Here is a 57,671-nt window from a genome sequence, read left to right as displayed (position 1 = left end):
GTGTAAGCAGGCGCACAACCAAATAACGCACAACCACATCCAGTTAATGCGAAAGATGATGAAACAACAACTAATGCGATTAGTAATTTTTTCATAATGGCAATCCTTGCTAAAGTTATTAGTATTATCCTTGGCAACAAATTCTTAAGCAACTTTTCCACTATTAAAAATTAAGCTTATATTACCAAGTTACTAAATTATATACCAAGATAAAAATTTTGGAGGGTAATATTGCAATTTTTATATAAAAATTGCGATTAGTTGATCAAAAATTAAATTAACTGTTCACTAAAACGCTTTTATTTATTTATTTGCTAAAAAATTACTCAGAAATATTATGTCTAAAATTAAAAAAATTGTTCAATTCATTCTATTTCCAACCTTTAAGATTACAAATAATTCTGTTGTATATTTTTTTAGTTCTTATTTAGTCAAACGTTTTTAAATTTCTAATTATTATTCTTTAAAAAAATATTTCTGCAATTTACCGATTTTAAATAGTATTAATTTTTTTAAAAATTATGAAAAGACTTTTAAAGTAATACTTGCTTTACTTAATTATATTTATCTTTAAAAATTATTTACTTTCTATAAAGTAGACAATTCATCAGTGAGATCAACAAACTTAAATTTTGATATAGTAGCTTCTTCCAATTTAAATAGGTTCTTCATTTTAAATTTTCTACTAAGTTTTTATAAATTATATCTTGTGATTTTTCATATTTTATTAAAGTTAATTTCATACAAAATTCTTAAGTTTAAAAAAAATTATAATGAGATATTGAAAAATTAAGTGTGTTTTTTTTATCCTAAATTGAAAGTTAAATTATAACAAACTGGCATTCTTGGATTAAGGCTGGGTTTTGCGGAGTTAATGAAAAATTTATTTTAATGTTAGCCTTTTCGCCATAAGCCAAAAAAGATCCGCGTAACTGACTTTCAGCAACTACATCACTATAGTCATAAATAGGACCTGCTTGCTGAAATAATAATGATGTTTGCACTCTTAAATCTTTAAGGGGGCAATCTAGAAAGAAATTATCAGCAAAGATTGAATTCGCTTCTACATCTTGCCAATTTGGTAATAGAGCAATCAGTGCTCTTTTTCTCATATCCAATAATAAAGACGTATTCAATTGCCGTCTGGGTAAACAAGCTTCTTTTATTAAGAAGTTTAAAATTTGTAAATTTATTTGACTCGTTGGGGCATAAGTAGCATTTGTTAAAAGGATTAAACCCAACCCATAATCTGGCATAATAAACCAATTACTGCCAAAACCTGGTAAACCACCAGCGTGCCCAATATACACTTTATTTGCACCATCTTGCAAATAGCGTAATCCATAGCCATAGCCACTCATCATAACGGTTTGCTGACCATCTAAAAATTGATAATTATTTAGCTCTGAAAAAGACCAAGCTTGTTGCATCTCACAAATTGTACTAGCTTTTAAGATTTTATTATCTAAGTTCTGTTTTTGGAGAAAACCTAATTGATGTAAGGCAACATAATGACTGAAAGATTCTAAAGAACAAATCATTCCGCCCATAGCCGCAAAACAGCCATCTGATAATAAAGGTTCATGATAGAAACCTCCATTATACCATCGATATCCTTGCGCTAAATTATCCCTACAAATATCGTTTACTTCCCAAGATACTTGTGTCATACCAAGAGGTTGCCAAATGGTTTCCGCAATAACCTTCTGATAAGCCTTACCTGTAACACGTTCAATAATTAATCCTAACAATACATAACCTAAACTACTGTATTCAAAAGCTGTTCTTGGTGGATTTGCCCAGCTAAAACCTTGTTTAATTAACCTATTTAATTCTGGTTGAGATAAGTTTAGATGCCTATCTCCCCATGGATCATCGCTTGGTAAGCCAGCTTGATGAATTAATAAATCACGAATGGTGACTGGCAAGCAGTTAGGCATAGGAGGCTGAAAATTTAAATTAGGTATATAATCACTTATACAATCATCTAAGCGCAATTTTCCCTCATCACGTAGTTTAAGAATCGCCATGGCGGTAAAGCTTTTAGTCATTGAAGCTATTCTAAACATGGATTGCGTTGTTGTAGGTAATTTCTCCTTAAGATTAAGATAGCCACCACTACCACTGTGTACTAATAAGCCATCTAATATAACGCCAAAAGCGTATCCTGGGACATGATATTGATGATTATATTTTTGATAGAGCTTATCAATTGCGGGGAATAAATCTTTTAATTTAGACAAGCGATTTTCTTTATTTGGAAAATATAACTCGTAAGCTGAGGTATGGTTTATTAAATGAACTGAGTTTTTTTCCATAATGGAATACAGATTCGTTACAATGACTTTTAGATTATCAGTAAGCGTTAATAAAATTCAACTTATAGAACAAATTAGATCTGAGCTAAACAATTTAATTTAAAGAATTAACGTACTACTAATTATAATTTATCCATTTAATAATTTTCTTAGTTAGTATATTATTACTTACTCAATGTGCCTTATAAAAAGGCTTAAAGTTTACCATCGTTTCAATCTGAGCCTTATAAAATGAAAAAAAATGTCTTTTTTATAGCTATTGTTTTTCTTACGCTGGCTCAAACTATGGTTGGGGTAAATATTATTACCTCCAAATTACTATTGGCTACTATCCCGGTATGGGTTTTATTAGAAATTCGTTTTTTGTTAGCGACCTTCGTATTATTTCCTCTTCATTGGACAACGCCTGCACGCAATATTTCTCTTAAAGCTCATTTAATGAAGCTTAACCGTCGTGATTGGTATTTTATTTTAGGCCAAGCCTTATCAGCAGGCGTTTTATTTAATTGCTTAATGCTAACAGGATTAAATTACACTGATGCTAATGTAGCTGGTATTATTACTAGTGCCTTACCGGCCATGATAGCTATTATGTCATGGCTAGTCTTGGGTGAAAAAATATCGCGGCAAAAAGCCTTATGTGTTGTCTTTGCTACGATGGGTTTATTACTTATTGGCTATGATAAATTAAATAGTGTAAGTCATAATAATTCGCTTCTAGGCAATAGCTTAGTTTTGTTAGCGCTTCTACCGGAGGCTTCTTATTATGTGCTCTGTAAAGTTTATTCTAACCGACTACCTATATTCTTAATATCAACACTACTTAATGGTATTAACGCGCTCTTATTATTACCTGCACTAATTATTATAAATTGGGAGCCAGCAAATATTAATGTAGCAACCTGGCTGCTCCTACTTATTATCGGACTAAGTTCAGGATTATTTTATGTATTTTGGCTTATGGGAGCTAAATATGTAGACGGTATTTTAGCTTCTCTTTCTACTGCTATTATGCCTATTGCAACGGTCATTTTGGCTTGGTTAATTTTAAATGAACAGTTAACCAGGCTTGAATTAGTAGGTATGGCGCTTGTTTTGTTTTCTATTCTTTTCTATGCAAGAAAATAAATGAAACGTTTTTAGCCGCTTGTAAAAAATTAAGCTTTTAAATAATATATCTCCACTAGGACTAACAAAGATTATGCTCTTTGTCTTAATTTAAATTCAATCCCATCGCTTTTAAGACAGTCATAATTTTAGGACAGCATGATGCTAAATAAACTTCGTAATACTATTGGCCCCCTTTTTCTTATTATTTGTTGTACCCCATTTGTCATGATGATGTGGTATACCAATACTGTTTTAAATGGCTCCCTCAATGAGCTTTGGCAGCTTATCTGGCAACATGGACTCTTTAAGACAATTTATCAAATTTGGCAGCCTGTTTTTTGGGGCTCAACTACTGCTTGGTTAATCATTGTTACGTTTATTATATTTGAAGTTATTTTAATTAAAGTTCTTCCTGGTAAACGATTTTGTGGTCCTGTAACTCCTAAAGGTAATGTACCTATTTATAAGGCCAATGGCATTTTAGCTTTTTTAACTACCGTACTTGTATTTTGCTTATGTAGTTTTTATTGGCAACTTTTTTCAGCCACTATTATCTTTGATAATTTAGGGGCCATTTTAGGTGCATTAAATATTTTAAGTTTAATGACCTGCGTTTTTTTATATTTGAAAGGACGTTATAAGCCTTCTTCTACTGATGCAGGGACTACGGGTAATTTTATTTTTGATTATTATTGGGGTACGGAACTTTATCCTATACTTGGGGGAATTAACCTTAAGATGTTCATCAATTGTCGTTTTGGGATGATGAGCTGGGGGTTAATTTTGTTATCTTATGCCGCTAAGCAGCATCAATTAGTTGGCTTAAGTAACTCGATGCTAATTGCCGTAGCTTTACAATTTATTTATATCACTAAATTTTTTATTTGGGAAACAGGCTACTTAGCATCTCTCGATATCATGCATGATCGAGCTGGTTATTATATTTGTTGGGGTTGCATGGTTTGGGTTCCTGGTATTTATACTTCTCCCACTATGTATCTTGTTTATCATCCTAATCAATTAAATATCTGGCTAGCTGTCGTTATATTTATACTTGGCACTTTAAGCATTATAACTAATTATTTAGCTGACAGACAGCGACAACTAGTACGCAAAACGGAAGGTAATTGTAAAATTTGGGGAAGAAAACCGAAAGTTACCAAGGCAAGTTATTATACTACCACAGGGGAGCGTAAAGAAAGTATTCTACTCCATTCAGGCTTTTGGGGTATTACTCGCCATTTTCATTATTTGCCGGAAATTGCAGGGGCCTTCTTTTGGTCTGTTCCAGCTCTTTTTACGCACTTTTCACCTTATTTTTATGTTTCTTTTTTAACACTACTTTTAGTTGATCGTGCTTTCCGTGATGATATACGTTGCTTAAATAAATATGGTAAATATTGGCATGAGTATTGTGAACATGTTCCTTACAAACTTATTCCTTATGTAATTTAGAGCTGCTACCCAGGCACTCTCCTTGCGCCTTGAACTTATTTCTTTACTGTGCCAAATGTATTTCCTCTACGTACCGCGACTTGGTCGCGGTATCCAGCCCACAGCCACCTCACTGGATCCTGCGGACAAGCCGCAGGACGTAGGCTAAAGTGGCGTAAATACTAGGCCATTTAAAAATATTTAGTCGCTTTTACAGAAATGCACTTACTTTCTAAATTAAAGCTCCCAAATGTATTTAATATTGCTATCTAGGACAAAATAGTTACAATAACGCTCCCTAATTATAACTAAATGTTAGTCATAAAAGTTTACATTGGAGTTTATTGTGAAAATTGCAGATCAAATAAGCGATACTAAAAAAATTTTCTTTGATGCCATTAAAGAAGGAAATACCTTTTTATTTAAAGCTCTGCTCGAAGCTTTATTAAAGGAATTTAAGATAGAAGAAATTATTGACTCAACATTTGGTGCTAATGCATTACATTGGGCAGCAGATAATGGTCATTTAGAAATAGTGCAATTCTTAGTGGAAAAATTTCCCAAACTAATTGACGTCACCGCTGCTGATAATGCAACACCTATATTATATGCCATAATAAATGGCCATACAGAAGTTGTAAGATATTTAGTACAACAAAATGCTTGTTTAACTATTACTGCTAAGTCTAATAAGAATCCTTTAACTGCTGCTGAAGAAAAGCCTGAAGGCCACCCTATACGAACTTACTTAAAAGAATATCAAAATATATTAAATGCAAACTTTGCTAAAGCTATTACCAGTGAAGACCATATGCTTGCTGCAACATGGCTTGATAAGGGCGCTGATATTGAAACACCTATTCGATACGCTCACGATGATAACATAAAATATACCGCTTTATTCCATGCTTGTTCCACTGGTAATATTGATTTAGCCCGGATGCTTATTGCGCGTAAAGCCAATTTAAATATTATTGGTGCAAGAAATGGTTTTACGCCATTACATGCTGCCGTTCTATTTAATCACCAGCCCATTGTGCAGTTATTACAAAACTCAGGCGCACGCTTCATAAAAGACAAAAGTAATCAAACGCCACTTGAGCTTGCCCAAAGTCGTAATATGCAACATATGGTTGCGATTTTAAAAGATAAATATGAATTAAATAACGTCTCTCAAGAAAAAAATAAACCAAATTCTCTTACTGCAACAAATACTGCTACATTGGATAAACTTAAAAATGAATTTACTCAATTAACCTCTTTCACAACAGTAAAAAATAATACTATCGATGAGCTACAACAGAGATTAAATAATCTTAAGCCTAAAATGACTACTAGTAGCCATATCGCAAATAGTATATTTAAGCAAGAAGGCAGAAAAGCGGTTGAGGTGAAGCTGTTAAGAGAACAAATTGATTTAATGTCACAGCATGTTAAAAATATGTCAATTGCAGGGAAAGAATGTATTGAAGGTTATAATAGTAAATGCCCCCATGAAGACATGAAAGTTAATTACAATGAATTTAATCAAGATGTAGAAAAGCTACAAAAGCTAGTAAGCAAACTGCAAGAAATATTTAGCAAAGATATTGAAGAAATTACCAGTATTATTAAAGAAAACCACTTAGTACATAATAAAGTATCTAGCATAAAAAATATTCCAAGTAATAATTATCATTCTCTGTATAATAAAATTATTCCTTCGCAAGAATATGGAAAAGCCTATTCTACGTTGTTTTCAGAGATGACTGCTATAGAACAGTTAGCAGAGAAATTTGGCAAGCAAATTACAAAAATTTCTGATAATAAAATGGAGTTAATGGCCGAAGCGAAAAATAATTTGGAATATGTATAAAGTTTTATAATATAAAAAGTCAGCTATAGTGGATGATAATTTTTTTAACAACTGCTAAATAGCATGGATAAATAATTCAGTTATGAATAAAGAATATAAGACTAACATTTAGCTGATATTCGTTGTTTGGCATTGAAGATTAATACAATATATTAAGCTTAAGTGCCAAGCGTTTCCTAGTGCTTTTTTTATAATTTTTGCACACTACGTGAGTAAGCAATAATTAGTTTAAATAGACGCTTAACAAACGTTTTTTGTAGATGACATTGTTCTGATAACTGTTCATAAAATTCAAAAAGCCTTTTTTCTTGTGCCAAATCAACAATTTCTTTTTTCTCTGCTAATTTTATTTGGCCAATTTGTTTTGCTAGCTCTTGACGCTTGGCCAATGATTCAATGATATGCATATCGGTCTGTCTGATTTGTGTTCTTAATTCTTCAAGCTTGCGCATGATCTTCTCCTTTCAACAACTAATTAATTTAAACTTACTTAAATTAGCTGAATGCTAAGTGCCCAATTTCATAAACCCTCTCGGTTTTTTACCACTATAAATGCAGTTAAATTAGAACTACTATCTTCAATATTGGTAGCTAAAATATCCAAACCATAGAGCTCAGCTGCGCGCTTAGGTGCTATCACCGCGGTATCTGCACTAAAAATTCCTTCTGATAGATCTCTGGCTGCTTTAGCAGTATTAATCCATTCATGAAGCACAACGCCTGTAAACTCTTTTTGTATATAATCTTTGCATTGAGCAAGGCCTTGTGGGTGCGAGACGATATTTTTTATTTGCTGTTTTGTCACTCCCGGCAAAGCAAGCAAACACTGTCTAACATGAAGCCATAATTCATCAATAGGTTGAAACAAATACTTACCCATTGCTTGAAATGCAGGCTTTACTAATCCACCTTGTAGATTTACTACAGGCAAAATACCAAAATTAATATCGCCTCGCTCAATTGCACTTAACACGCCTGCCATGTCTATTAAATAATGAAAAGTAGGTGATATAGCTTTTTGGGCTGCATAAAGAAAAGCTGCTTCTTCAGAAAAAGAGCCCTTATCACCAGAAACACCCATTATAATTGTCATTAATATTTACTCCCATATGCATATACTGCTCTAACTTGACTACAAAATTTATAATTAAAAGCACTATAACAAAGTGTTCTCATAAAACATGCCTACCTGCTAATTCTAAGAGAAATGCTTCTGTTTCTTCCCAACTTAAGCAAGGGTCAGTGATTGATAGACCACTTAAATCAAGTGCTGCAGGATTATTTAAATCTACATTCTGTCTACCATCTTTTATAAAGCTTTCCATCATAAAGCCTTTAATAAGATGCCTTAAATCAGGTCGCTTTTTAAATTGTTTAATAACACTTAGAATAATTTCTGGCTGAAGGCGGTGATCTTTTTTCCCTTGGACTAAACAGTTATCGTGGCTCGCATCTATAATAATGGAGGGGTTCTTGATTTGATGTTTTTCCATATGCTGCTTTACTTCATCAAGGTGCTTAACCGAATAGTTTGGCACATTATTTGTCCCCCGTAATACTAAATGAGCATGGGTATTGCCATGTGTTTGCACTTCATGACCGTCAAAAACAGCAACATGTGAATGTTGAGCTGCAATAATACTATTTACACTAATTGCTAAAGAACCATGGGTAGGATTTTTTAGACCTACAGGACAATCTAAGGCTGATGCAAAAATGCGATGCTCTTGATCTTCAGTACTGCGAGCGCCTATGGCAACCCATGAAAGCAATTCTAAAAATCCTTTAGCATTATGCGTAAATAATGCCTCATCAGCTATAGGTAATCCCATTTCAACTACCCTAAGCATCATATTACGGGCATATTTAACGCCTTCTTCTATGTCTGGAGCTGCGAAAAGATCAGGTTGATTAACAGGACCTGTCCAACCTTTAGTCGTTCGGGGTTTTTGAATATATACTCGCATCACCAATTTCAAAGCATGCTGCACTTTATTGTTTAATCTAAGAAGCTGCTTCGCGTAAGTTAATACAGCTTCTTTTGGCCAAGCAGAGCAAGGTCCAACAATCATAAGTAAGCGTTTATCTTGACCAGATAAAATTGCTTTTATTTCTTCTCTGTTGCGCTTAATTTTTTCTTGGGCTGCGGAGGTTAAGGGAAAAGCTTTAACAATTTCTTCAGGAGTGGGTAATTTTTTAATAACTGTGTAACTCATACCATCCTCCGAATTTTAGCTAAACTAGGAGGTAAATGCTGAATAATTTCCTTTAATCGATATATACCAATGTAGATACTTAAAAAGCCGCTAGTATCAGGTTGTAAGCCAGATTGAATGAGTAACATAAATTACACTCCTCTTGGTTAATCCAACCTCCTCTGGCAGGCTTTGGGGATTTTGGGTACCAAAAAAAACCCCCGAGCTATGCTGGGGGGTTAGAGTGTTGATAAATTTTATCTACCCACCCAGCCTAGGGCTAAAATAGCTAAAATAAAAAAAGCTAAAGTAGTTTTGCTTTAAGCTGTTTTTTAATTTTAACGTTGGTAGATAAGTGCAAATATTCATAAAAATGTACAAAATTTGTATATAATGACTAATTTACAGGAATCACAATATTTTGTCAATAGGTTTAATTTAAATAACTTTCATAGTCAAACTGCGGGTAGAGACAGTTTTTAGCGCTAATACTCATCTTAAGGCTAAAAATTCCACTGTTTTAAATTAGTAGTATTAATAAAAATATTTATTTTGTTAAGCTTAACTAAATTAGAGTTTTCTAATTAATTCTTATTTGTTAACTACTCTTCGCTTAAAAAACTAGCTATTAGTTTAAAAAATTCATTGGGATTTTCAATAAAAGGCGCATGACCGCAATTTTTAATAGTTGCTAATCTGGCATGTGGAATATGGTTGGCTAAAAAAATAGAATTTTCATAGGGTGTTAATAAGTCTTCCTCACACCCAATCACTAAAGAAGGGCTTTTAATTTTAGCTAGAAGATGAGTTGTATCATGATTACGAATAGCTTCTACTTGGCCAATATATCCTTTGTTTGTTTGCGGGTAAGGATTATTTAAAACACTTTGGACAAAGTTATCTCTATTTTTTTGCTCCTTTAAATAAGACATAGAAAAGAGCACAGGTAAATAATTTTCAATAAGTAATTTTTTGGGAATATTATACTGACGTAGGGCAACCTGCATATTAGTGGCTAAATAAGAAATGGTGGAGAATACCTGCTCACTACATGCAATAACCGCCTTATTAACTAATTCTCGATAATTTGCTGCAAGATATTGAACTATATGTCCTCCCATAGAATGACCAACAAAATGAGCTTTTTTTATACCCAACTCTTGGCAAAGCGCTACCGTATCCTCTATAAATGCATCCATCCCATAAGCAACCTCTGGTACATCAGTTTGGCCAGCGCCCCGATTATCAAAAGTCAGTACACGAAAGCTATCTTTAAAATAAGTTAAATCCCACATGGTATGATCAGCTGATAAGCCAGAAATAAATACTACATCAGGACCTTTACCGGTTTGCTCATAATACATATTAAGATTATTTACTTTTAGCGTTGGCATTTCTCTTATCCTTGCTGCTAAATTTATTACTATAGAAGAATAATTAATTTAGTTTAAATTTCTCCCTTAGCTAAGACCTGATAGGTAGCTAAAATTACCATTTCTATTGCGACTAAGTTAGTTAAATAGAATAAAATTGAAAACCTATTAAACCCTCTTTTAATAAATTAATATCTCACCGCTTGCCCATGAAATCCATGGTTCTTAACTAAATGCTAAATTACAAGGCCACCATAAAGAGCGGTAGAAAATATTAAACTGCTATACGCTTTAAATACTGAAATTAATTCAATATACTCATTTTATTTAGGGTTAGGAAAGCTATGAAATTTGGCTACACTATCATTTATGTTAAAGATGTAAAAGCATCTTTAGCTTTTTTTCAAAAAGCCTTTGGCTTAGAAACACGTTTTTTTCATGAATCAGGTTATGGAGAATTAGATACAGGGGCAACAGTATTAGCTTTTGCATCTCATGAATTAGGATTAAATAATCTTTCTACTGATTATGTAGCCTCAGATACCTCTTCAATACCTTTAGGCATTGAAATTGCCCTAATCACAGATACAGTTGTTGAAGCACATGAGCATGCTGTTGCCGTAGGGGCTGAATCTATTAAAGAGCCATCTGTAAAACCTTGGGGGCAAACTGTATCTTATGTCCGTTGCCCTGATGGTACCTTAGTTGAATTATGTTCACCTTTATAAAGATGATGGCATGATTAAAACTTAAAAATCTTACGCAATAGTCTTACCAAAATTTTGTGAATTCTAACCTATAATATTAAGTTTGTTGCAACCTATTTATGCGTAAGTTCACTTGAGGGACAATGAATTAATAGCTAAAAGGAATTTTATGAAAACAACATTTTTTGATAGCTTACCGAAAATATTTACTACAACATTATCTAAGTTCTGTATAATATTATTTTTATTTTTTAGTACTTTCACAAGTGCTAAGGCTTTTGAACCTTTACTTTACCTTCGCCCGAATGAAACGCCCATATTTACTGAATTGTATCAACGTTATGGACTACTTAATCCTCCTAAAATTCATGTTTATGACAGCTCGGTCTATTTGGGTCAACCTGGAGAAAAAAGCCTATTAATAAATTCCAGTGAAGCGTTCTTTAATGATGTTGATCAAGCGCTTCGTACTTATCATAAACGCCTAAATAACCAAGAGTTATTTATTAATCCTAATGAATCGAAACCTATTTTTTCTTTATCTAATGGCTCACTGCAAATGCTTTTTGCGCTAGTCTATGCTATTGCAACGACAGAACCGCAAAAAAACTTTCTCTTTGTGGAAAAAATTCCTTTTTATTCATTTCACGAACATGCAGTCTCTTACAGACCTTACTCTAATGCGCGGTTTCAAGGTTTTAATGATCCCAGTGAAATTAAGCCGGGTCCAAACGAAACAGTAGTTGAATTTGTCACGTCACCTAATAACCCAGACGGGAAATTTCGCCAACCTTATACTCAAGCAAAAATTATCATCGCCGATTTTGTTTTCGCTTCACCGACCTATGGTAGTAATGGTACAGGCTATATTAAAGAAAATATTGATTGGCTTACTAAAGCAAGAAATGAAGGTAAGCACATATTTGCTTTCAACTCGGTTTCTAAAGCGCTTGGGAGACCCGGCTTTCGCCTTGGCTATATGTGGTTTCCTATGACAGATTCCTATGCAGCAAGTATTTTCCATAATTACTTTTCCTATATCTGGAAACTAACAGTAGGAGGTAGCACCCCAGGCGTTGCTGATGCCTTAAACCTTATGTCTGCGATTACAGCCCTTCCTGATGCAGGGCAATCTATGCGCACTGATGCCTTTCAGACAATTGCTAAACGGCATAAGCTTGTTACCACTGAAATGCTTAAGCGTTTTCCAGGAACAGAAGTCGTAAGTATTGAAGGGAGCCCTACTTTTTTTGCAAAGCTAAATACTCCAGAAGCTCAACAAATAGCAGCTAAAGATATTCTTCTTAAAACCTTAAATGTGTCAGTTGATAATGGCAATACCATGGGCGCTACTGATAATTTTATACGTATTAATTTATGTGGGTATAGTGGCGATCTCGCTGAGTTTTTAAATCGCCTTGCTGGAAGTAACAAATATAAAGCGGATGAGCTCCTAGTATCATCGGTAAATCATTGTACACGTACGGTAATTCATGGTAATGAGATTAATCATTATGTTATTAATCCTAATGACTGCGATATCGATGTTGACGCTCAAGGTGCTAATGTTGAAATAATCTTACCACCTTTTATCAATTATCAACGTAGCAATTTAATTACTATTAAAAAAATTGATAGTAGTAATCATTCCATTACGGTGCAAACTAATAAATCTGCCACAACGATTAATAACAAAAACGAACAATTACGTGTTCAATGGACACAACCATTTTTCTTAAATGGACAGTGGCAGACTGTAATAAATCCTTAACAACTTTGCCATAATTTAGTGGCGTTACCTAGGCTAACTGGTAATGCCACTAAAACATATTTACTTAGAGATTTACTAAATTCAAATAGCACACTTTGATTACTTAATAATTGCTAATCAACTCTTTAAGTTGGTGTGCTAAATTCGATACATTGTTTTTAGATGTATCAAGGATAATTCCGCCTAATTCTTGCGTCTTCTTCTTAAGAAATTTAGCCCAAGTATTCATTTGAACATTAGCTAACTTTAAAGATTTTTTGGCATAAATTTGAATAAAATAAGAAAAACCATGCTATTTATTTTTTATACTATGTATAATTAACTTGCTTAAGCAAGAAAAGCTATTACATAGGCTTAAGCAAGCTATAAGAATTAAAACCTATTGCTACTTACGTCCGCCCTTTTGGCCCTTTTCACTCATGCTTTGATGTGAAGATGATTTTTTATGATCAGCAGATTTTCCACCTTTTTGGTCTTTCGCGCTCATATTTTGCTGTCCTGCTTTTTTACTGCCTCCCGATGTACTAGCCATACTAACCTCCTTATGAATGAAGTTAAATTTTTCATACAACGTAATAATTTTTATTAGAAATAACTACTAATGTCAACTATCACTCACTATAATTATGCAGTATTACTAATTTTTTATTATTTGGCCTTGTGTTAGATAACTTTTTCTAATTTTATTCCTAGCAGCCTTAATTATTAGCGGTCTATTCATTATTTAATTTATTTAGATCGATGTTGGTATTAATACATATATAAAATAAACTTAATATAATGTATTAACAAATTACTACTATGCCTAAGTTAGCCTTACCTTCTAATATTATAATAGCAATTTCAGCTGCTATTTTATTTGGGGCAAGTACGCCTTTTGCTAAATTGTTGTTAGGAAATATTTCACCTATCTTATTAGCGGGACTATTATACCTAGGAAGTGGGATCGGTTTACTCATTTTTCGATTAATCAAAAATAGAGGGTGGCAAGCCTCTGGTCTGTTTAATACAGAGTGGATATGGCTACTAGGTACTATTATATTTGGCGGTATACTGGGGCCTGTTTTATTAATGTTAGGGTTGGTAAAAACTAGTGCTGCAACAGCCTCATTGCTACTTAACTTAGAGACTGTATTCACAGCATTATTAGCCTGGATCTTCTTTAAAGAAAATACAGATATACGAATTTTATTTGGCATGTTACTTATTGTAGCCGGCGGCGTTCTTTTAGCTTGGCCTAAGCAATTCAGTCAACATTGGGTTGGGTCTGTAACTATCGCGCTAGCTTGTTTATGCTGGGCAATTGATAATAATTTAACAAGAAAAATCTCAGCAGCTGACCCCTTATTTATTGTACTCATTAAGGGCTTAGTAGCAGGTACCACAAATATTTTCCTTGCTTTTATATTGCATGCCGCTTTACCCAGTTGGATACAAATAAGTTATGCTTTATTAATTGGTTTTCTAAGTTATGGTATTAGTTTAGTGCTATTTGTATTAGCTTTACGAAATTTAGGAACAGCAAGAGCAAGTGCTTATTTTTCAGTCGCCCCATTCATTGGAGCAGCAATAGCAATTATCTTTTTTGATAGTACAATCTCTAATTTATTCTGGATTGCAGCTATATTAATGGCGATAGGAGTCTGGCTACATTTAACGGAAAACCATGAACATATACATACGCATGAATGCTTATTTCATCATCATATTCATACTCATGACAATATTCATCAGCATGCCCATGATTTTCCTTGGGATGGGAAAGAACCACATGCTCATCCTCATCACCATCAATCAATTACCCACTCTCATTCTCATTACCCTGATATTTACCACAGACATAAGCATAAAAATAAAACTAGCGATTGAAGATAATTTTTATATACGATAACTTTCCATCTGCTCCTTATCTATAATTTTTTGCGCCGTCTTCTCACTATGACAATCAAATAATGTTTTCACTAAGCGGTGCTCAGACAATTTTCCTGAATTTTTTACATAGTCATGTTGTAGTAACGCAAGTACTAGTATCACTTTAGCTGGTTCTTTCTCCTCAACTTGCCTTTCTAGCAATTTTATACAAGCATTTGCACTGCCACCGCTAGCTATACCATCATCAAGAAAAATAATTTTTTTTCCTGTTAAAGCTTTCACCTTTTCAATAGGTAATTCAACTGTATCTGTATCCCCATATCCTTTTTTAAAACTTTCTAAATAAAGTAATTCCTCAGGGATTTTGTAGCCGCCTTTTTTACGTATAGTGTACAAGGGCAACTGTAAGCGATTAGCAACTTGTGCCGCTATTGGTAAACCACGAACTTCAGGGGCGGCAATAACCACATCTTGCCAATCTAAATTATTTTTTTCTAAATAGTGACGAATTTTAAAGGTAAGCTGTTTAACCATTAACGTATTTAAATTGGCATCTTGATGTAAGCTTAAGACATCAAAAAATTTATTTCCCTTATAATCATGGGAAGCCATATGGCGCATTGCCTCATTCCTTTTTAGATGCCAACTTACTTGATAGCGCTCAGAAGAATTAGGAACATTTTCATTACTAGCATGTCTTTCTAAAGGCTCTGTAACTTGCTTGACTTTAAACTCAATAGACGAAAGACAATTAAAAAAGTGCTCACGAAAAAAATAAGTATAAGCTTGGCCTACACAACGTCTCGCGCCAGCGGAATGATAAAGCCCTGCTTGTTTTAAGTTTAAACACACCATACTTCCTGCAGAAAGCTGACTTCCATCTGGCAGCACTATAGATTCATCTAATACACGAGTACGAATGGGAAAGAGATAGCCTTGCTGAAGTCCTTGTTTATAAACTTTCATACGTACTATTGGATCATGCAAATCAGCATTTTCCTTCACTGCAAAGGCTAATGCTTCATACATTACATTTTCAAGAAAATCAGGCTCAATTATGAGATCAAATACACAATCAGCAATAATCTCATTAATTTTTTCTTCACTTAAATTTAGTTTTTCTTTTAAATTAATTTTATTTAGTGTTTTTGCAAAACGGCTAACCATGGCATCAGGCGTGGCATGAATAATAAAATTTTTAAGGTTATTTTTAACCTCTTGTAACTGATTATTAACTGGATAATGATATAACCAAGAAGTTATACCGATTGGGTCAATGCTCTTATAATAATTAGTATAAAAGCATTGTTTCATAGCTGATAAAAGTTGATTTCTATTTTTTTGATAGGTCTCTAAGGAGCAAGCTTTACCAAAGAGATATTCTGCCCAAAAACCACAAAAAAAATTATCAAACGTAATATCTAAAATAAATTTTTTTTCAGCAAATAATGTTTTCTTCAAATGCCTATCAATTAAATTTTCTATATTCTTTCGATCATTTTTAATAGTTTGTCCTAGGCCATTATGAATTAGCTTCCAATAATTCACTTTATCACTTTCAGTTTTATAAGCCTGTTCGTTATTTGTCTCAGTTGCTACAAAATCATATTTGAGCTCAGCTGCAGTAGAGAAATGCTTATATACATGGCCTAAATGACTCTTCCCTTCTAATACTTTTTTGACTTCATTTGGCGTTTCAAGATAAATAACGTTTTTATTAAAAAAAGAAAAGGAAAAATTTTTTGTTTGATAATGCGTTTGTATTGCTCTAATGGTGCTGTATTCTATACCCGTTTTCCACCATTGGGAAAGCATTGCTGTCAGTCCAATTGGTTTTAAGTGTGTATCAGTTTCTTCTTGCTTTAAAGGTAATAAGTTTTCTTGTTGTAAGATTTCATGAATTGAATCTAAGCGTTGTAATGCGCTATAAAGATAAATACTAGTAGCTTGAATGGATTCGTCTGTCTTAATGGTAATAGCCTTTTTACCTAATTCTTTTTTAATTTGATTGAGTAAAGGTTGAGTTATATTTTGATAAAAATTGTAACGTTTTTTAATAGCTAGTTGGTTATCATCCGAACGAGAATCAGCACGTTTTAACATTCGCTCATTTAATGTTTCTTCACTTACCTCTAAATGAATTAACCCCGCAGGCTTACCCCATTCTTTTAAGAAATCGTTATATTGCGGCAATGTACGTGGATACCCATCCAGCAAAACTATACTGTCTTTATCTGCTATTTTTGCTAACTCTTCTATTAAAATTTTTTTAATGACTTCGTCAGGCAATAAATTACCCTGACTTATAAATTCTTTATATTCCTTAGTAATTGGATGTTCTGGATTCTCTAGATATTGACGAACTACTTCGCCTAAAGATAGATGTTTAAATTTAGTATGCATTGCCATTAAAGCAGCCCCTTGAGTACTTTTACCACTACCGGGAGCGCCTGCTAATAAAATAATATTCATGTTAACCCTTTAAAGTCAATAAACTCTTGTACATCATACTTATGTTCTGTAATTTAACTTCCCGTATTGATTACGGGGAAGGTGATGCGCGCTATTTCTAACTTACTATTTAAATTTGCAACTAGTTTTGATGTAAAAGATTGGCAGGGAGTAGAAGATACTTTAGCTGATAATATTGTATGCAATTATCAAGATTTACGAGGTGAAATTAAGACTTATTCTAAAGCGGAATATGTTAATTCACGAGCAGAGGTATTAAACAACCTTTATACGCAACATTTTTTTTCCAATTTAGAGATTGATTATCATCGAAACGAGGCTTACTGTCGACTAAGCGCTATAATCTACAGAAGAGATAAGGAAGGCAGCTATTTTAATTCTCATGTTATTTATAATTTTAAATTAACTAAGAAATCTAAGAACTGGAAAATTAAAGAAATTAAACAAACTGTTTTATGGAATGAAGGGGATTCCATTATTCATAAAGGAGTTTAGAAAATAATTACTTGTTTTTAATTAAAAATTACACGTATAGAGTAATTTAAAATCATTTAATGGAGTAATATTTTGCCTGCAAAAAAAATGCACTCAAATAATGATAAATTTAAAAATCGGAAATTAGCTAAGCAAAAGCAATGTTATGATCTTAGTGTTACTATCTCTGAGCAATTAGTTACCTTCCCAGGCGACCCAACTTATCACCTTGAAAATGTAAGTTCATTAGAACAAGGCGCGTTTTTTCATCTAAATAAAATCTATTTAGGAAACCATACAGGCACACATATTGATTTTCCTGCTCATGTCATTAGAGAAGGAAAAACAAGTAATGATTTTTTAATTGATAGATTAATTGGTAAGGGATTAATCATACAAGTTCCTGATAATGAAATTTCTATTACAAAAACTTTTGTTAAGAATCAACCAATTTTAACTAATGATTTTGTTTTTTTTAAAACCGCAAACTCTAAACTTTCAAAAAACTCAACCTTTACAAAAAATTATGTTTATATTGAACCTGACGCTGCAGAAGAGTTACTAAAAAAAGGAATAAAAATTGTCGGAATCGATTATATTAGCGTTGATAAATATGAGTTTGAAGACTTACCCGTACATAAAGCTTTATTAGCTAATGATATTCTTATTGTTGAAAACTTAGAACTTAACCACGTGCCTAATGGCCGATATACCATTTATATTATGCCACTAAAAATTAATAATTTAGATGGATTGCCTGCTCGCGTGATTGCCATAGCATGACCTTCAAATAGAGTGCTTTATATTTTTCAGTTTGACTTTTTATATCTTCATAATCGATGTTAGTGGCTTCTAATAATGAGGTTATCAACAACTCAGGTGTTGTTTCTAATTCTTCAGCAGCTTCGCTTACTGAGTTTGTAGAGAATATTATAGTAGCTACGGCATTAAGAGGCATTGCTGTGTTTCCTTTAGTAGGTAGTTTTCTTTTTAAGCTGAGCTGTACTTTAAAGAAATTGTAGGGTGTCACTGACGTGGGAGCCAACGAAGAAACAAAAGACTCTGATGTTAATTCTGGCTCAGCTTCTATTATTTGATTCCCTTCCAAGCTGTCTTGGGGAAAATTATTTTCTATAGTATCGGTAATTTTTGACCTAGCAATTATGTCCAGATGATCTGTCATGAGCCTGTCATACGCCGCCCCCAAGCCACTTTACCTGCCTCCTCGGTAGTCCAGACCGTTTTCATGGCATCATAAGTTAAGGGCTTCACCATCCCTTGGCCATCTAGAGGTAAATTTGCCGAGATGACTTCGCAGTGTGACCTGTTTTACACCTAGTAGTATATGATCATAATAACTTTGTTATAATTCAGGGCCAGGTTAATAAGTATACTACCTTCTTATTTTTGCAATACTACCCGTCTCTTTCCTTCAGTAACAGGTATTTAAAGGCAATTTGGCTGAAAATAGAATAATTGAAATTTTATTGATCAAATTTTTTAATTATTATAAAATTTGATCAATATTTATTAAGAAAAAGGTAGTAAAATGGTTTCGCCTGTTTTCTCTTATTGGTTTAATGGATCTTCTAATAATCTTGAAGAAGTTTGTAATTATTTACACAATATTGATAATTATGAAGCAAAAGAAATTATTTGTTGCCAAGAAGCTTCCAATAAATGTGTGATTCTTCAGGAATCAGATAATAATAAGATACAACTTACCTATTTAAATGCTCGAAAAGTGCAAAGAAAAACACTAATTATTCCTTCTGATCTTAATGGATACGTTATTGAAGATAAATCAAATAATAATAAAAAATACACTAGCATAGTAAGTGCAGTCCAAGAAATTATAGGTAATAAGACAGTTATTCTTAAAAACTTTAATTATGCTCGTACAATGCTAAACCAAACTCATAAAACTCCTCTTTCAGATGATACTATAACCGAAATTTTAACAATTTCTAATGCTTATGCTCTTGCTGTTACCGAGAAAAGTGAAGAAGCAGAAAACTTAAGAGCGGAATGTCTTTTTTATCGGTTTAAATGCCAATTTTCTAATTTAAATAATATAGATCTTTTTACTTTTCAAAAAGGTGTTACTGAATTTGAAAAAATCATAAATGATGAGCTGGAGACTAATATAATCAGATCACAATGTTACTTTTATTTAGCAGATTTAATGGAAGAATTACGAAATACTAATAATGATGAATATTCTTACTATACGATATATGCTTGGTATGCTTTATACATGGCAAAAATAAATACTAATAATACAAAGATTGAATTTAAAAAAATTGCTAATAAATACAAGCTTATTACTTTAGAATTAGTTGGGAGAGAGGAATCAGATTTCGCACAATTTGATAAATATTTTACTCAAAATATATCTCTTTTTCTGTTTAAAATATTTATTGAACACTGGAAAAGTGAGAGTACAGAAGCTGATGAAGTTAAGAACATAATGAAGTTAATAAAGAAGATAGTAAACTATTCTTTTTTATATAAAGAATTTAATATTATATCTCTTCCCAATGTAAATAAATTAAAAAAACAAGTTTTGGATTCTGCTCAACAATTCAAGACTACAAATCAGCTATTTAATTGGATTGAAACAAATTTACCTTGCTCACTAAATAAGGACTTATTATACAGATGTATCTATTTTATCGAAAAAAATAGCGTTTTCCTTAAACGTGAACTCATCATTAATTTTACTGAATTTGATGATAGTGAATTAAGAAATAAAAAAAGACGCCATTATTCTCCTTTATTATTTAATACTAGTTCGCAAGTGGATAAATCAAAGTTACGAGGTATAATCACCGAATTGAAGCCGCAAAAAATTACTATTGATGCACACGGAAGCGAAAATATGACGATAACATTAGATAGTAATAAATCTCCTGAGGAAGCAGCAATTTATTTGGCATCTCTTTTAGAAGGATTTAATCAAAAAGAGTGGGTAATAAATTTACTTAATTGTTTTGCAGCTGGCTCATCTAAAAATCTCATTAGCCCTGAACAATCATTTGCCTCTCGTTTTTGCATCAAATTAGCAAAACTTAATATTGAGGCTACAGTTATTGCAAGGTTGGATGAAGTTGAAGTGGATAAGGTCAGTGGAAAGAAAAGTGTGAATGGAGAGCATCATAAGAACAAAACGAAATTTAAATTTAAAAGTGATAAAAATAATATTATTCAAATACAATATTTTGAATATAGCAGTAATTCGTGGAAAGACTATACGCCTACTGTAGCTAGTAACAATTCTTTTTTGCCAGTTATTTAATGGATTATATCGTGATTTTGGAGGACTGTTACAAAAAATTTGGCTCCGCTGCAAAAAATGTTAAACTTAAAAAATCTTAAATTTTGCTAGATCTCAACTGTAAAGCCAAATTGTTTGTTGATAAAAGAAATCTCATTCGTTTCATACATCCACTCATCAAATTGCCCTTTTCTAAACATGTGCATCACTTTAAACTCTTTAGTGGTAACGTAGGCGGTTTTCATGGAATGAAACTCTTTCACGGAATTAATAATCTGTTTAAGCTTGCCCTGATGAGACTCCAGGCGGTTATTGCAATACTTAATTTGGTGATGCGCAACATACTGAGATAACCGATTTTCTCGTTTTAGCTCTTTAATAGCCTGAGTATACGCTGAATTCTTGTCTGTATTGATGATGTTGAAATCACAGGTTGGATTGTTCTTTATTAATTTTTTCAGAAAACGCTTGGCAGACTTTACATTACGCCGATGCGATAGATAAAATTAATGGTATGACCAAACTCATCAATGGCCCAGTAAAGGTATTTCCATTGACCTTTAAAAAATTGAATGGAGTTTAATAAAATAATTAATGTGCTAAAATTCATGTTTATTTTATGGCTCAATTTACTATTATCTAGCTTGAAGCCCTGACCCTAATTAGCTAAGTTAACATCTACTCTCTGGGAAATATTACACAACCTTATCCACAGAATTTGTGAATAACGTATTGGTGTCGTGAAATAAAATATATTTTTGTGAGTAATTATTATTCATAATTAAAACTATTTATAGTGGACTTTGGTGATTGGAGCTTCTTTTATGCTGTGAATAATTACGTTACATGACCACCGCAACCTGTCTGGTTAAATATCGTATCATTTGTCTAAGCTTAAATCTCAACATAGAGCAATATCCTGAATAATCTGTGGGTTTGTCAGATTTCATGCGAGATCATCCCATCTGCTAATATTTTTTTAGATGACTAATAGGCCCGATACCTACCCTGCGATTCTTGAATAACTCAAGAGGTTTTTGTGAAATAGGATTACCCAAGGCATCTTTTAGCTTCCTACTAGGTTTTTGTATAGCGACTGCCTTTATCCTAAAATCTAGTGCTAGTTTTCCATTCTCTTTGAAGTAATAACCTTTATCGGTACCAATCGATTCAATCAGTGTTTGAAAAAGCTCCATCTGTTGCACGCGACCATCTTTTAAAGATTTACAGCATCAGGCATTCGAATAGAATTGTTGGGAATAGAATAAAAAAAATTTCATTCAACCCTACCAATTTAAAATTAACGCCCAAATTCAAGACCTTTGTGGTGCTTGTTTTTATTAAAGTAATCTACTACATTTGATGCAAGGAAAATATCTTATATTGGTGGGTCGCATTCTGATAAAAGCATTCAAAAAGCTCACTTAATAAGGCAGGTGCTTTTTATATAAGTTATTTTTCAATTCCCTGATCAGTTTCATTTAAAAGTTGCTGTATAGGAATACTCTTAAATGAATTCGTATTTAAAGTTTTCTTCCCAACCACCATTTCAATTTATGTGTCAATTCTTCCCAATCCAGAGCATTCATTAATTTATCAGTGGATGAGTAGGTGACACTTTAGGCTAAATTATTTGAGAAATTTAACGGCTCCTTATTAAGCAATCCATCTGCTATTTTTTGCTTAAGTACACCCGTTTTAAATAAACCTATTCCTATAAGCGTTGCGACAACTCCGCCACCTGCTACTATTAAGCCTGAAATACCAAAAGTTGCAGCATTAAGCGCTATAAAGGCGAAGACAATAGCGCTAATGCCTATTACACTTATAAAGCCGCCTAAAACCTGCATACTAATATTACTCAACATAAAAGAATTAATTTTTTCTTTTTTTTGTTCTTTAGTTAAATTAGAAGTTTTAAAGTCAACCGACGTGCCCTTAATAGTATTATTACGTACTGTCTCTAAGAAAGTTTTGGTGTAATCTAAATTATTCACTAACTTTTTATAAGCAGCGTAAACAGCTTCTGTTTCGTCTATTTCACCTTCTGTGGTTATTTTATCTAATGTGGCTATAAATTCATTTAACCCTTGTTGAATTTTTATTTTAAGCGCAATAATTTTCATTATAGAATTATGAATTTTATTATTTTGTTCCCACCTGTCTTTATAATCTCCATAATTAATAGAAGTAATGATACTTAACTCATCTTCAACCTCTTTCTTTATAGAATTAAATTGATTGACAGCGTCAACTACCTTATCCATGTTACTTAAAAGATCTTTTTTAGACATATTGTTTAAATTAATTAAAATTTTTTCTGGATTGTATAGTAAAAAAATATAGAGGCCAATAAAAGACAACTCTATTATTAAAAAATTGGTCTAATAGAATATTTTTACTATAATTTGAGGGAAGAAATGCTTCTATTTCATTATTTAGCCAAATTAATAACTAAGTTTTGCAAATCGCTAAACGCTTACCCTACCTAAATAAGCTATAAATTATATTAACTCTAATTTGCTTACCGTTTTATAAGGAATATAAAATGATTAAAAATGCTGATCACATCACTGTCGTAGTTAGTGATTTGCCTGCGGCTATTAAATTCTTCAACTTATTAGGTTTTATTAAAACACATGCAACAATTATTGAAGATGAGCCCTTTGCGAAATATATGAATATTCCGAATATAAAAGCAGATCATATCACTTTAGTTCTGTATCACAATAATAAAGAAGCAGAACCTCATTTTGAGATTCAACTTTTACATTTTTATAATCCAATACCGAAAAAGGATTCCTACATTAATCGACTCGATAAATACGGCTATAATCACTTATGCTTTGCTGTAGATGATATTGAGGAATTAATTAAAAAGTTACAACACAATGATGTTAAAATACTGAGCAATATATTGGATTTTAATGATAGAAAGCTAATTTATTTTGCAGGACCGGATGGAATAATTTTAGAACTTGCTGAATTAAAAAATACAGTAAAAAGCTAAATTTTACTTATCATAAAGACTACTGGTTAAGCCAGCCAGGCGCGGCTCATTTACTAGTCTTGCCGCTTGTTGAGTAACCTTATCGAGATAAAGAATATTATTTAAATTCATTCAAAGGTTTTACTATTTGCTCCTCGGTAGTGGTCAATCGCTTCGGGCTAAAAAAATGTATTCCAAGTAAAACTCCCGGAATAAAAAAGCAAATGGAAGCAACAAATACGAGCAAGCCTTTCAGAATGTCTTGTGGAATAGAACTATGCGGCTTGGTTAGAATAGCCTGATGGTGTTGAATGATTTCCCTAAGTTTTGTGAACCGATCATTAAAACTTAAATTCTTATTCTCCAATATTGTTTTTGCCGACTCTAAAATTCTTTTTTTCTGAAGAGCAGCAGGATTATTAGATAGCTTGGGAAGAGTATCTAGCCGCTTAATTTGTGCCTGAGTGCGTCTTTGAAATTCTTTAAGTAATTCCTGTTTGTTATCTTTTTCTTTGTTTTGTCCATTAACATTTTCTGCATCAATAGTAACTTCAGGTTCGGCTTCTTGCAGGCTTAGTAGCCTTTTACTAACTGCTGCTAATATATCAGAAGTGTTAGGAGTATCGGCTGCTTTGACGTTATCTTTATCATTATTAAATTTTTTATATTCTTCGTTTTTATTATCTACCACAGTGTAATCGATGACTTCTGGCTGCACCTTTTGACCTGAAATCATTCCTGCAATAGCTGCTATTGACTGATTTTTAGGAACTTCAATTTTTATAGCGTAAGGAACTTGGATTATTTTTTTATCATTATTCCAGAAAGATTTTTTAACCTTTACCTCACAAGCGCCATTAAAACTAAGTTTGATTTCATTTAAGTTTGATTCCGAATCAACAAGTACCGTTTTTGCGCCTGTTAGTTGCGGAACACCCGAAAAATCTTCTGCAGAATAACAATGTAAACAGCCCATTAAGGCAAACCACTTACCAGGATGCTCTTTTACTTCCTTCTCGATAATTTTGGCAGCGGTATAATTCATACTTTTAAGACGAAATTTATCTTTAAGTATTCCTGTTGGTCCACCATAAGCATATTCCATATGATTATCATTATACTGTTCGGAATAGGTATATTCAGTGTCTATGCCCACTATTCTTATACCATATTGTTTCGCCGTTTTTACTAACTCTGAAAAATTATTGCCAGCTAAATAACACTTTTCACAATGACAATCGCTATTATGCTCCCTTTTGCCCTTAGCAGAAATCCAAAATTCATTATCTAAATTAGCTAGGCGGTTTTCTACTTTTTTATTTACCTCGGCCTTACTTAAAGAAGTAGGATCATAATCATCTAGCTCTTCTTGATCATCATAATACAAATGCTCCAAAAATAGGGTGGTAAAGCCTGCTGCTTTTAATTTTGCCATAATTTTAATTAAAAAATTCTTAGAGGCACGGTCAAGGTGATTTTCGGCTACAATAAAATTGGTTTGGAATAAATCCAACAAGGTTTCTACTGTTATTGGAGTGCTTACTTCACAAGCAGGATAAAATGTATTAAGTTTCTTTTCAAAAGGTTCAGGTCGAAAATTTTCAGGATTTCCCGTAATTTCACGTACAAATTTTTTGTATCTATTATCTTTAGTTTGATCAAATGAAGGAAAACTATAACTAACTGGATGATAAGCCATAACTTAAATATTAATTAAATACAAACTTATTAAACAAAGTTTGTCAAATTAACAATACAATATTAAGGATTTATTAAGGAACTTATAAAATTAATATAGGGACTACTTTCAAGAAGTAAGCGAATTTTCATAGCTGCACAATTTTTTAAGCTTTGATTCTTTGCTCTGAGCGATGAAAGTAGAGATACTAATATCAGTCTAAGGCCCTATCTACACCTGATTTAGTAAAAATGTAAAAATTACTTAAATTTTAAGTCTATATCTAGTGGCGAGGGGTGAAAAATTTTTTGTTGCTCACTTTCAGCTATTGTAAGTTTATCTTGCTCAACATTTTCACACTCTATTTCTTCTTCAGAAGTCTTAGTTATTTTTTTAGTGGTTGGGGTGAGTTTAATCGATAAAGGATTAGGTGCCGTAGCTATTGTAGGATGTTCAGCCTCTTTAGTGGCGTATGATTTAAGCGTTGGGCTAGGTAACAAATTAAGCGCCAACCTATGAATAAAAGCATCATGCAAAGCTTGCGTAGGCAATTTGATGCTTAATGCATAAATATTTCCTTTATTATCTTGAACAATATTTAAACATTCATTAGGAATATGATGTTCTTTTTTAAATTCATGAAATTCTTTCAAAATCGCATTAATAAATTTTTTTAATGCAAGCCTTTGCTCTGCAGTTAATGAATCTGGCTGACATTGCAATTTAATAGTTAGTGTATTTGCGTCGCGATTATTGTCGATAACTAATAAATTTGCATTGAGTAAATCTGCAATAATGTTTGGATTAAATGATTCTTCATTTAATGCCATATCCAAGTTATCGTCTATTTTAGGAAAATCTACAAAATCATCCCAACTCCTTTCATGAACTGGTTGACTTGCTAATGATTTATCACTAGTTAAACTTGTGGTTTCTTTTGCAGAATTAGTAGAACTTTCACCGCCACCACCGCTTCCGCCACCACCTCCGTGTCCGCCACAGACTCTTCTTGGTGAAATCTCTCTAAAGCATATTTTACAACGACTTCGCATAGCTTCTATCGCCGCTTCTTTCTTTTCTGCTTCTTTGATTAATTTTTGTATTAGCTGGCCTGATGACAACGACTGATTACTGTCTTTACCAGCTTTACCAACTGAAAAAGGTTTAATAGCTCCCATAATACATACCCATTAACTCTTATAGTTACATCTATTTTAAAATAACTAGGTTGTTGAATTATGCTACTCATTTAATTTTTACTTAGTCTTAACAATCAAAACCTATAAATTTAGATATAAATCTAAAAAATTACTTTGCTGGTTTTATATATTTGTAGCCAGTTTTAGAGTTAAGATATTCATTACCTTGTCAGGCATTTAAACTTGTTTAGTCTGCCTTGATTTGATTAACCCACATTTGCCATTCTTTAACTTTGCCATTAAACAATTTATAGAAGTTCATAACATCTAAGTTAACATGCTCATTATCTGGAACAGAGAATGCATTTTGTTTGACATGAAATGCGATACGGTCATTCTCTATAATAATATCCTTTATTTCACTTTTTAAATCGGCATACTTTTTATGTATGTTAGGTAGGCGGGATTTTAAGTCATTTAAATCAAATTGTTTTGACACAGAATGATTAAAAAGTATAAGGTCAGGTGAGAAATATTGGTCAAGCATAGTTTCATTTCCAGGCGCAAATGCGGTTACAAATGAATCAAATGCAAATTTATTTGCATCATTATTAGTCATCATAATATTTTCCTTATTAAACCAAATGATTTTAACAATTCTCAAGGTTTGCCGCTAGGAATCCTATAATTCAGGTGAAAAGAATAATTCAGAAATTCACCTGTTTAAACTCATCTGCGCCTTAACGTTCGCTTGCTTTTAAAGCTAGTAGTTACTCTTGTAACCACGTCTTAATTTTTTCCTGCTCTGCTAACTCCAATAGTGCTGGGGCATGGCCTGCATTTTCTATTTCTAGCAACTCGGTATGCGGATGAATTTCTTGCATTTTAGTAATATGTTCAGATAACAAAATATCAGAATGGCGGCCATGAATAATAAGAACTGGACATTTGACTTGACGCCATATGGACCATAAATCAACATCAAACAAGACTCCTTCCAAGGTCTTTTGAGGGTGACGAACTAGTTCCCATACAAATTGTTTGAGAGTTTTATTATGGGTAATATTAGGATCACATTTGGCAGTGTATTTGCCATCAGACTGCAGCCTAATGCTATTCTCTGTAAGTTCAAGCCATTGTGACTCACTTAAATCACCAAAACCTGCATAGATAGTTTTATAATATCGTTTTGCTTCCTCTTTATTGGAAAATACAGCACGTGTACCTGTATATTTAGCTAAGCGTCGTAAGCCCTGAATTGGAATTTGTGGACCAACATCATTTAATACCAAACGGCGAATAGGAGAATTAGGTAATGCTGCCATCATCATCCCAATTAACCCACCCATTGAAGTGCCAATCCAATCAATTTCTATAGCGCTTGACCTAGCAATAAGAGAGGTCATATCAGCAATGTATTGAGCAAAAGTATAATGCTGTGGATTTTTAAACCAGTCACTATCGCCACGACCTACAATATCAGGACAAAATATATGGCGCTCTTGTAGACTTAAAAAATTAGCTAATGCATCGAAATCATGTCGGTTACGAAGAAGCCCATGAACACAAAATATAACAGGTTTTTCTGATCTAGGCTGTCCCCATTCAGTATAGGCAATTCGATGGAAGCCATCAGCCGAAACACCAAAAAAATAGTTAGTTTTCATAGGTGGACTACCTCCTTGTAACCCATTTACGATACGTTATAAATAACAGGATTGATATAGATAAACGAGAATTATTCCTATTCCAGCCATGTATGAAACAAAATTATACTGGCTTGCCACTTTAAATAAATCAAGTTTAAGTATTAACTTATCAACTTTATTATTTCATCTCTCTTTGGTCATTACAAATGACTCTATATTTTTTTAATTTTTAGTAAATTACTTTTTACAATAAAACCATCTTTGATAAAAATGACAATGTAAAAAGGCTAGCTAATCCACGGTTTTGATAAAAAGACGTAGGACGGGAAAAGAGTCCTAAAAAAGGCTTAGATCTATTGCAAAAGGTAATTTCCAGTTAAGCAATATCAATACACTTGCTTGAAACAGAACGTTAGCTCTCATAATATTTTTATTGGTAAGTAAATCGATTGCTCACCTTGTTTCATGATTGTTCTTAAGGCACTACTTAAACTATTTTTTTAAGATTTTGTAATCTTTTTGCTCGTCAATGTCTCCATCATTAGGTCTTTTCAACGTTGCCGGAGAGAGCGTGTTGCTTGCTGGCAAGCTAAATCTGCTATTAGATTTTAAAGCTTTTTGAGATTTAGTAGGTTGATCAAATTCTGTTTGCTCGAGGTGTATAGCAAAGAATATTATTCTAGGAAGAAGATAATGACAAAGTATAGCCTTACCTTCTGGACTCAAAGTTCCTTGTGGTTGATGCTTAATTGATAAACTCACGGTTTGAATTTTAATAATTAACTTTTTTTTAGCTTCATCTAAAATAGATTGCTCTATGCCAATCAATGTTATTTGTTTATGGTTAAAATGATTTTGATAAGCACAAGCCTCTGCAAGGTCTATTGCGTCTGCATCGCTAACAGGATTGTCGCGAAAGTTAAGCGTTAATCCTTTTGGAAACTTACCCGATTTTAAAGCATCTACAAAGGCTTTTATACCTTTAGGGCTAATCTGAGTAGATTGAAGGTTAAGCGTTAATCCTTCTGGTGCTTTACCTAATCCTAGCGCCTCTGCAAGGAATATTGCGCCTGCATCGCCAATAGGATTACATTGAAAACCAAGCGTTAACCCTTTCGGCGACTTCTTTAAAGCATCCGCAAAGTGTTTTACACCTGTATGGTCAATGTTAGTAAATTTAAAGTTAAGCGTTAATCCTTCTGGTGCTTTACCTAACCCTAACGCATCCGCAAGGACTTTTGCGCCTACATTACTAATAGGATTGTAGCGAAGGTCAAGTGTCAATCCTTTTGGCACATTACCTGACTTTAAAGCATCTGCAAAGGCATTCGCGTCTGCATCGCTAATCCTATTAGATTCAAGTTTAAGCGTTAATCCTTCTGGTACTTTACCTAATCCTAATACATGCGCAAGGTATCTTGCGCCTGCATCTCTAATAGCATTGTAGCGAAGGTCAAGTGTCAATCCTTTTGGCGCCTTCGCTAAAGCATCCGCAAGCTCTCTTACGGCTTCAACTCTAATTAGACAAACACGGAGCGTTAATCCTTCTGGCGCTTTATCTGACTCTAAGAGTTCCAAAACTTTTTTTAAATTCATAAATTGATTAATAATTTTACTATTTATTTAATTTTAATACTAAAAATAGTTTAGTTGAATACAGTAATTTGGAAACTGTTTATTTCTAAATCAGAAAAAATTCATTGAGTACTGTTGTAGTAAATCATTTGATTTTTTAACAGTACGCTTTATTAAGCGCTACCAGGTTTATCATATAAAACCCATTCAGATGAGATGAGTAGCCTCTAAGATTTAGTGAAGTTTAACCTCAGGTCGCCTTTTTCTTAATAAAAAATCGATTAAAGCACTTAAAACAACATATCTGACACCTTTTAAAACTAAAAGATGTTTTTTATAAAGTAACCAATAAGTAAGTCGAGCTAACTTACCTTCTAGATAAAATGTTTTTGTGGCCCGACCCATTAACACGCCTACTGCTTGACGATGACTTAAACTTATTAAAGAGCCATAATCTTTATAAATATAGGGTAATAAAGGCTTACCATTAATTAAATTGCTAATTGATTTTGCAAGAATTCTAGCCTGTTGATGTGCAGCTTGAGCTCTTGGCGGTACAAAAGAAAGCTTTCCTTCCTTATCTACCTGCGGACAACTAGCACAATCCCCAAAAGCAAAAATATTCTTATCGCGAGTTGTTTGTAATTTATCATCTACTACAAATTGGTTAATACTATTTAGCTCTAGCGAATGAGTATGTAGTAAATTAGTTACTTTAACGCCCGCAGCCCAAACTGTTATAGAAGAATCAATAGTTTGTTGATTATTCGTCTCAAGCCCAAGCTCTGTGACCTTAATGACTTTAGTATTAGTTAAGACTTCAATATTACTTTTAATTAAGTGTTGCGTAACACTTGTAGAAATACGCTCTGGCATCATGTTCAACAGGCGGCTATCTGATTCAATCAGCGTAATCTGAAAGGGTAAATTTTCAACAGGTTCAGCACTGTTTTGTAAATACTTAAAAGCTTTAGATAGTGTATAAGCTAACTCAGCGGCTAATTCTACACCTGTTGCGCCTCCACCAATAATACTTACTTTAATCTTAGCCTTGCTATCGCTTTGGTTTTTTAAAATGATACTATCGATAATTTTTTGATGAAATAACTCCGCGTTCGCCAAGTCATCCAATAATAAACAATACTCTTTGACGCCTGGAATATTAAAATCATTTACCTGACTACCAGTGGATAATATAAGAATATCATAGTCAATTTTGCGCTCATTATAGGGTAGCCTTTTTGCCTCCACTGAAGGTAGTTTAACGGTCACAAATTTATTTTCTTGATTAATTTCTTGTAAATCACCAAGTGCAAATTTAAATCCTATTTGATAAGCATAAGAAATATAATCAATTTCATCTTGATAAACAGAATAAGTTCCTGAGGCAACTTCATGCAATAGAGGTTTCCAGAGGTGTTTTAACTGTTTATCTATTAACGTAATTTCAAGAGGCGTTTTATGGGCAAGCTTAGATAACCTAACTATTAACTCAAGTCCGCCTGCACCTCCACCAACAACCACTATTTTTTTAGGGTTTAAATTAGTCATTTATATTGTCTACTTTATAGAGCGATAATCATATCGCTATTGAAGGATTATTTAAAATGGATATATTAAATATCATATTGATTAAATAATATGCTATTTTTTAGTCTATTACCAATTAGCAGTTACTACCATTTTTACCGGCTCTTTTTAGTCAGCAAGCTTCAAATTTGATCAAATTTAAATATTATAAGTACAATAGGTTATTAAATAATTAAATTTTATAAGTAAATTCATGAAACTTATTGATATTTTAAATTTTGAGCTTTATTTTCGTACTGCTATAGTTACGTTATATGCCTTATTTTTATTTAGAGCAGGCTCTTCACGGCTGCTGGGAAAATATTCTCCACTGGACTTAATTATTACTATTGTTATTGGTGCTGTATTAGGAGCGTCTATTGTTGGCACTTTACCGCTAATATCCTCTTTGATATCAACTGGTATAATCGTTATTATTCATCGCGGCTTGCTTTTTATTTCTTTTAAATTTCATTGGTTTGAGCGCTGTATTCGAGGTAATGAAACTGTAGTTGTTAAAGATGGCAAATATATAGAGGGAAACTTACAGAAAACTAAACTGACGGTTGCAGATATATTGCAAGCTCTACGTGTCCAACAAGGAGAAATTACAATAGAGAATGTCTATCGCTCGTTTGTTGAACCAGACGGCCGAATTTCCTTTATCATGAATAATGAATAATTTAATCCAATAATGAATTTAAATTTTTATAGCTAACTAATAAATTTTAAAAAAAAGATTATTTAACTAGGTTTATTACGACCAAATTTAAACTCGTTACACTACAACAGATTAGAATCAAAACCCGATAAAAATCTCTTACCACCAAGCCAATATCCCGTGGCTTGTCCACGGGATTCAGTATTGTACTCTAAACACTGGATCCCGCGAACAAGTCGCGGGACGTAGCGTGGGCTGAAGTTTTTATTTTTGCAAAAATTGTTAAGCTCTACAAAAGCAAAAATTGTTAATCCTTTACAAAAAGCTAAAATAAACGTTATTAGCAGCTCTCACCACCAAACCTACGTCCCGTGGCTTGTCCACGGGATCCAGCGCTGTGATCTAAACACTGGATCCCGCGAACAAGTTGCGGGACGTGGTAGTAAATTACAGAAGTTATTTTATTTTATGTAGAGTTCGTTAATTTTTAACTAAACTTTATTTTAATTAAAAAATTCCATATTAAAAAAATACTAAGTTGTTTTTACATTTAAAATAGTGCTCTCTTTCATGGGCTTTGCAAAAGTTTCTCGAATACCGAATAAAGCGATAAAAACACTAATTAGAGGCATAATTACTAAAAAGCTAAAAGAATAGTGGTAAGCCGTGAGTAAAGGTACCTTATGTGATTGCCATAATAAAATACTTCCTACTATGGGCGCATTAATAGAAACTAACAATATTATAATTGCATTTTTAAGCCCTAAACCAGCTGCTAAATAATGAGTTTTACACTGCTCACCAATAACTACTAACCCAATACTTGCAGCCCCTATACCTAAACCAAGGGTAAAAAAGCATAAAATTGTTATTAATTTTAACGGAGGTAAATAAATTATACCGAACAATGAAGTAAAAGTAGTTATTGCACTTAGTAAAAGAAAAGGCTTACGACGCCTAATTTTATCTGAAAAATAACCAAAAATAGGCGAGCCAATTGCAAAGCCTAGCCAAGCCAAAGTAATCATATAAGATGAAAAATTAGAAGAAAAACCACGGTGCATTAAAAACGTTTTTCCTTCATTTTCTGATAAATATTCTAAGCTAAAATAAATAAACCCACCACATAATATGATACACCAAATCTGAGGCTGCTTAATCAATGTACGTAGATTCTCTAGCGTTGCCCGAGGCCGAGATAAAATTATAAAATTACCTGAATGTTGTTTATTTTTTTCAACAAAAAGTAAAATACCCAAAGACAGCACAACTCCTATGCCAGCCAAAAGTATAAAAATTCCACGCCAAGTTACAAGTCCTGCATTAAAAAGTGTATTTAACGGACCGCCAGCAAGCATAGGGCCAAGCGTACCAAAAAACTGTGACAAGCCAATAAAAAGAGCAATATTAGGTTTTGGCATCCAATCATAAACAGCTACTAGTAAACAAATAAAGCCAAATGATGAACCTAATCCCATAAGGATACGACTAGCAATCGCCATAGGATAAGTAGTGGCAAAACCAAATCCAAGATTAGCAATAGCGCAAATCAAAACCGCCACAAACATCGTTTTTTTCAAGCCAAATTTATCCACAATTATCCCAACTGGAATTTGCATAAGGCCATAAATTAATAAATAAGCGGTTGAGCTTAATAAAGAAAATTGAACTTGGCTAAGTTGTAACTCCTCCATAATAGGCTGCTGAAAAGTACCTAAAATAGTGCGCAGCAAGAATTCATATAAATAAAAGAAAACACATATCAGCCATACTAAAGTGGCTTTAGCTGTTGGTTTAATTAAGCTCACTACTTTCTGCCTCTTGTTGTTCTGTCCATGCTTCTAACGTTGTTTCCGCTTGATTATTATCAATAAAGGAAGCTATTTTAAAAATGCTTTGGCCTTCATAAACTAAGGGATTACGATTTATTCCTACAATTACGCCATCCTGATTTGCTTTAATAGGCTCTACTGTATCAGCACAAAATGGATCAATGATTCTACCAATAGTTTGTCTTTTTTTAATAAATTGGCCCAATTCTACCTCAACCACTAGTACTCCACTGCGATGAGCCCGAAGCCAATCTTGTTCTTGGGAAAATACAGGTTTTAAACTGTTAGAATCTTTTGGTTCTTCTGCATCAATCATATCTAACGATTCCATGATATTTTTAATACCTTTAATACCAAGATTGATAGCAGTTTCATCAAAACGTCGCGCTTCACCCGCTTGATAAACTAAAAGTGGAATATTTAAATCGTCAGCCGTTTTACGCAACGAATGATCTTTTTTAACGTGATTAATTACCGGTGCTAAAAATTGTCTAGCTAGCTGTTTGCTTTCAGGTTGATCTAAATCACAATAGATTTGTGGTAGTAAATCATGATTGATTTGACCAGTTATCATTTCAAGACAATAAGAAGCCTTAGATAATATTTCGCGCGTAAATACATCCGCTATGCGCTCGCCATAAGACCCTTCACGATTACCAGGAAAGCACTGCTCTAAATTAGTCTCATGCGGCATAAGATTAGAATTACTAATTAAGCCAAAGACATTTAATACTGGAACAGCTATTAACGTGCCGCGAATTGACTTTAATTGGTCAGCTCTCAGTAGGCGATTAATAATTTCAATACCATTAAGCTCGCCCCCATTGACGCCGGCAAAAATTAATAAACAAGGCCCTGCTTGTTTACCATGAAGCACCTTAATAGGCATATAAAAATTGGTGCAGGAATAATATTCTGGTAACGGTAGCGCTAAATTAGCAGTTTCACCTGGATGAATAATGGCATCACAGATTGTTAAATTTGTATTTTTCATAGGAATTGGGCTTCTAAAATTAATAGTTATAAATTACTTTAATGCTAAAATATCTAGTCATTAAAAGCACATAAATTTAGCTATTATATCAGAAATAAATAGTTTCGATAAAATAGAAAAATTTGGCCTTAGTGCATAATATTTCTAAAATTCTTTCTAGAAGATAGATTCATTAAGTGAAAGGATTAATATAGCTTATATAACCGTGTTAAAAAGGCAAAATCAATATTTTTGTACTAAATTAAAACCGGAAGTCTTGATGTGCCGCTTCATTTGGCTTACATATAAAGAAACTTTTTATAATCGTTTTGCTTTAGCTATTTAATTTTTTTCAAGCTTTGAAGGTTTAACGCCAGAATCAACCATCTTATAAAGTAAATTCACATAAGTATTGTATAAAGTTTCTAATGGTTTAAAACGCTCTTTTTGTTCAGCAAGGTGTTGGTTTGCGACAATGCATTTTGCAGCAGAACGGCCTTGATTCATAGCCATCGCTGAAGAAAAGCCAAGTCGGTAGTGCGATGACATGGCACAATCGCCAATAGTAATAACACTAGCGCCATTAGGATGTATATATACTGGATTATCAACATACTTCATATCAGAACAAAAAGTAACAGCATTAAGTCGACTTACAGCATCTTCTCCTTTAGTATCTATATCAAAGTGATCTCTTGGTATTCCTGTTAAATTAGAAGCAAAGATACTTAGCCAATTTAAAATGGCTTCTCTTTTTTTATTTTCATCCACAATCAAATGAATATATTCTGGAATTTCAGCAGCAATAAATAGTCTGGGCTGCCAACTCTTATCATCGTTTAAGCTATCCTTATATAAATTGGTATCAGCAATATACATAGGATCTGAAGCCAGCGGATCCCAGCCTAGTTTCTCTGCTTCATCAGCAATTGACTCTCTATCTTCCATAGGAATTCTTATTTCATCCAATAAAGTACGATAATCCTTGTTCTCTTTATTTTTTACAATTAAACGGGCTGCAGCATGATAGGTTTTCTTGCCCATTGGCTTATAAGTAAAAAGTTTTGGTTCTGTTGTTTTTTTGAGTTCTTCATTAATTTGCTGTACAACTTCTCGGCGCTCCCCTTCACAAATAATTAAATGATCAAATTCTAATTGTTGCTCTTGACCATTTGCATTTACAGTATGTAAGATTTTTTTATCTAAATCACATTTAATGATTTTAGCCCTTTCATGCCAATTAATGTTTGTTTTAGAAGTATCACAGTTATCAAGATACTCTTTTAAGGCTTTTTGTAACTCTTTTATAGAAAAATTTTTAAAGGTTTTAAAGAAGGGGCTTATATATTCTTGCTGCCGTAGTAATTTTCTTAAAAATTTTTTTTGCTGATTTAAATCCTCAATAATTTTATTATCTTCTAATAAGTTCCCCTGCTTATCGACAGATAATTTGTGCTCTGGATCAAAAAGATGTTGGCAATAATCATCCCAACGATATCGTTCTGCTTCAGTCGTTAATTGAGTTAAGAGGGTTTTTTGTTTATCTGGAGTAATGATAAGCTTTTGCCGTCTTTTAAAATCCAAGTCTCTTTTCTCAACAATACTGATTTCATAAGACGTAGAAGGATCTCTATCATCAGCTTTTTCTGCTACGGAGGAGGAAACAGCTGCTTTTAGATTAGAGTCTACAGATTTAGTCTCGGCTTTGCGTATTTCCTCTGTAAGAGAAGCAGCCATAGCTAGCCCTGCAGGCCCTGCTCCGATTATAACTATTTTCATATACTTTAGCTCTCTAATTTTTAAATTAGCAAAGTTTTTTATCTTTAAAAAATATAAAAACTAAACGTATTCATACTTATAGTTAATATAGTTTAATTTTTAAGCAATTGAAGCAAGTGATGATTAGCCATCTTTGCCTTTCATTGACATTTTCAAATATTTAATGCAATGATTTTTGTAGGGAAACATAGGATGTTATTAATAAATCTAAGGAAATAATATGTATCGCTATCATAACTTGCGATGTTCAGTTTATGCCTGTGTATTGCTATTTAATGGTATTAGCACTTCCTCTGCTACACCTATAGCCCTTAAAGCTGATTCTCCGAAAGAGCAATATCTGCAAACTATTGACTATGTAGCTAAAATGGCAAAAGATATTTATTGTTATTGGGATATAAAAAAGAAACAGCATAATGTTGATTGGCAAGCAATTGTCGATGATGCTAAAAGTAAAGTAAATGACCACACCAACTTCAGTCAGTTTCAACAAATACTTACTGTTGTAGCTTCTAGTTTACACGATGGACATGTTAATTACATTCCTGACTCCCTGCAGCGGGTATTTTATACGCCAATCAGAGTAAAAAAACTACCTAGTGGCTATTATATTTCTCAAGTAGAGCAAGATAAAATGTGGCCCTACCCAATTGATATTGAGCCTGGCGATAAGGTTTTAGCAGTCAATGATCAATTAATCGACACTTATATCCAAGAAAAGAGTAAAATGATGTCAGCGTCAACCCCTCATGCGCTCCAATCATATACGGCTTCCGCCATACATGCCCTAGATAAATTCAATGATGCGCCAGCAAATAATTTAAAATTAACTCTTGAAAAATACACAACTCAACAAGTCAAAACGGTTGAATTACCTTGGATTAATTACCAAAAAACTGATTTAGACAACGAAGCCTTATCGGATATCGTCCAAACCAAAATTTTACCGGGTAATATTGGTGTATTAACTTTAACCGCCATGCATCATGAGTCAGGAAAAGATGCACTTATAGCCTTTGTGAAAAAGACAATGACTACCTTAAAAAACACAAAAGCGCTCATTGTTGATGTACGGAATAATGGAGGAGGTTATGGCGAAATTGGTGATAGTGTAGTTGCCCATTTTATTAATAAAAAAGTCAGACGATATCAGGCTCAATTGAAAAACTCCTCGCAAGCTATGTATGCTCGCCCAGAATTGGCTGAGCTCTTTCAACAAACTGATCCATCTGTTTCTGAGTATTCTGAGTGGGTTGATTATGATATTGAACCTTTGTCCAAAGATAAGCCCGCTTACGCTAAACCAGTTTATGTTTTAACCAATGAACGTTGTTTCTCAGCCTGTGACACTTTCGTTGATAGTTTTTCATCAAATCACATAGGTAAAGTCTTGGGCGCGCAAACAGGCGGTGGTACAGGATACCCTTTATGGTTTCAATTACCATGGCAATTTGGTAATTTTCGTTTCTCAATTTTAAGAGGCTTCTCTAACCATAATCGTTATTTAGAAGGGGTAGGCACCATACCTGATGTAGAAATCTATAATACTCCACGCGATTTATTTCATAATTTAGATGGAGAATTAATAAGAGCTTATAATTTTGTCATGAATGAACTAAATCATACAAATAAAGTTCAATATGCGAATAAAAAGACGGATTTAACAGCTCATTTTTCAATGAAACAATCCAAAATCATACCTTTTTATGTTGAAGAAGCTTATTGGCAGAAAGTACAAAAGTAGATGAATTAATAAGTTATTTGTTATCACCCTAGGTTAAGCACTTTAGAGTAGGCTTATAAGTGTCTATTTAAGTGAGCAAATCCTTATACTCCATATGGAAAGAAGAATGGTAAAGAAATCTTAACTCTTTAGTCTTATTGAATGAGACTTTAGTGGGAAACAATTATGAACATCGGAAGCGTTTGGCAATCACTTAAAGAGCTGGCTAAATTATGGAGTATAGATAGGGTTCCAAGCTTATCTGCAGCTTTAGCCTTCTTTTCTATTTTTTCACTTACACCCATCTTGCTTATTTGCATTATTCTTATCGATTTTTTCCTGGGAAATGCCGCGGCACAGGGCCGTATTCTAGATCATATTTCTAGCTTAGTAGGAACAAAAAATGCTTTGCAAATTCAAGCTATGATAGAAAATAGTCAACAGGCTGGTAAAAGCAATCTGCCTCAAATCATTGGCATTTTATTTTTGATTTTCGGTACCACCAGAGTGTTTATTGAACTTCAAAATGGATTAAATAGAATTTGGGGGGTAATGCCTAAACCTGGTAGAGGGTTATTGAATATAATTAAAGACCGTTTCCTGTCTTTTAGCATGGTTTTAGGAATTGCCCTCCTTCTCCTTGTCTCAATGCTGTTAAGTGTCGTCCTTGCTGCAATGAGTAATTTTCTTGTCCAGATGTTCGGCGGTAGTGTCTACATTTTTATGATCATGGACTACATAATTTCTTTTCTCATTATGACACTACTTTTTGCCATGCTGTTTAAGGTCTTACCGGATGTTATTCTTGACTGGAAGGATGTAGGAATAGGTGCTTTTATTACAGCTATTTTATTTACTCTAGGAAAATTAATTGTTAGTTACTATATTAATCACAGTGGCCGGTTCTCAGTATTTGGCGCTGCCAGTTCTTTAATTATTATTTTAATCTGGTTTTATTTTTCCTCACAGATATTATTTATAGGCGTTGAAATAAATAAACTACTAGTTTTGCGAAAAGGTAAAACCATCACACCTAAGAAATCTGCTCTTTTAGTTGATAATCACCAAACAAATATAAAAAGTACAAATGGAGTCCCTTAAAAGTGACTGCATGTGCTGCTTAAAAGAGTATGAGCGTTTAAAGCCAAGGTAGGTTGGGCTAAACAAAGTGCAGCCCAACATTTTTTGTAATAAAAAGTACAATACGATCCTGATTCGTTAGGCTGGGTTATAATTAGGCTAACTTACGCTTAATGGTACAATGCTGCCTGTAAAGACAGTTGCATTAGTCTTTACTGCAAGTTCCATTGCATTCTACCCTACTTATCATAAGAGGTTTCCTTTTATTTTGATTTGAAGTTCGCACTTCTATCTAAACTTAAAACTCGTTCTTTTCAAGTCGTATGTCAGATTACATTCATACTAATGCAATTAATGCATAACATAACTTTTTTGAAGCAGTATATCCGCTATTTTATCTGACTCTGCATTTACAAAATCCACATATTTTTTATTTATGAATTTCATTAGCTGGCTTTCCTTTTCTGTCCAATAATCAATGGACGTATAATTATCCTCACCATAGATAATTTCCAAAGATTTTAAAGCTTTAGTTTCTTTTTTAATAATCATTTGCCTTGCAAACTTTACATAACCTAGTAGGGTTATTACTTCTTGTTCCACCATTTCGCCAAAATTAAATGATTTTTCTAAAATTTTTATATAAATGTTGATGTAAAGAATCAAGCCTGCAACGCCATATTCAATGGCGGCTTTCCCAGCTTGTAAAATAGCCATATATTCATCATCTAAACTTAAAGCAAGTTTTGCATTTTTTTCTAAACGATTAAAATCAACCTCATAAATTTTGTCACAGGCTAGACCAAAGCTCTTAATATAAAGTGGGTTATCATAAGAGTATATGCCACGATTAGCAGTCTTAGCTGTAGTTTTCATAAGTAATAACTCTATATTTAATTAAGGTTTTATTTATTAACTTATCATTTCAACAAGTAATTATTTTTATTTAACATCACTGTGTAATACTAAATATCTTTTTTCCAAGATGACCTATCTTCTATTTCTTGAATAGGACTTAACAGCATAGGATTAATAATTTTTTCCAATTCACTATCTTGGTGATTTAAAACAAATTGTTTAGCTTTCTCAGCCATTGCCTCAAACACTGCCGGAATAATATTACTTTGAAACATAGTAGCCGCTTCTTTATCGATCTCAGCTGACCTTATTTGCATATCTTTGCGAAAATTATCATATTCTTCGAAATAATCATTGGGTAGTCTGAAAGCCTTTGAACAATCTTGTTTGTATTTTTCCCAAAGCGTACTAGATTGACAATTTACGATAATTTCTGGTGGCATGTGATGCCATTTAACATCCAATGCATGCTCATTAAATTTAGTTTTCGTAACTTCTTTTTTTTCAAGGTGCCTATAGAGTGACTTTTTGTTTAAAGCAAACGCATGAGAAAGTGCAAAGATAGGACAGCTTACACTGTCTTTATGTATATTATGCTTGCTGGTTAATCCGGTTACCAAATAGAGCTTTTGAAGCGTTGCTAACTGTGAAATCTCCTCAACTAAATCTAAAAACCTTAAATCATTAGCAGCATCTAAAACTAGAGAAAGAAATTCACCTTGCTCATTGATATCAAGATCGACCACGCAATAATGCTCAGCAATTTTTACGATAAATTGCTGATTTCTAGCAATTACAGGCTTTTTTGATACTTCTTGCTCAATTTCATCAATAATATATTTTCTATCTATAAGGCGAATCGGACATTTGGTAGGATTTGCTATATTATATTCATGTAAAATAATATTTATCCCATCTTTATCTAAACCAGTATCAGATGGTGACGCTTTAAGTTTAGTTAATTCTATTAATAATCTTTCTTGAAGTGGTGTTGGCATAATAACTTATTTCTTATCCCTTAATTTACTATTATAGTTAATAAAAACTAAGCTTTTATTAAGGGATTATAAATAAGCTTTCTAAATACCTTTAAGCGATATTTATTTAGGACAAAAATTTCAGATAAATTAGTTCCGATAGTTTTCTCAGATTGTTAAGCTAAGTTACTTGACCTTATTTATTGTAATAATGATTTTTTATGGCAACTTGCTAAACATCACTGTTTCAGGGTATTTAATAAGTAAGAAATTAAAGTGTAATTTAAGATTAGTACTTGATTGATATTGTAATATCTTATGTAAGCTATATAATTTAAACCATTGATTTATAACGGCTTCAGAATGGATTAATTTTAAGTAATTTCAGATAATTCACTCCTATTATCTACAATAATTTGTAAGTTTTGCATGATCTTTAATTAAGAAATTAATCCAAGTCAGCTATTTTAAGCACTCTAAATTTTGAAAACAAAATAATAAATTGTTTATTTATTAATGTAACCTAAAACAATGGAGAACAGGATGGGTAAATTTTCAAGTGGTATGAAAAAATATGGTAAACAATTAAAAGCAGAGTTTTCTTTTGATAGAGAAAAGACTAAGCAAATAAAGCAGGAAAATAAGTTGACTCATGCTGAAAAACTAGCATTAACGCCTGTTGCTATGGTGGTTGATCCTCTAGTACTTATTCCGGTTGGTATAGGCTTGACAGTAGTGGGTTTAATCGCACTGCCTGCAGGTCTTGTAAGTAAAATTCTATTTGGCAAAGGTGGAACTGTGGCTGCTGTAGGAGGTGGATTAGTGGTTGGTGGCGTAGTAGTAACTGGGGTAGGTGCTGTTAGTCCGGTAATTGATGTTGCTAGTATTCCATATAATAGTTATAAAGCCATTAAACATCGCCATCATAATCGCCATCATAAAGATAAAGTTGTCCCAATTAATCACGTTGAAGAAATAGCAGAGAATAAATCTTATGTGATAATAAGAGAGAATTTAAGCAATGGGCAAAATTTAGCTAGCCATCAGGCAGAGCCTTTGCCTCCATTACACACTACTCAGTTATTTCCTGAGGCAAATAACGTACAGGTTCAGGAAGAAGTATCAGCCATGCAGAATGTGGTTAATTTATAACGGGTTAAATTTCATTTCATCTCGATTAGGGCTAATAGAACCATCAAATAGCAAAAGTAGGTTGGGCTAAACAAAGTGCAGCCCAACATTTTACGTTATAAAGAGCGTAACACATTGATGATTTGTTGGGCTGCGCTTTAGCTTAGCCCAACCTATACCTTGCTAAAGTTAAATTTGTTTTACTTAAAAAATATTCTTTATTTTCTAATTGACTAGAAAGATCCTAAGCTATTCCAAAAGATAAAAAATTTCCAATTTATATAAAATTTGCCCTATAAACTCATTTAATATAGAATTCAGCCGATTTTATTTAGCCGTAAAATGTATTTCACTAGCCTATGCCTAATTATTATCTAGTGTTATATGTTTACTTTAAGCAACGTCGATAAGCAATTTAAAATAGAGAGTATCTATATGGCCTTAGCATTTTTTATAAGCAGTCTTGGTGATAGTGATTTAGCTAAAAAAACAATTGAGTACTTACAAAATACAGGTTTTAGTGATGAATTGTATGTAATACCATTAACCTTAGTAGCTAAAGATCGAATCAAAGATTTAACGTTTAAAGACAAATTACATCTAGCTAGCCTTGATACAATAATTGAAAAGCCCGGTATTTATAATAATCGTTTAAACCAAGACGAACTTATCAAGGTCAACGAGTTTGTAGCAACTAAAAACGTTACTAGCTGTTATGTTGGTGTTCCTTCTGCTATTGATGAAGAAAGTGCTTATCAACTAGTTGAGGTTATTTCACCTTCTATCCCTTGCACTATTGCTTATGAATATATGTTTAAGCCCAAAAACCATGCATTTTGGGATAAGTATATTAATACTTTAGCAACTTTACCCAATTGTCAATTTGCCACCCCTTTAAAAACAGCAAGCGCAGATATCTTAGCTATAAATGCTAATGCAAATGTTGCTGAAATTGGCCATTTAAGTATTGATCGTGCCATAACAGCAAGTGCACCTACTGATATTCAGACTACAAGACAAAAGTTACTTTTAAATGAGACAGATGACTTGCTCTTTATTTCCGGTACTTCACAACCTATCGATGTTGATATGGCATTTGTTGAAGCGCTTTTAAACGAATTACAAAGTGGTGAACATCCACATATGCAAGTTCGCTTTGGCATTCATCCAGGGCAAAAAGACCTGGTTAACTATTTTGAAAGATTATTTGCCTTATGCGATAAATTTAGCGGAATTGAAAATCATTTTAAAATTATTCTTCCAGAAGCTATCAAACAGACTTTGCTTAAAGCTAACAAAGAGCAAATCTCTGAATCATCCATTCATTGTAAGCCTTATATACTTGAGGCGGAAGTTAAAGGCCCTGACGCCTGTGCGGCCGCTCTTAAAGTTGGTCAAGCCGTTGCAGGAGCATTAATTAATGAAGAAGCTGTAAAAGGGAAAAAGCCTTATTGCCATGATAAAGAAGTAAAGCCTTACTTACCAAACCATTTATTCGCTAACAATATTCAACTATTTTTTAGTACGAAAAATATTCCAGCTGTTACAAAAAAAGATTTGGATTTAGTAGATGAGCCTATTCAACAAGCAATGGCGAACTTATTACTACATACCTAATTTAGGCAGACTATAAGATTTTAACTTATACAAATAAATTAATTAGAATCTAAAAATTTATTATTTGTATTGCGTCAGTGCAGTTTTAGCTGCACTGACGCCAAAGCTCAAATTAATTTATTCTTATAATAACTTAACTGCGAAAACTTTCTGTTCTAATGCACCAAATAAACTAAAATAAAAAACCCCAATTACCCCCCTTTCCCGTTAAAAGGATGACTACAGAATCTATCAAATATCACTGATCCTATCTTAAAGTGCTACCAATATTGGGTGGCGTAGAAGGTCTTTATGGCAATCAAATGACTGGGTTATTTAAATCTACGAAAACTAGTTCAAGCTTAGCTTTCTCTTTTTAAAAGTAATGAGGCATTTGTAAATCATAATGAAATTTTACGAAGTTTTTATAAACTTCAATTACACTCATTTACCGAGCCAAATCTTTTGATAACTCTATTTAATTTAAAAAATTTAAGTAAAATTAATTACGAACATACAATAGAAAATATTACTTAAATAAAACCGGTATTATGTTCAACAAATTAGTATGTGATTTAATGAATGTTGGGATTTCATTAATTAAATCTAAATACTCATCTTCTTCTCTATTGAAGATATAAGGATTTTCATAGCCTTCTATTTTTGCAACTGCTTTAGCCCATTGTATCTCTATATCATTAGGTGGGAATTGTTTATTCCAAGTTAAAAATAATTGACGTTGTGCATCACTTAACCGAATATTGTATTTATAAGACATAAATAAATTTGCTCTTGCTACAGTTCCTTTAGCATAGTCGGCTGGCTCTACGCGCCTAGTAGCAGAATCAATTGTAATAGGACACCCATAAAACGTTGTATGAGTATCTAACATACCATAGCGATAATTTGAGCGAGCTTGATTGACTAGGCCTACTGCAGGCCATAGATTATAAAGCTCAGCTTCAGCTTGCCTAAACTTAGGATCAATACGCTCGCAGCAAGCGCGTCCTCTATATAGCTTACCGTTTTGCTTCTGACAAAGTAGTTCACGCCAGCAAGCAAACTGATTACCAAAATTCTCGGCAGGCATCATATGTTCCCACTCAACCCGGTGTGCTCGCTTCAACGTAGCTGCTGATTGCATATTGCAACTTTTTAAATCAACTTGCAGGCGCGCGTCAAAGCGGCAGTGACAATAGAGTGTTTCCCGATGAAATGCAAAAAGTACTCGGGCAGTCCTTTTCGCTTGTCCAAAGTTTTTTATAAGCTGACCGACAACGGTAGCTGAAATGAGTAAAAGACATATAATGCTACATATTTTTCGCAATAATGTCATAGCAGTATTTTAACTATTTTAAATTTTAGTGTAGCAGTACTTTGTAATTATGCAGCTAAGTAAACACAATTATGATTGCTCTAGTATTGCGCTGTGCTATGCTTAGCCCAACCTACGCCTCGATTAAAGCAGTGATCTTCAAGACATCACCTATATAATACTGTTTACTCGTTAAGGTAGCCTGAGTGCAGGCTTGAGGCACCTACCATCAATATGTATAGTAGGGTCTGTGATAAATCTTAGAGAAAAATAACAAGGTTGAGGTGCTCAATTGCTCAACCTTGCTTAGCTTATTACGGCATACTTGTAACAATTTGGGGCGGCTTATTGTTTTCCTCTTGCCTTGGCTTTTGACTAAAAAATTTATTACCGCAAGCTTTACGCCTTGTTTCTTTTTCAAGATCCTTTTCTTGAGCTAAGTCAGTGTGTCCGTATTTCTTTAAAGTGTAAGCTCTAATAGGTTCCCAAATATGCTCATTAAAGGCTTTTTCTTTATCAGCAGTAGATTCAATCATTAAAAACTGCTGAGCCTGATTCCATAGTTCATCTCGAAATACAGGTTTATTTAAATTAATAAAATTTATCTTATCCGCTAATAGGCTTTCAAGCTGACTAAGGTTATCCTTTTTAGTAATAAGCGCTAAATTCTCTTTATTAAATACTTTTTCGGTATATAAAGTATCAATAGTTGGCGCTGCTAAAAACGCTTTTTGCTCAAACTGATCAACAACTGCCATTGGTTTACCAATTGCTGTTGCAAAGATTTTAATATGCTCCCATATTTCTTCGTTAAAATCTTTAGTAAAATTTTCATTGTCACGTTGGTTAGCTATCTTATATAAACTGCCAAGTAAAATGTCTTTACTAATACGATTGCCTCTTTTAATTTTTCCTATAGCTTCCCATATTTTAGCTTCGAATTGATTTAAACTTGCTAAGTTATCATTCCCTAGCGCTTTTTTAATACCTTCTTTAGTAAATACTTTTTTACCATTAGCCTCTAAATTATAGAGTACGTCGGCGTTTTCCAGTCGAGGTTGGAGTGGATTAAATTTAATTGAATCCTTAAGAGCTTTAGCTATCTCCTGAGGAGAAACTGTAGTACGTTTTGGTTTATTTAATGCTTTCATCTTAGTAAAAATAAGCTCGGCTTTTGAATTTACTGTTTTCTCTACTGAGGGTCCTGGTTTTTCAGTACGGCTGTGTACCTCTTCTATTCTCTCCTTAGTTTGAAGGGTCATATTCCCCTGTAAAATTTCAGCAATCCTTTTTATAAAATCAGCCTCTTTTTCCACTGACAATGGCGTTTCTTGCGGCTTACTATAGTCTTTGTATAGCTCAATTAATAGGGGCTCTGCTATAACAGCTTGATCAGTGTGTCCTAAGAAAGCGCCTAAACCTGTCAAGATCTCTTTAATCGCAACATTAGCACTTGACGAAGGAATGTGGTTACTTACTGGCTTACTTGTTGAGGTCTCTTTCATTTCTAAAGACTTTTTAGCTTTAGCTACCTCAGCAATTTGCTTAGCAAGCTCAGTAAGTTTCTCTTCACTTTCTACAAGATAAGCTTTTAAATTTTGATTTAATCTAAGCTCTTTAAATACAAGTTCCACATTAATATCATCAAGCCTGCGGCTTTTAATACCAACATACGTTTGGTAAAAAGCTTCTTTAGCATCTGCTGGAACATCTTGTACTGCATTTACGGGTACTTTAAGCGAATTAAGGATCGCCTGGCCACAAGTTGATAGTTCTTTACTACCATCTTGTGTCATTTCTTGCCAAACTAAATTTTTCTGCTTTATAGCTTTCGCCTCTAATTGTTCCGCCAGACTCAATTGCGTTGCTGGGCCTTTTACCCTATTCTTTTCGTCTTGATTAGAGGTTACTGATTTTAATTTAACTTTTGCAATATCTTTTTGACTAATAATAGTGTTACTCGTTGAGCCAGTATTATTAGTTGGCTTATCGCTAGAATACTCAGAAACTGGGTGAGTCTTACTAGGTAATTTAAGCCCCCCGGTAAGGTTAGAAGGCGGCGGTGGCGGTGGTGGCCCTGGTGGCGGTGGCGGTGGTGGCGCAAGCGGTTCATCTGTTGAAACTTCTGTATTAAATATACTACTATTAACATCATTTTGCTTTTGAGCATTGGTAGTGCTAGAAGTATCATCGTTTCGCGTAATAACAATCGTGTGGGTAAATACCTCTTGATCAATCATACTTATCACATGAGGATAACAGGATGTTAAAACAAATTTGACCAGTTCATTCTGCTTTCCAAGTTCATAAAGCGCCTGTATGTTTTCGCCTGCTTGTTCAAGCAGATTAGCTGCGAGCGTTCTATTACGTAAGTAAAAAAATAGTATCTCAAGGCCCTCACCGGTGGTCGCCAATACTACCTCAAGGTTAAAGTTAAACTTCTCATTAAACAATAATTCAGGATCACGATGATAGATTTCTTTAAGCAGCTCTGATTGCTCATACGTGGTTGTGTCACTATCTTGATGACGATTTACGAATACTTTAAGCTCTAACATCTTTTTAAGCGTATCAAAATTTTGGTTAAGTATCTTATCTGTATGAGTTACTTTAGCGTGTTTTTCAATCCACTCAACCAGTTCTAAATTTGGATTATCTAGATTTAAATTATTTTCTATGACCTCATAAATTTCAGATGAAGCAAGCCATTCCGGTGGTAATGCTAAAATTTTTGGTTTAATAAAGTTAGAGGTAAAATCACAATTACCAATAAAAGATTGAAATAAATTTTTGATATGCTGATGCGTAGGCGCTTCAGGACTGACTTGGATATCTGGCTCTTTAATCAGTAAGGAAATAAGAGCCTTAGTTGCGTCAAATCTTATCTGAAGACTGATGTCTTCATCTTCTTTACAAGCTTTAATAACCTCATGATAGTAATGTGCAGCTAAATGATGCTGAGAATTTTCTAAGTAGATATTAGCTTGATGTAATACGCTCCTTAATCCATTATTTAATTTTTCTTTTGAACCTAAATTATACTGTTCAGCAACTTTAGTTAAACAGCTTTCTAGAGTGTTATCTTGCTTAAGATTAGGCAATGAACTATTTTTTTGTAAGTCTTCTAATAAACGATATTGATATTTAATAGCCTGATAAGCAGCCAGGACAGTTGATTTCTTAAAAGTAAAGGATGATGCTGTGTCTTTTACATTACTGTTAGCTTCATCATTCAGATTTTTAAATATCTTTTTAATTTTTTTTGTTGTTTCACTTATAGATTGCTCGGAATTAAATATACTCTTTTTAATTTTTAGAATTTCCTTCTCTGACTTCTCTTTTATTTCTATAACTATTTTTTGGTATTTACTATAGTTCTCATCTTGTAATTTCGGCTTAGGAGCCTTCTCTACTTTCTTTTTAGCCTGAGCTTTCTTCTGTGGTGCTGCGATGGTAGAGACTGATTTGGCTACAGTTTTTGGCAATTCATCATTGATGTCTTTAAGTAAACTACTAATTGTATAATCTGCTAAGTAATGTTGCTTTAAAGCGGCCTCGAATAACTCAGGTTTAGCTGTTCTTAGCACCTCAAAGTACTTAGCCAAAGTGATTTTATCTACATTCCTATAATCCAATAACAATTTATAGATATCTTCAACATAGTGAATATCATTGACTTCTATATTTATTTTGGTCAAGGCCGTGGATTGACTTGGTTGACTTTCAGACCTTGGTCGTGTTTTTACCGCTCCTGGGTTAGTATCTCCTTTCAATTCAACTTCTAGAGATGAATTTTTTTCATCTGATTCTAGAGATGAACTTTCATCTAATGAGTTGGTAGTAGTCGTTGCTAAAGTTGGTTTATCATTTTTCGATTTTGTAGTAGTTGATGAGGGTAGCCTTACCGGCTCTACGGTGCTCTTTTGAATTGGCTTTAAAATATTTTGAATAGCTGACGTATTCTTAACAGAGCTTGCTACCTTATCAGAACTAAATTTGTCAAAATAACTTTTAATAACCTCTTGATGCTTATTAATTTCTGACGCGTTATCTAAAATAGCTTCTATTACTTGCCCAACTAGTTTAGGTGAGGTTTTGGCAGCTAACCAAAATGCTTCACGAAGTTGTTCATTTTTACTGGTTACAATAGCAATGGCTGCAGCTTTATTTTCATTTTCTAATAGCGCTTTTTGCAATGCAGGTTCTGAAAGCAGTGGCAGCAAAGCTTCATCAAAAGCAGCTCTAGTCTCTACTTGCAACCCGTTTAAAAGTTCTTCTTGATTTAATACTTTTAAGAAGAGGTCGATTTGCTCTTTGGTAAAAAGCTTAATGTCTTTTGGCAATTGCGGAAAAATATGAACTACTTTGCTTAGTAAGTTGCTATCGTTAATCAGCTCTTTTTCTAGAGAGTAGTGAGGTTTTTTAAAGAGTAATAGTGAAGGATTTTGGCCAATAAAGGTTGAGTCGATACGTGGGTCTTTTAATAATTTAAGCCGAGCGCCGTCACTAAGTTGGCCTATTAATTCATTAATAAATTCTTGAGACTCTTGGTTTAAAACAAGAATGTCTGTGAGAAGGGGCTTAAATGCTTTACTAACCTCTACCTTACGATACCAAGCTAAAAATACTTTTGTTTCTTCATCAGTTAACTTCTCTTGTGTAAAGCGTCGTAAATTATTAGAAACTAATAAATCATCTCTTAGCGCTGAATTAGATTGGGCACTCTGCATTAATGTTAATAGAGGGCCTTGGGTAAATAAAAGCCTTTTTGCTTCGGCCTTAGCGTGAGTTAAGTTGTTTTTATCAAACCAAGCCAGCATGCTGTTAATGTGCTCTATATTCCATTCACCCTTTAGCTGCAGACAAGCAAGCATAAGCACAGGTGAATCTTTTAAGTATTGATCAATTACTGGGTGAGGAACGGATGGATCAAGCTTTGTAATCACATCTATAATCAATACGTTATCCCCTACATTATCTAACAGTACTTGTGCAATCTGGACATCAGCATTCCTTTGAAAATCTTTTTCTTCCATCAAGTCTAATAAAATAGATTTAAAGTCGTTTCTAGCTTTAATAAATTCCAAATCATTGTGGGTAATCGCACCGTAAGCAACTCTTTTTATGACCTCTTCATTAGTAATACCAAGGCCTAAGATTAATAAGGCTTCTATAGTGTGATGCTTAGCATAATTATAAAATTTATTAGCGGAATTCGATAATGACTTTTCAGCCTCTTTTCTCAATTCATTTTGAATAAGTTCTTGTCTACGCTCACTAATGGGCCAAGCTAGATTTTTTCCTTTCACTTCGCCATTAAAGCGTGCAGCAAGTATATCTAGTTCGTCGATGGTGTTAATCTTTTTAATCTGGCTATTAAAGTAGGTGTAAAAACATTCAACGTCAGCTTTAGATAAGTCCTGAAGGACAGCTAAAGGCCGCTGGAATAAATCTGCTCTAGCTAAACTAATTAGCTTTTTAGTTTGATCATGTTGGTTTTCCGCACGAACACCATATATTGCTTCATTTAATGCGACTTCCCTAAATTCAGGGTCAATTTCTTTTAATACGTAGTGAATACTCTTATCGCGTATTGCTTGAGCATCTTGAGGCTTTTTACTTCCTAAATTTAATTTACCGTAATAATGTTCTGCTAATGCTTTGTGTGCTTTTTGCTCGATAACTTCATCTTTTGCTAATTGTTGACATTGTTGTTCAGTTAAATTAAACAGTTGGTGTAAATTTTTATTTTTGATTAAAAATTTAAGATCATCTTTCGTACCATCTTTGCCTACCCAAGCTCTGTTAGAACTACGTAATTCATCCGTTAGAAAAGCTATAGCGATGCTTCTAACACTCCTATAACCGAAATTTAACCAAAATTTTTCTTCTAACATTTTATCAAATTCGGCTTGGTATTCAGGATGCTCTTTTGTATAGCGACCAATTTGAATGACTGATTGAAAAATAATACGAGCCCTATCTTTACTATCAATCTTACCCGCTACTTTTCTTAAGAGTTCGCCAGGATCATCAGTAAGTGGTAATAATTGTAAAAAATTATTAGCATTATTTTTACATAGCGCTTTTACTAAACTAGGGTTTTCCTTTAAATGCATGATTACCCATTCTTTATGCTCCTTATCCCCTGTTAATTTAGTTATGACATCTTGCTGTACTTCTGGTTGTTCAAGCGCTTGCTTTAATAAATTGATTTTAAATTTTGTCAATAAATGAAAATTTGTAGCAAAATCTGCAATAGAGTTATTCTGTCGGAGACGATCAACCACTTGGTTAAGCTTTTTCAGTTGCTTAATGTCAACGACGACTTGGGGAGGATCTGCTTTAACAATAAGATCACCATAGGCTTTTATAATTTGTCGTGGTTTATGAGATAGTAAAAGATAAGTTTTAAAAGTAGCTAGATCAATTCTGTTTGGCTCTAATGCTGATTTAAATAATTCCCCCATAACAGAAGGTTCATAGGTGATAAAATCCGTTGCTTGTTTACTGCTCTTTGTCGTTAAGCTCGTTTTAATTTTATCTTTTAATTCACCCTCATTACGCTCACTGGTAGTCAAATATATTTTTAATAACTTTATCCTAGTTTTAACAAGGGCCCAACATAAAGCTAGAACTTGTTGAATGTCAGCTAACTTAAACATATCGTTTAAGTGCGTAGTTTGTAAATATGCAGAACAGGGCTTTGGATTTTCAATAAAATAAGCTAAGTTGGCTTTTGCCCAAGGCTTATTATCTTCTTTAAAAAGATTATTAATAATAGTGCCTTGCCTGATAGGGATTACGTTGTCCTTCGTTTTAGCCTTAAATTCTTTAATAGCCGTAATGAAGTCATCCTCCCTATCTAAACCTGAAATTTGGATAAGCTTAGATAACGATAATTGGCTACTCACGGTATGTAACCATTGTAAATTATCTTGAAAGGCTAATAATAGCTTTTTAAATTGTTCCGAATCTTTCTTTAATTTATCAAAATAATTTTTAGTAATAAGTAGAACAGCGACCTCAATAGATTCTAATTTAATGGCTTGATTAACTAGAATTTCAATATTTATTTTTTGGCCTAACTGAGGATAGTGACTTAAAAAATTCTCAAAGGCTTCTTTCGTTTGCAGTTGCTGCTTAACACTCTTAGGTAAATCCTCAAATGTGTTTGCAGTAGAAATATTCTGTTGAAGTTCTTTATCGCGCTTTAATAGATCTAAATTAATAGTAGCAGCGGCGGTTCCTTTTGGCATAAATAAACTCCAAGTGAACAATAAGATCACATATTGTAATAAATTTTGCTTAAGGAAATATTAAGTCTTATGTAAGCTTGCATAAAAATTTTTATTAATTAACTTTTAGGAATTAATATTAGTAGTTGAAATTAAAAGATAATTTACCGATTGGGTAATTGAAAGGTTACCTGACCATAACCTAACGCTTTATAACTGCCATTTCACGGATATAGCAGAGTTAATAGGTTAAAAATATATAAAAAAAACCAACTATCCAGCTATAACCAAATGTAAAATGATAAAATATCAAGTTGCGCACGCTATAAAAAGCTTATAAGAAGATTACTAAGATTTGATATGAACAACGGAATTGGTATATTAAGTAAGTTGCAATTGATGAAACTACAGCTTTACTTAAACCGAACGACACATCTTAGATGTGGATTGCGGTTCAGGAAAACCATAGCGCCCTGCCTTCAAAGCTATCACTTTAAGATGTTTAGTGACCATTTTTAGCATAGTGGCTAACCTGCTGAAAAAATAGCCAGCTTATCGCAAATAATAATTTATTATTTTATCTAATATATAATTTATTGATTATTTAAAGATTATTGACCCAGGCAAGTGATAAAACTTGCCCGATTATCAATGTTAGCTCATGTACTGAATTTCAAAGAATAATTGATTTGCCTTTACGTGCCCGCGCCAACTTCGGCCATTAGCAAAACCATCAGAATTGGCATAGATTCGAGATGGACCATGAAATTTACCGCCATCAAAATAACGATAACCAAGATTAACACCTAAATGGCTTTGAGTAGTGCGAAAACTTAAACCTGCAGAACCTTGCCAAGCAAAGCTATCATGACCTGTATCAGAACCAATAGACGTTGTAGAGCCGATGGCAGTCCCATCTACTACCTGAGTGCCTACAGTTTGAAAATGGCGTACTTGATTGTAAGCATAGCCAATACCGCCGCCAATAAAGGGAGTAATACCAATTGTTGCAAAGCCACTCCAATAGGGATCAGGATGTAAAAATCCATTAACTAATAAAGCTCGATTAGCTAATTGAAAAAAGCGTGTTCTAGCATTTCCGCTAAATCCTGTCTGGCCACCTGACTGGCCTGTTTGAAATTTTTGATAATCAAAAACTTCATGATTTAAGTAAAGAACGCTAACATCAATATATTCTTGAATAGACTTACCAACAGCAAAGGTGTAAAAACCTCGATCGCCTATGCTTGCATCATAGCCTTCATTAGCAAAATCCCAAAAGGTAGGATCAGGATTTTTAATACCTGGTTTTTCAGTCCAAGAATAACCAGTTCCTATAGAAGCAAACCAAGGACAAGTAGGAGAAATAGGTTCTCCCATAGTACCTGCATGCAAAGGTAAAGAAAGGAAAAAAGGTGCCAAAAACATTTTTTTATTCACAGTAATATCCTTATAATAAACAGCGAGCCATTATTGCAAATAACCCAGGGAAGCTCAATGCGTACAAGCTCCTTTACCAAAGTAGATAAATTTGCTTATTTGGCAAAGCAGGGTTTTAAGCGTAGCCTTGATGCAACGAAGTGTAATCAAGGTTTATTTATTCCAATCATTAAATTACTATTGTCTCATCCAACAACCAACAAAAAAATTTAAAATGGTAAATTATAGAAGGAACGCTACTTCTGGAGGAATATTTTTCCTCACTGTAACCTGGCGAGATAGGATGATTTAATCCTTAAGCCTAACAATGGTTTAGGCTTTGGCGAGTAAACCCTTGATTACGCTATGCTACATCAAGGCTACGCTCGCTACATTTATAAAAATATTGCAATTAAAAGATAAAGTCTTTAACTTTAAGATTTAAAGGATTTTTACAATGAAAAGGATTGTTCTATTATTTTTAAGTTTTATCCTCCCTTTTAAAGTCTTTGCTTGGTGGGAAATGGGGCATATGTTAGTAGCCAACATTGCTTATCAACATCTAAATGAAGAAGCCAAAGAAGAAATTAAAAAATTGTTACCTATTATGGAACAAGAAAATAATGCCTTCTATCAATATGATTATGATGCTAAATATCCCAATAGAAGCATGATGAAAATAGCCGTATGGCCAGACCATCTATTTTCTAAGCCCAATTTCTTACATACCATGTTTAATTGGCATTTTAAAGATGACCCTATCAGTGTAGATGGCACTCTACCTGAGAAAATATATACACAAAATGTAGTATGGGCAATTCAGGAATTAACTGACAATTTAAGCCACCTGGATGGCAATCCAAGCATTAGAGCTAGATCATTAGCTATGCTTATCCATTTTATAGGCGATATACATCAACCCCTCCATAATTCAAGTTTATATTCCAAACAATTTCCAGACGGTGATAGAGGTGGAAATAAGTACCTAATATCCTTTAAAGAAGAAAATGGCGATATTTTAAATAATCTACATCAACTTTGGGATAGCGGTATGACTTTATTTCCAAGCTATGGATTTCCCCATAATTCAAAAAATCTTATCGATGCAGAATTAATTACAGCTATTATTACCAACCACCAACCAGTAAAAAATTTTGATAGTAAAGCTTTTACTTTTGATCCGGAAAGTTGGCATAAAGAAGGCTATCAAATTGCAACAAATATATATGATATTGATTTTTCCGGGGAACCCAAAGCAAACTACTTAGCTAAAAACTCATTAATCATTGAAAAACAATTGGCTTTAGCAGGATATAGATTAGCTTTTTTATTAAATAAAGTTTTCTCTGATTCTCAAAGAAGTTAAATACTCGCCTATTAAAGTTAGAGTAGCCTGGGTGCAAGCCTGTAAGGCCGAAACCCGGGTTCAACCTCGTCACTACGATCTACACTTGCTTTATTGCGGTTCTATAAAGAAAAAGAGATGTAATTAGCATCAGAAAAACTGTAACTACAACAAAGAAAGACAGCGCCCAATGATTATGAGCTGGAATTTTTGCCACGATTATGGTTAAACAACCACCCAATAGCGTTAGTAATCCTAAAGCCAACGCCGTTGCAGCGCCTGCCCTATTAGGAAATACCTCTAAACAATTAGCAATACAGTTAGGGAAAGCAAATCCAGAACCTAGCATGAATAACACCATCGGTGATATAAAAGTTACTAAAGTGTGTTTGCTAAAAATCATAAATATAAAGGATAAAATGATACCTAAAGTAGCGCATATAACGCCTAAAAAAATGAGAGCATTTGCTGATAATCTATTAATTAAAATTGTTGAAAAGCTACTCCCTACTATAATAGCCGCTGAGGTAAATATAATGAGCCATCCTGTTTGCATAGGAGATAGTCCAAAGGTTTCTTGAGCGACCAACGGCATTTGTATTATGTAGGAGACTTCGCCTGCGTAGAATAAAGTTGCAATAAATAAATTATAAGTATATGCCTTATTCTTTAAGCACTGGTAATAGATAGTTATTAAATTATTTAAGCGGAAATCTTGTGATCCTGCATAAACATTAGTTTCTTTAAAAAAAAATTTAATGAGGCAAAACATTATGATTCCACATATAAATAAGAAGTAGAAATTTGCTTGCCAGCCTAGATAGGTTTGTAAGGTTCCGCCCATTACTGGAGCAACAACGGGCATAACTGCATAGAGGGCAGATATAACACTTATCGCTTTATTTAGCGTTTTTCCATTATAAATATCACAAGCTATTGCCGAACCTATACTTAAGCCAAAACCAAGGCCCAGTCCTTGTATTGTTCTACCTAAGATTAACGTAAATATAGATTGAGGTAGAATCAGTAATGAGCTACCTATAATAAAAATGATAAGTCCTGTAATTATGATTGGTTTTCTACCTATATAATCTGAAAGAGGGCCATATAGTAGCTGAGAAAAGCCCAGCGCAATTATCATTACATTCAATGATAACTTTACTACTGATTCGTCCGTACCAAGATCATTATAAATTGCTGGCACGGACGGCAAATAAATATCAGTACCGAGCTGCACTAGCATCAGTAATAAAATTGACTGAACATATAAAAATAACTTTGTGCTATCAGACATAGTTGTCTTGCCTATATTAACCTTTAACAGCTCTTGAATAAGTAAATTTGGTAACCCTAATTTATAAGTGATGAAACTCAGCATTAATTCGTTGTAATTGTTTAAATGCGATTATAATTGATGTTTCATTAAGGATTACCCATTTTTTATCAAGTCATCTATAAATGCGGTTATAATTTCTGGCTTTTCAAGAGCACCGATACCAAAATCACCGCCAGCTAGCATCTTGCATCTTGGAGGTATTTCTTTTACTCTCCAACTATGCAATTCATTTAGTTGGCGCCTTGTAATTGGATGCTCCCACATAAATCGATTCATGGAAGGAGCCACAACGAGAGGCTTTTTATTAAAAACCCATGCCCTTGCAATAGTCAAAAGCAAATTATCAGCTATTCCTTGCGTAACTTTTGCTAAAGTGTTTGCTGATAGAGGCGCAATTATAAATACATCTGCCCAATTTCTTAAGGTGATATGTAACACTTCATCACCGCGTTTTTTCCATGCATACCACTCGCTTTCGTCGTCAAATACTAACACAAGTGATTTAGCTAGGCTTAAATCAAAAAAATGATTAGCATGCTCACTAACAACAACTTTAACATTAAACAATTTAGTAAGAGATCGGATTAAATGAATAGTATCTTTTGCACCAATGCCAGAGTTAACTCCAAGTAATATATTTTTCTTCATACTTTAAATAATCGTTGCTTGCTGCATATGTGGACTAAGATAAGCATTTTTTTCTTTCTGCCAACCTCGCTGTGCTTTTATGTTTACAGTTGCACCATCAGGCAACTCAGATTCAACGATTACAATTGCATAACAAGGTTGTACTTTGTCAAACACATCATCAAGAATTGACCAAGCAGCAACTTCAAGAGAGATAGAGATGTTGGTATATGTGTCGATGTATTCTTGAAAAGAATGAAATTCAAGTAAGAATTCTTTTGGGCAATAAATAAACCTTAAATTTCCAGCATTTACCTCGTTTGC

Annotated in this window: 46 protein-coding genes (1 of these 46 cut by a window edge); 17 read left to right on the top strand and 29 right to left on the bottom strand. The window is 33.4% G+C overall.

Annotated elements, in window-relative coordinates:
* Nucleotides 1-821: 821 nt before the first annotated feature.
* Complete coding sequence (locus tag ACNVED_RS05750) at nucleotides 822-2,318, bottom strand: serine hydrolase domain-containing protein (RefSeq protein ID WP_419420798.1); 1,497 nt, start codon at nucleotides 2,316-2,318, stop codon at nucleotides 822-824.
* A 231-nt stretch (nucleotides 2,319-2,549) separates the two neighbouring features.
* On the opposite strand from ACNVED_RS05750, the gene ACNVED_RS05745 reads away from it, so the two are divergent.
* From ACNVED_RS05745 to ACNVED_RS05735, 3 genes are all read left to right on the top strand, one after another.
* Complete coding sequence (locus tag ACNVED_RS05745; protein WP_419420797.1) at nucleotides 2,550-3,446, top strand: DMT family transporter; 897 nt, start codon at nucleotides 2,550-2,552, stop codon at nucleotides 3,444-3,446.
* 141 nt (nucleotides 3,447-3,587) lie between these two features.
* On the top strand, nucleotides 3,588-4,883 hold the full coding sequence (locus tag ACNVED_RS05740) for a 7-dehydrocholesterol reductase (protein ID WP_419420796.1): 1,296 nt from the start codon (nucleotides 3,588-3,590) through the stop codon (nucleotides 4,881-4,883).
* 325 nt (nucleotides 4,884-5,208) lie between these two features.
* Nucleotides 5,209-6,717, top strand: coding sequence for an ankyrin repeat domain-containing protein (locus ACNVED_RS05735; RefSeq protein WP_419420795.1), 1,509 nt, complete (start codon nucleotides 5,209-5,211; stop codon nucleotides 6,715-6,717).
* 188 nt (nucleotides 6,718-6,905) lie between these two features.
* Here ACNVED_RS05735 and ACNVED_RS05730 read toward each other — a convergent pair whose 3' ends face one another.
* The 5 genes from ACNVED_RS05730 to ACNVED_RS05710 form a co-directional block, all read right to left on the bottom strand.
* Nucleotides 6,906-7,169 (bottom strand): chorismate mutase, encoded by a 264-nt coding sequence (locus tag ACNVED_RS05730; RefSeq protein ID WP_419420794.1) that lies wholly within the window; start codon nucleotides 7,167-7,169, stop codon nucleotides 6,906-6,908.
* A gap of 68 nt (nucleotides 7,170-7,237) precedes the next feature.
* Nucleotides 7,238-7,810 carry a prephenate dehydratase domain-containing protein gene (locus tag ACNVED_RS05725; RefSeq protein ID WP_419420793.1) on the bottom strand — a complete coding sequence of 191 codons (573 nt, stop codon included), beginning with the start codon at nucleotides 7,808-7,810 and terminating at the stop codon, nucleotides 7,238-7,240.
* Between the two features lie 79 nt (nucleotides 7,811-7,889).
* Complete coding sequence (locus ACNVED_RS05720) at nucleotides 7,890-8,933, bottom strand: 3-deoxy-7-phosphoheptulonate synthase (RefSeq protein WP_419420792.1); 1,044 nt, start codon at nucleotides 8,931-8,933, stop codon at nucleotides 7,890-7,892.
* Nucleotides 8,930-9,061 (bottom strand): hypothetical protein, encoded by a 132-nt coding sequence (locus tag ACNVED_RS05715; RefSeq protein WP_419420791.1) that lies wholly within the window; start codon nucleotides 9,059-9,061, stop codon nucleotides 8,930-8,932. Before ACNVED_RS05715 ends, ACNVED_RS05720 begins: the two co-directional genes overlap by 4 nt.
* 453 nt (nucleotides 9,062-9,514) lie before the next feature.
* Nucleotides 9,515-10,306 (bottom strand): alpha/beta fold hydrolase, encoded by a 792-nt coding sequence (locus ACNVED_RS05710; protein WP_419420790.1) that lies wholly within the window; start codon nucleotides 10,304-10,306, stop codon nucleotides 9,515-9,517.
* Nucleotides 10,307-10,629: 323 nt separating this feature from the next.
* Between ACNVED_RS05710 and ACNVED_RS05705 the strand changes: the two genes are divergently transcribed.
* Together ACNVED_RS05705 and ACNVED_RS05700 are read left to right on the top strand one after the other, a co-directional pair.
* The gene (locus ACNVED_RS05705; RefSeq protein WP_419420789.1) at nucleotides 10,630-11,013 is read left to right on the top strand and encodes a VOC family protein; all 384 of its coding nucleotides are present in this window, start codon (nucleotides 10,630-10,632) and stop codon (nucleotides 11,011-11,013) included.
* A gap of 148 nt (nucleotides 11,014-11,161) precedes the next feature.
* A complete protein-coding gene (locus ACNVED_RS05700) occupies nucleotides 11,162-12,763 on the top strand; it encodes an aminotransferase class I/II-fold pyridoxal phosphate-dependent enzyme (RefSeq protein WP_419420788.1) in 1,602 nt (533 codons plus the stop codon).
* A 385-nt stretch (nucleotides 12,764-13,148) separates the two neighbouring features.
* On the opposite strand, the gene ACNVED_RS05695 is transcribed toward ACNVED_RS05700, so the two are convergent.
* A complete protein-coding gene (locus tag ACNVED_RS05695; RefSeq protein WP_419420787.1) occupies nucleotides 13,149-13,295 on the bottom strand; it encodes a hypothetical protein in 147 nt (48 codons plus the stop codon).
* A 269-nt stretch (nucleotides 13,296-13,564) separates the two neighbouring features.
* On the opposite strand from ACNVED_RS05695, the gene ACNVED_RS05690 reads away from it, so the two are divergent.
* Entirely contained in the window at nucleotides 13,565-14,632 is a 1,068-nt protein-coding gene (locus ACNVED_RS05690) for a DMT family transporter (RefSeq protein ID WP_419420786.1), read from the top strand.
* Between the two features lie 9 nt (nucleotides 14,633-14,641).
* On the opposite strand, the gene ACNVED_RS05685 is transcribed toward ACNVED_RS05690, so the two are convergent.
* Nucleotides 14,642-17,107 (bottom strand): nucleoside monophosphate kinase, encoded by a 2,466-nt coding sequence (locus tag ACNVED_RS05685; protein ID WP_419420785.1) that lies wholly within the window; start codon nucleotides 17,105-17,107, stop codon nucleotides 14,642-14,644.
* An 84-nt stretch (nucleotides 17,108-17,191) separates the two neighbouring features.
* Here ACNVED_RS05685 and ACNVED_RS05680 point away from each other — a divergent pair, with 84 nt between their 5' ends.
* Both ACNVED_RS05680 and ACNVED_RS05675 read left to right on the top strand, forming a co-directional pair.
* Nucleotides 17,192-17,602, top strand: a complete 411-nt coding sequence (locus tag ACNVED_RS05680) for a nuclear transport factor 2 family protein (RefSeq protein ID WP_419420784.1) — start codon at nucleotides 17,192-17,194, stop codon at nucleotides 17,600-17,602.
* A 72-nt stretch (nucleotides 17,603-17,674) separates the two neighbouring features.
* Nucleotides 17,675-18,364: a cyclase family protein gene (locus ACNVED_RS05675; protein WP_419420783.1), complete on the top strand. Its 690-nt coding sequence runs from the start codon at nucleotides 17,675-17,677 to the stop codon at nucleotides 18,362-18,364.
* Here the strand turns inward: ACNVED_RS05675 and ACNVED_RS05670 are convergent.
* A complete protein-coding gene (locus ACNVED_RS05670; protein ID WP_419420782.1) occupies nucleotides 18,318-18,764 on the bottom strand; it encodes a hypothetical protein in 447 nt (148 codons plus the stop codon). The two genes, ACNVED_RS05675 and ACNVED_RS05670, sit on opposite strands and share 47 nt — an antisense overlap.
* Before the next feature lie 366 nt (nucleotides 18,765-19,130).
* On the opposite strand from ACNVED_RS05670, the gene ACNVED_RS05665 reads away from it, so the two are divergent.
* Nucleotides 19,131-20,879, top strand: a complete 1,749-nt coding sequence (locus ACNVED_RS05665; RefSeq protein WP_419420781.1) for a hypothetical protein — start codon at nucleotides 19,131-19,133, stop codon at nucleotides 20,877-20,879.
* Nucleotides 20,880-20,965: 86 nt separating this feature from the next.
* Here the strand turns inward: ACNVED_RS05665 and ACNVED_RS05660 are convergent, their stop codons facing one another.
* From ACNVED_RS05660 to ACNVED_RS05650, 3 genes are all read right to left on the bottom strand, one after another.
* Nucleotides 20,966-21,307, bottom strand: coding sequence for a DDE-type integrase/transposase/recombinase (locus tag ACNVED_RS05660; RefSeq protein ID WP_419421151.1), 342 nt, complete (start codon nucleotides 21,305-21,307; stop codon nucleotides 20,966-20,968).
* Between the two features lie 519 nt (nucleotides 21,308-21,826).
* The gene (locus tag ACNVED_RS05655; protein WP_419420780.1) at nucleotides 21,827-22,063 is read right to left on the bottom strand and encodes a hypothetical protein; all 237 of its coding nucleotides are present in this window, start codon (nucleotides 22,061-22,063) and stop codon (nucleotides 21,827-21,829) included.
* A 414-nt stretch (nucleotides 22,064-22,477) separates the two neighbouring features.
* A complete protein-coding gene (locus tag ACNVED_RS05650; protein ID WP_419420779.1) occupies nucleotides 22,478-23,152 on the bottom strand; it encodes a hypothetical protein in 675 nt (224 codons plus the stop codon).
* A gap of 254 nt (nucleotides 23,153-23,406) precedes the next feature.
* Between ACNVED_RS05650 and ACNVED_RS05645 the strand changes: the two genes are divergently transcribed.
* Nucleotides 23,407-23,868, top strand: a complete 462-nt coding sequence (locus ACNVED_RS05645) for a VOC family protein (protein ID WP_419420778.1) — start codon at nucleotides 23,407-23,409, stop codon at nucleotides 23,866-23,868.
* A 97-nt stretch (nucleotides 23,869-23,965) separates the two neighbouring features.
* Here ACNVED_RS05645 and ACNVED_RS05640 read toward each other — a convergent pair whose 3' ends face one another.
* The 6 genes from ACNVED_RS05640 to ACNVED_RS05615 form a co-directional block, all read right to left on the bottom strand.
* Nucleotides 23,966-25,546 carry a membrane-targeted effector domain-containing toxin gene (locus ACNVED_RS05640; protein WP_419420777.1) on the bottom strand — a complete coding sequence of 527 codons (1,581 nt, stop codon included), beginning with the start codon at nucleotides 25,544-25,546 and terminating at the stop codon, nucleotides 23,966-23,968.
* Between the two features lie 239 nt (nucleotides 25,547-25,785).
* Nucleotides 25,786-26,703: a hypothetical protein gene (locus tag ACNVED_RS05635; RefSeq protein WP_419420776.1), complete on the bottom strand. Its 918-nt coding sequence runs from the start codon at nucleotides 26,701-26,703 to the stop codon at nucleotides 25,786-25,788.
* Between the two features lie 208 nt (nucleotides 26,704-26,911).
* Nucleotides 26,912-27,286 carry a nuclear transport factor 2 family protein gene (locus ACNVED_RS05630; RefSeq protein ID WP_419420775.1) on the bottom strand — a complete coding sequence of 125 codons (375 nt, stop codon included), beginning with the start codon at nucleotides 27,284-27,286 and terminating at the stop codon, nucleotides 26,912-26,914.
* A gap of 148 nt (nucleotides 27,287-27,434) precedes the next feature.
* Nucleotides 27,435-28,331: an alpha/beta fold hydrolase gene (locus ACNVED_RS05625; protein ID WP_419420774.1), complete on the bottom strand. Its 897-nt coding sequence runs from the start codon at nucleotides 28,329-28,331 to the stop codon at nucleotides 27,435-27,437.
* Between the two features lie 474 nt (nucleotides 28,332-28,805).
* A complete protein-coding gene (locus ACNVED_RS05620; protein WP_419420773.1) occupies nucleotides 28,806-29,909 on the bottom strand; it encodes a hypothetical protein in 1,104 nt (367 codons plus the stop codon).
* Between the two features lie 213 nt (nucleotides 29,910-30,122).
* Nucleotides 30,123-31,439, bottom strand: a complete 1,317-nt coding sequence (locus ACNVED_RS05615) for an NAD(P)/FAD-dependent oxidoreductase (RefSeq protein ID WP_419420772.1) — start codon at nucleotides 31,437-31,439, stop codon at nucleotides 30,123-30,125.
* Between the two features lie 232 nt (nucleotides 31,440-31,671).
* Between ACNVED_RS05615 and ACNVED_RS05610 the strand changes: the two genes are divergently transcribed.
* Nucleotides 31,672-32,139, top strand: coding sequence for a DUF421 domain-containing protein (locus tag ACNVED_RS05610; RefSeq protein WP_419420771.1), 468 nt, complete (start codon nucleotides 31,672-31,674; stop codon nucleotides 32,137-32,139).
* Between the two features lie 512 nt (nucleotides 32,140-32,651).
* Here ACNVED_RS05610 and ACNVED_RS05605 read toward each other — a convergent pair.
* The 3 genes from ACNVED_RS05605 to ACNVED_RS05595 form a co-directional block, all read right to left on the bottom strand.
* Nucleotides 32,652-33,926, bottom strand: coding sequence for an MFS transporter (locus ACNVED_RS05605; protein WP_419420770.1), 1,275 nt, complete (start codon nucleotides 33,924-33,926; stop codon nucleotides 32,652-32,654).
* The gene (locus ACNVED_RS05600; protein ID WP_419420769.1) at nucleotides 33,913-34,944 is read right to left on the bottom strand and encodes a succinylglutamate desuccinylase/aspartoacylase family protein; all 1,032 of its coding nucleotides are present in this window, start codon (nucleotides 34,942-34,944) and stop codon (nucleotides 33,913-33,915) included. The genes ACNVED_RS05605 and ACNVED_RS05600 overlap by 14 nt, the downstream gene beginning before the upstream one ends.
* 321 nt (nucleotides 34,945-35,265) lie before the next feature.
* Entirely contained in the window at nucleotides 35,266-36,702 is a 1,437-nt protein-coding gene (locus ACNVED_RS05595) for an FAD-dependent oxidoreductase (protein WP_419420768.1), read from the bottom strand.
* Nucleotides 36,703-36,922: 220 nt separating this feature from the next.
* Here ACNVED_RS05595 and ACNVED_RS05590 point away from each other — a divergent pair, with 220 nt between their 5' ends.
* Both ACNVED_RS05590 and ACNVED_RS05585 read left to right on the top strand, forming a co-directional pair.
* Nucleotides 36,923-38,446 carry a S41 family peptidase gene (locus tag ACNVED_RS05590; RefSeq protein WP_419420767.1) on the top strand — a complete coding sequence of 508 codons (1,524 nt, stop codon included), beginning with the start codon at nucleotides 36,923-36,925 and terminating at the stop codon, nucleotides 38,444-38,446.
* A gap of 165 nt (nucleotides 38,447-38,611) precedes the next feature.
* Nucleotides 38,612-39,526 carry a YihY/virulence factor BrkB family protein gene (locus tag ACNVED_RS05585; RefSeq protein ID WP_419420766.1) on the top strand — a complete coding sequence of 305 codons (915 nt, stop codon included), beginning with the start codon at nucleotides 38,612-38,614 and terminating at the stop codon, nucleotides 39,524-39,526.
* 330 nt (nucleotides 39,527-39,856) lie between these two features.
* Here the strand turns inward: ACNVED_RS05585 and ACNVED_RS05580 are convergent, their stop codons facing one another.
* Nucleotides 39,857-40,381, bottom strand: coding sequence for a hypothetical protein (locus tag ACNVED_RS05580; protein ID WP_419420765.1), 525 nt, complete (start codon nucleotides 40,379-40,381; stop codon nucleotides 39,857-39,859).
* An 89-nt stretch (nucleotides 40,382-40,470) separates the two neighbouring features.
* Nucleotides 40,471-41,361 (bottom strand): hypothetical protein, encoded by an 891-nt coding sequence (locus ACNVED_RS05575; RefSeq protein WP_419420764.1) that lies wholly within the window; start codon nucleotides 41,359-41,361, stop codon nucleotides 40,471-40,473.
* A 522-nt stretch (nucleotides 41,362-41,883) separates the two neighbouring features.
* Here ACNVED_RS05575 and ACNVED_RS05570 point away from each other — a divergent pair.
* Nucleotides 41,884-42,492: a hypothetical protein gene (locus tag ACNVED_RS05570; protein ID WP_419420763.1), complete on the top strand. Its 609-nt coding sequence runs from the start codon at nucleotides 41,884-41,886 to the stop codon at nucleotides 42,490-42,492.
* Between the two features lie 363 nt (nucleotides 42,493-42,855).
* Nucleotides 42,856-44,088, top strand: a complete 1,233-nt coding sequence (locus tag ACNVED_RS05565) for a hypothetical protein (protein WP_419420762.1) — start codon at nucleotides 42,856-42,858, stop codon at nucleotides 44,086-44,088.
* 508 nt (nucleotides 44,089-44,596) lie between these two features.
* Here ACNVED_RS05565 and ACNVED_RS05560 read toward each other — a convergent pair.
* The 3 genes from ACNVED_RS05560 to ACNVED_RS05550 form a co-directional block, all read right to left on the bottom strand.
* Complete coding sequence (locus tag ACNVED_RS05560) at nucleotides 44,597-45,403, bottom strand: endonuclease (protein WP_419420761.1); 807 nt, start codon at nucleotides 45,401-45,403, stop codon at nucleotides 44,597-44,599.
* A 293-nt stretch (nucleotides 45,404-45,696) separates the two neighbouring features.
* A complete protein-coding gene (locus ACNVED_RS05555; RefSeq protein WP_419420760.1) occupies nucleotides 45,697-52,641 on the bottom strand; it encodes a hypothetical protein in 6,945 nt (2,314 codons plus the stop codon).
* 633 nt (nucleotides 52,642-53,274) lie between these two features.
* Nucleotides 53,275-54,060, bottom strand: coding sequence for an outer membrane protein (locus ACNVED_RS05550; protein WP_419420759.1), 786 nt, complete (start codon nucleotides 54,058-54,060; stop codon nucleotides 53,275-53,277).
* Between the two features lie 57 nt (nucleotides 54,061-54,117).
* Here ACNVED_RS05550 and ACNVED_RS05545 point away from each other — a divergent pair, with 57 nt between their 5' ends.
* Nucleotides 54,118-54,273, top strand: coding sequence for a hypothetical protein (locus tag ACNVED_RS05545; RefSeq protein ID WP_419420758.1), 156 nt, complete (start codon nucleotides 54,118-54,120; stop codon nucleotides 54,271-54,273).
* Between the two features lie 223 nt (nucleotides 54,274-54,496).
* Nucleotides 54,497-55,405 carry a S1/P1 nuclease gene (locus ACNVED_RS05540; protein WP_419420757.1) on the top strand — a complete coding sequence of 303 codons (909 nt, stop codon included), beginning with the start codon at nucleotides 54,497-54,499 and terminating at the stop codon, nucleotides 55,403-55,405.
* A gap of 79 nt (nucleotides 55,406-55,484) precedes the next feature.
* On the opposite strand, the gene ACNVED_RS05535 is transcribed toward ACNVED_RS05540, so the two are convergent.
* The 3 genes from ACNVED_RS05535 to ACNVED_RS05525 all read right to left on the bottom strand — a co-directional run.
* On the bottom strand, nucleotides 55,485-56,678 hold the full coding sequence (locus ACNVED_RS05535) for a Bcr/CflA family efflux MFS transporter (RefSeq protein ID WP_419420756.1): 1,194 nt from the start codon (nucleotides 56,676-56,678) through the stop codon (nucleotides 55,485-55,487).
* Between the two features lie 135 nt (nucleotides 56,679-56,813).
* Nucleotides 56,814-57,368: a flavoprotein gene (locus ACNVED_RS05530; protein WP_419420755.1), complete on the bottom strand. Its 555-nt coding sequence runs from the start codon at nucleotides 57,366-57,368 to the stop codon at nucleotides 56,814-56,816.
* 3 nt (nucleotides 57,369-57,371) lie between these two features.
* Nucleotides 57,372-57,671 carry the 3' portion of a hypothetical protein gene (locus ACNVED_RS05525; protein ID WP_419420754.1) on the bottom strand. It continues 117 nt past the right edge of the window, so 300 of the gene's 417 nt are visible here — the last part of the coding sequence; its start codon lies beyond the right edge, outside the window; its stop codon occupies nucleotides 57,372-57,374.

The sequence above is a fragment of the Legionella sp. D16C41 genome (assembly GCF_048541585.1).
Taxonomy (GTDB): Bacteria; Pseudomonadota; Gammaproteobacteria; order Legionellales; family Legionellaceae; genus Legionella_C.
The sequence above is the reverse complement of the archived record's forward strand: the minus strand, read 5'-3'. Positions and strand labels throughout refer to the sequence as shown.

Coding starts and splice junctions, on each gene's coding strand:
- ACNVED_RS05750 (WP_419420798.1), bottom strand. CDS start 2,318: ATGGAAAAAAACTCAGTTCATTTAATAAACCATACCTCAGCTTACGAG.
- ACNVED_RS05745 (WP_419420797.1), top strand. CDS start 2,550: ATGAAAAAAAATGTCTTTTTTATAGCTATTGTTTTTCTTACGCTGGCT.
- ACNVED_RS05740 (WP_419420796.1), top strand. CDS start 3,588: ATGCTAAATAAACTTCGTAATACTATTGGCCCCCTTTTTCTTATTATT.
- ACNVED_RS05730 (WP_419420794.1), bottom strand. CDS start 7,169: ATGCGCAAGCTTGAAGAATTAAGAACACAAATCAGACAGACCGATATG.
- ACNVED_RS05725 (WP_419420793.1), bottom strand. CDS start 7,810: ATGACAATTATAATGGGTGTTTCTGGTGATAAGGGCTCTTTTTCTGAA.
- ACNVED_RS05720 (WP_419420792.1), bottom strand. CDS start 8,933: ATGAGTTACACAGTTATTAAAAAATTACCCACTCCTGAAGAAATTGTT.
- ACNVED_RS05715 (WP_419420791.1), bottom strand. CDS start 9,061: ATGTTACTCATTCAATCTGGCTTACAACCTGATACTAGCGGCTTTTTA.
- ACNVED_RS05710 (WP_419420790.1), bottom strand. CDS start 10,306: ATGCCAACGCTAAAAGTAAATAATCTTAATATGTATTATGAGCAAACC.
- ACNVED_RS05705 (WP_419420789.1), top strand. CDS start 10,630: ATGAAATTTGGCTACACTATCATTTATGTTAAAGATGTAAAAGCATCT.
- ACNVED_RS05700 (WP_419420788.1), top strand. CDS start 11,162: ATGAAAACAACATTTTTTGATAGCTTACCGAAAATATTTACTACAACA.
- ACNVED_RS05695 (WP_419420787.1), bottom strand. CDS start 13,295: ATGGCTAGTACATCGGGAGGCAGTAAAAAAGCAGGACAGCAAAATATG.
- ACNVED_RS05690 (WP_419420786.1), top strand. CDS start 13,565: ATGCCTAAGTTAGCCTTACCTTCTAATATTATAATAGCAATTTCAGCT.
- ACNVED_RS05685 (WP_419420785.1), bottom strand. CDS start 17,107: ATGAATATTATTTTATTAGCAGGCGCTCCCGGTAGTGGTAAAAGTACT.
- ACNVED_RS05680 (WP_419420784.1), top strand. CDS start 17,192: ATGCGCGCTATTTCTAACTTACTATTTAAATTTGCAACTAGTTTTGAT.
- ACNVED_RS05670 (WP_419420782.1), bottom strand. CDS start 18,764: ATGACAGATCATCTGGACATAATTGCTAGGTCAAAAATTACCGATACT.
- ACNVED_RS05665 (WP_419420781.1), top strand. CDS start 19,131: ATGGTTTCGCCTGTTTTCTCTTATTGGTTTAATGGATCTTCTAATAAT.
- ACNVED_RS05650 (WP_419420779.1), bottom strand. CDS start 23,152: ATGTCTAAAAAAGATCTTTTAAGTAACATGGATAAGGTAGTTGACGCT.
- ACNVED_RS05645 (WP_419420778.1), top strand. CDS start 23,407: ATGATTAAAAATGCTGATCACATCACTGTCGTAGTTAGTGATTTGCCT.
- ACNVED_RS05640 (WP_419420777.1), bottom strand. CDS start 25,546: ATGGCTTATCATCCAGTTAGTTATAGTTTTCCTTCATTTGATCAAACT.
- ACNVED_RS05635 (WP_419420776.1), bottom strand. CDS start 26,703: ATGGGAGCTATTAAACCTTTTTCAGTTGGTAAAGCTGGTAAAGACAGT.
- ACNVED_RS05630 (WP_419420775.1), bottom strand. CDS start 27,286: ATGATGACTAATAATGATGCAAATAAATTTGCATTTGATTCATTTGTA.
- ACNVED_RS05625 (WP_419420774.1), bottom strand. CDS start 28,331: ATGAAAACTAACTATTTTTTTGGTGTTTCGGCTGATGGCTTCCATCGA.
- ACNVED_RS05620 (WP_419420773.1), bottom strand. CDS start 29,909: ATGAATTTAAAAAAAGTTTTGGAACTCTTAGAGTCAGATAAAGCGCCA.
- ACNVED_RS05615 (WP_419420772.1), bottom strand. CDS start 31,439: ATGACTAATTTAAACCCTAAAAAAATAGTGGTTGTTGGTGGAGGTGCA.
- ACNVED_RS05610 (WP_419420771.1), top strand. CDS start 31,672: ATGAAACTTATTGATATTTTAAATTTTGAGCTTTATTTTCGTACTGCT.
- ACNVED_RS05600 (WP_419420769.1), bottom strand. CDS start 34,944: ATGAAAAATACAAATTTAACAATCTGTGATGCCATTATTCATCCAGGT.
- ACNVED_RS05595 (WP_419420768.1), bottom strand. CDS start 36,702: ATGAAAATAGTTATAATCGGAGCAGGGCCTGCAGGGCTAGCTATGGCT.
- ACNVED_RS05590 (WP_419420767.1), top strand. CDS start 36,923: ATGTATCGCTATCATAACTTGCGATGTTCAGTTTATGCCTGTGTATTG.
- ACNVED_RS05585 (WP_419420766.1), top strand. CDS start 38,612: ATGAACATCGGAAGCGTTTGGCAATCACTTAAAGAGCTGGCTAAATTA.
- ACNVED_RS05580 (WP_419420765.1), bottom strand. CDS start 40,381: ATGAAAACTACAGCTAAGACTGCTAATCGTGGCATATACTCTTATGAT.
- ACNVED_RS05575 (WP_419420764.1), bottom strand. CDS start 41,361: ATGCCAACACCACTTCAAGAAAGATTATTAATAGAATTAACTAAACTT.
- ACNVED_RS05570 (WP_419420763.1), top strand. CDS start 41,884: ATGGGTAAATTTTCAAGTGGTATGAAAAAATATGGTAAACAATTAAAA.
- ACNVED_RS05565 (WP_419420762.1), top strand. CDS start 42,856: ATGTTTACTTTAAGCAACGTCGATAAGCAATTTAAAATAGAGAGTATC.
- ACNVED_RS05560 (WP_419420761.1), bottom strand. CDS start 45,403: ATGACATTATTGCGAAAAATATGTAGCATTATATGTCTTTTACTCATT.
- ACNVED_RS05555 (WP_419420760.1), bottom strand. CDS start 52,641: ATGCCAAAAGGAACCGCCGCTGCTACTATTAATTTAGATCTATTAAAG.
- ACNVED_RS05545 (WP_419420758.1), top strand. CDS start 54,118: ATGCGTACAAGCTCCTTTACCAAAGTAGATAAATTTGCTTATTTGGCA.
- ACNVED_RS05540 (WP_419420757.1), top strand. CDS start 54,497: ATGAAAAGGATTGTTCTATTATTTTTAAGTTTTATCCTCCCTTTTAAA.
- ACNVED_RS05535 (WP_419420756.1), bottom strand. CDS start 56,678: ATGTCTGATAGCACAAAGTTATTTTTATATGTTCAGTCAATTTTATTA.
- ACNVED_RS05530 (WP_419420755.1), bottom strand. CDS start 57,368: ATGAAGAAAAATATATTACTTGGAGTTAACTCTGGCATTGGTGCAAAA.